Genomic DNA, 57671 nt, shown 5'->3' on the forward strand with positions numbered 1-57671 from the left:
TGGAACAGCCCCCACGGCTGCCGATTTTTTGCAGGGTGGCCGTCGGCAGGTAGCCGCCGGTTACGTTTTGTACGGCCCCTCTACGATGCTGGTTTTCACGACCGGCAACGGCGTTAACGGCTTCACCTACGACCCTTCCCTGGGCGAATTTATGCTGTCGCACCCGCAGATTCAATGTCCAGCCCAAGGATCGGTTTACTCCTGCAACGATGGCTACGTTGATGCATACGACGAATCCGTACGTCATTATTTGACCCGTTGCCGGGAGCAAGGCTGTTCAGCCCGCTACATTGGTGCATTTGTGGCCGATTTTCATCGTAACCTGCTAAAGGGCGGTTTATATATGTATCCAGGCACTCAGCAGCAACCCGACGGCAAAATCCGCCTGCTCTACGAAGCATTCCCGATGGCATGGCTGGCAGAGCAAGCCAGTGGCCTGGCCGTTGCCAATACGAAAGCCATTCTGGATGTAACACCTCGCGGTCTGCACGCCCGCACGCCTATTTTCGCCGGATCGGCGCAGATGGTGACCGATGTGCTCAACGCCACGAATCCTAAAAACGCCAACAGCTTGTCATCACAGTCCGTGCTACAGCATTCATCGGTTACTGTAGCCAAATAATATTTTGCGTAGAGGTTTCATAATCAATCATAGAAAAATCAATTTTTCAGGGGTAACAAGGATAGAAAGTGGTGGGGCGGGTGTTACATCAGCGTCAACGTATTCAGTTGTATGCAAGCCATTACATCACCAGCCACCACCACTCCTAATCGAATTACACTTTGGTCAGCCCTGACCTCTGTTTATATTCTCTGGGGGTCAACCTACCTCTTCATTCACTTCATGACCGAGCGAATGCCTCCGCTGTACATGGCATCCATCCGATACATTGTAGCGGGGTCAATTCTGTACGGTTATGCCCGCCTGACGGGAACAAAGCGTGCTACTCGGGCGGAATGGAAGTCGGCCGGCGTTGTTGGTATCCTGTTATTAACCATCGCCAACGGTTGCCTGACGGTGGGAATACAGTACATCCCAACGGGCGTTGCGGCCTTATTGGGGGGCATGCTTCCCGTATTTTTGCTGACACTCAACTGGGTATCGTTTGGACGACAACGCCCCACTAATTTAGCGCTGGCTGGTTTGATCGTGGGACTGGTCGGCATTTATTTTCTCATCAAACCCGACAAGATGCAGGGAACGGGCGGTGTACACGCCAACCTGATCGGTGCTGGTCTCATCACGTTCGGCAACTTCTCGTGGGCCATTGGTACCTTGCTGGCTCCTCGCGTATCGCTGCCATCGGGTACCATTTCGAGTGGTATTCAGATGCTCGTGGGCGGCACCGTATTGTTGATAATCAGCTTGTGCGTGGAACCCGTTACGCCCTGGAGCATCCTCGACGCGCCGGCCAAAGCGATTGGGTCAATGTTTTATCTGGTCATTTTTGGCAGTATTATCGGCTTCTCATCCTACGCCTGGTTAGCACGTAACGCTTCTCCTCAACTGCTATCGACCTATGCGTTTGTCAACCCTGTGGTCGCCATGCTGTTAGGGGCGCTCTTCGCGGGAGAAATCTTTTCGAGCCAGTCGCTGATCGGAGCCATCGTCGCCTTAATCGGGGTGATACTGATTACGCTGGGACGAAAATAAACGGCACTAGTTAGTAAAGGGTGTTTAGGTCCTTAAACCGGTGGAATGCCTACGCTTGTCCAGCCACCGTCGACGACCAGGCTCTGTCCGGTGATGTGACGTGATGCCGGGGCGACCAAAAACAGAGCCGCGTTGGCAATGTCATCGACTGTAGCCGGGCGTCCCATGGGTGTAATCCGCGACCAGGTTGGTATGTAGGTCGGGTCGTCAAGCGTGCGTTCAGTCAGGGTTGCGCCGGGTGCGACTGCGTTAACGGTAATACCCAGGGGTGAAAAATCAATGACGAGTTGCTTGGCCAGCATCTCTAGTCCCGCCTTTGTCATGCTATACACCGGCAAGCCCGGATGCGCCTGGTGCCCCACAACCGAAGACATAAAGAGAATGCTTCCACCCTGCCCTTGCTGTTTCATCTGGCGAGCGGCTGCCTGCGCCAGGAAAAAGCTTCCTCGCAAATTAAGATTCACAATCTTCTGAAAGGCGTCGGGCGTTGTCGTGAAAATGTCGCCAAAAACGGTAATCCCCGCATTGGCAATGGCAATATTTACCGAGCCGAACCTCTCGACGGCCGTTTGAACCATCTGCTCAATGAATGCTACGTCCGACGCGTCGCCGGGGCAAGCTTCACAGGTACCTCCGGTTTGTCGTATTGACTCTGCAGCTTTGTGGGCCAGTGCTTCGTCAAAATCATTGAGCATAACAGTAGCGCCCTGCCGAGCTAGCGCCTGAGCGATGGCAAACCCTATTCCGATGCCAGCTCCTGTGATGAGGGCCGTTTGATGCGTGAAATCGAACATTTAGTGCAAAATAACTGACAGCGACTACAACAAAAATCCGTTTGGTTAAAGGTACGCCATTGAGACAATTTAACATTGGTTGGAGTAGTCGCTGCCTGGCCGATTTGATAAAATTCAGCCTACGTATTGATTGCTGGTCAGTATATGTTTTAATGAACGGTGCATCTTGTACTAAAAGCTTCTTTAAAGAAAGCCTCGCTTCACCACAAAAATTAAAGCGACAAACGCCCGCTCAGTATAAACGAGCTTACTTTCCTGCCAGAACGTCGTAAAAGAACGTACTGATTTCGTTTACCCACAGCTCTGGTTCTTCCAGCGCGGCAAAGTGTCCTCCTTTGGGCATTTTTGTGAATCGTTTCACGTTTACCATCCGGTTGGCCCATTCCTCGGGCACGGGTGCTTCGGCTGGAAAAATAGCTACGCCAGTCGGTGCTTCCACGTATTGAGAAGATCTGAGGCCACCCTCGCTCATATAAGTCGCTCGTGCTCCCTCCAGATACGTGCGTATCGACGTGTTGATGGTTTGGGTGACCCAGTAGATCATGATGTTGGTCAGCAGTTCATCCTTCGTGAAGCTGTTTTCCATCTGGCCCTGCGTATCGCTCCAGGTATAGAATTTTTCGATAATCCAGGACGCCAGCCCAACCGGCGAATCATTCAGGGCGTAGCCCAGCGTCTGCGGTTTCGTTGAATGAAGCATGGCATAGGCTCCTTCCGTGTACCACCACTGCTGAATAAACTGGCCAAACTCCTGCTCGGCGGGCGACATGGTTGACCAGTCTTCCTGCCCGGTGGGATAACCAACATCCGTCAGGTGAATGGCCTGCACACGGTCTGGGAACTGATTGGCCAGCGACTTGGTGATGCCCATGCCGACATCGCCACCTGCGGCTACGAACGTCTGATAACCCAGCACGTCCGTCATGAGCTTCGCCCACAGATCCGCCGTTCGGTCATCCGTGAGGGCCACCCGGTCCGAAAAACCAAACCCCGGAATAGACGGGACAACTACATCGAACGACTGGCTCGGGTCGCCCCCGTAGCTTGCCGGGTCGGTCAGCATCGGAATGACTTTGTAGAATCGGTAGAAGCTATCCGGCCAGCCGTGGGTCAGAATAAGCGGTTTCGGATGGTCGCCCTTGCCTTTCAGGTGGATAAAGTGAATGCCGACGCCATCAATCGTTGTTTTGAACTGCGGGAGCTGGTTCAGGGCCGATTCCTGCTTACGCCAGTCGTATTGGGTTTGCCAGTACTCGACCAGCTCGCGCAGATACTGGGGATTCGTACCGTAATTCCAGTCCGCATTCGCTGGCTCATCGGTCCATCGCGTCTGTTTTAATCGCTGCTGAAGATCATCCAGTACGTCCTGGGCAACATTAATGGCGAAGGGGGTAATTGGGTTCATAATGCTAGAAGGTTAAATGATCAACTGGGTTATGATTTGTGAAGCGTTTAGCGGATGGAGGTAAAAAACGTCCGGACATCCGCCACAAATAGATCCGGCACCTCCATTGCGGCAAAGTGCCCACCGGTGTCAAACTCCGACCAGTGGGCGATGCTGCCGTCGCGGTCGACTAATCGGCGGATGGTGTTATCGGCGGCAAACACGGCTACTCCCATGGGTATAACCTTCGCTTCCGACTCGCCGGTTGCCCACGAACCGTCTCCGTCGCCACCGGCCGACCAATCCGCGGAGGCAGTGGGCGGGGCAGGATACATGTTTTCATAGATGAACGTAGCGGCCCCGGCCCCGTTGCCCATGAACCAGTACAGACTGACGTTGGTCAATAACTGGTCAATGTCGATAGCGTCTTCGGGGAGCGCTTTCTGTGGGTCAGTCCATTCTTTGTATTTCTCCACGATCCAGGCCAACTGCATCACCGGCGAATCGTGCAGGCCGTAGCCAATGGTATGCGGTCGGGTTGATTGAATAGCCTGGTAACCGCGCCCCTCCCGCGTGAACGTCTGCATCCGCTCCAGCCGTACCTGCTCTGTTGGCGATAGATCATCGGCTCGTTCCAAAATAGCAAGTTCCTCCGCCGTTGGTTCGGGGAACGGTTCCGGGCCGTTCAGGTGAATCCCGATGATGCAGTCTGGATATAGCACGCCCAGTAACGAAGCAATACCGGCTCCGGCATCACCCGCCTGTACGCCGTAGCGCTCGTAACCAAGCTGTTTCATCAGGGCCGCAACCGCGTGGGTCGTGCGCATCAGGTTCCAGCCGGGTTGGGTCACGACCGGCGAAAGCCCAAGACCAGGCAGCGAGATGGCCACGACGTGAAACGCCGGTACCGACTCGGCCGGATTGACCAACGGCTCAATCACCTGCATAAAGTCGACTACTGAACCTGGGTAACCGTGGCACAGCAACAGGGGCTGCGCATCGGGAACGGCCGACCGGACGTGTATGAAATGAATGTCCTGACCGTTGATCTGGCTGATAAACTGCGGAAAGCAGTTGAGTTTGGCTTCCTGTTTGCGCCAATCGAAGGAATGCCGCCAGTAGGTCGTTAGTTTCTTCAAATAGCTGCCTGGAACCCCACGGCTCCAGTCATCGATGGGAAGTTGATGCGGCCAGCGGGTGTTGTCAAGGCGTTGGAACAGATCGTCCAGATCAGTCTGGGGTACGTGAAGCGTGAACGGATGTGAGGTTTGCACGGGCGAAAAAGAGATGTAGTAACTGCGTTTATGTACTACAAATTACGCCTTTTCGACCGGGGGCCGACTGGTCTAATGTCGGTAAAAATGGTAGTTTTTGACGCCCGTCTATTGCCTTGAAACAAGCAGCGAATAAGGGATTTATTGCCTCCGATACGCTAACGGGGTTACGCCCTCCCGGTTGCGGAAGGCTTTCGTGAAGTACGACGTATCGGCGTAACCGAGGTAGTAACAGATTTCCTGGACGTTCATGCTGGTCTGTCGAAGCAGGCTTTTCGCTTCCAGAAAGATCGTATCATCAATGATGGTTTTTGCCGACCGGCCGGTATGGCTTTGCAGCACTTCGCTGAGGTATTTGGGGGTCACATGAAGCCGGGAGGCATAGTAGGCAACGTCTTTTTTTACCCGAAACTCCTGAGCAACCAACTGGTGAAACCCCTGCACCAACTGCGCCACCCCCGACAACCCCCGGCTACCACTCTGATCGTTGCCGTGGTGAATTTTACGGACCAGCATCAGCAGCGAATACGTAAGGCCAGCCACGAGTTCAGGCTCGTTGCCAAATCGTTTAAGTGCCTCAAATAGACACTGTACGTTCGTTCTGTTTTCGTCGTCTAACGTGATCACGTGCTCACCGCCGGGCTGAAAAAAGGGCAGCGAAGCCCAGAACGAGCTGTTGACCAGCGGGGTGAGCAACTCCTCCCGGAACAGAATGGTGTCGGCGGGTACGTTCGGCGAGTCGTACTGCCACTGCGCCACAATGCCCGGTCCAATGGTGATCAGAGAACCCTCCTGCATCTGATACTGCTGGCTACCCACCCGGAATGAACCGCCTGACCCGTACAGGAGACCGATGCCGTGGAAAAAATTACGGAAAGGGAACCGGATGGAAGCGTCGTGGTAGGTCTGGTGGTCAACCAAAACGTAGTTCCTGTCAGGACTATCGGCATGGTTGGCTTTGATGTACGCGTACACATCAAACGAATCCAGGTCCATTTTTTTGTTCATAGGCAACGGGAGTGAAGGGCAGGCGTTCGCCCGGTCAGCGATGGTGTAACTCGCCCGGAAGATAGCCAAAATGTTTGCGAAAGGCGTGGGAGAAGTGGTGAACAGGCTGGGCGCGGGCACCTACGTTTTTTTATAAGAAGCACGAGTTCCGAACAATAGCTGAATACGTACTGCCCAACGGTGGCCCAACGTACTAGACCATGAAACGCTTGCCATAAACAAAACATCAATGCGAATCCCGCTTCACCTCGCTGCCCGAGCCACCCCTCAGGAAATCGAAATCAGCGCCTTCGTGCGCCTGGGTCACGTGGCGGATATATAAATTGACGTAGCCCCGCGAATAACCCAGATCAATCGGTTTGAAATGAACCAGCCGACCGGCTAGCTCTTCGTCGGAGACGTGCAGGTGCAGGCTCCGGTTTTCGACGTCGAGGGTAATGAGGTCGCCGTTTTGCACAAGGGCGAGATTGCCACCTACGGCCGCTTCGGGCGATACGTGTAGCACGACCGTTCCAAAGCCGGTACCGCTCATTCGTCCGTCCGAAATACGAACCATGTCGTGAACGCCGAGGGCCAGCACCTTGGCGGGTAACTGCATATTGCCTACTTCGGGCATACCAGGATAGCCCTTGGGACCAACATTTTTCAGGACTAATACGCAGCTCGGGTCAACATCCAGGTCAGGATCGTCGATGCGTGCTTTATAATCGTCGATATTTTCGAAGACGACCGCACGACCGGTATGTTGCATCAGGGCGGGCGTAGCGGCCGAAGGTTTCAGCACGGCTCCGTTGGGACAGAGATTGCCCCGCAAGACAGCCACCCCGGATTCTGGCTTAAACGGCTGATCGACCGTCGCGATTACAGCCGGATCGTAACATTGGGCTTCGGCGCAGTTCTCGCCAATCGTACGGCCATTGACTGTCAAGACATCGTTATGCAGGTATTGGCGGAGTTCGCGGATTACCGCAGGCAATCCGCCGGCGTAAAACAAGTCCTCAACGAAATGCTCACCCGAGGGCTGAAGATTGGTCAATAGTGGAATCCTGGCCGAGATCCGGTCAAAATCATCGAGCGTTAGCTCAACGCCTACGCGACCGGCAATGGCCGTCAGGTGCAAGATGAAGTTCGTGGAGCCCCCCAGAGCCGCGTTGATCATGATGGCATTCTCGAACGCCTGACGGGTCAGCAGCTGTGACGGCGTTACGCCCTCGCGCACCAGCTCAACGGCCCGCATACCCGTCAGGTGAGCGAGCACTTTCCGGCGCGAATCGGCCGCCGGAATTGTGGCGTTGTCGGGCAATGCCAAACCCAGTGACTCAACCATCGCAGCCATGGTAGAGGCCGTACCCATAACGGCGCAATGCCCCTGGCTACGCGCCATGCTGGCTTCGGCTGCGACAAACTCCGCCTGCGACATCAGCCCCATTTTATAGTCTTCGGCAAATCGCCACAAGTCGCTCGTGCCAATCTTACGGCCCTGAAACCGCCCGGCCAGCATGGGTCCGCCCGACACAACCATTGTGGGGATATCGACGCTACAAGCCCCCATGACGAGCGAAGGCGTTGTTTTGTCGCAACCGCACATCAGGATAACGGCATCGAGCGAATTCCCCCGGATGCTTTCTTCCACATCCATGCTGGCGAGGTTGCGGAACAGCATGGCCGTGGGTTTAATCTGGCACTCGCCAAGCGACATGACCGGAAACTCCAGCGGAAAGCCCCCCGCTTCCCACACCCCTCGCTTGATGGCTTCGGCCAATTCGCGGAAGTGAGCATTGCAGGGCGTTAGCTCCGACCAGGTATTACAGATTCCAATAACGGGCTTCCCTTCAAACTCGTGGTGCGGGAACCCCTGGTTTTTCATCCAGGCACGATAAATAAAGCCGTCTTTACCGGTGCGGCCAAACCAATCTTGAGAACGAAGGGGCATTTTTTATACAGCAATTGGCAACCGCCAGTGAGATAGAGTAATCAGTACGTAAAAAAGCCGACAAGCCGGGCAATCTACCGCTATTTATACGTTATGAGCATAGGTTCGCCAGTCAAATCGCCCGGTTATGAAAATTCTACTTTGCAGCGTACTCAGTATCATTAGTTTATTCTCATTACAGGCGCATGCACAGCGTCGATTTTCGATCTCGGTGACGGGCGCACCCGCTTATAGTTACACTGATTTTACGGGTACTGTGCTTATACCGGGAACCAATGGGCAGTTCGTGCCAACTACCCTCACCAGCGAATCGGCCTTCTTCGGTGTTTCGGTTGGCGCGATGGCTTCGTACCGGTTTAGCCGGGAGTGGTCGCTCTCAACCGGGCTTTGGTATGATCGGCTTACCCAAACAAAACCCGACCCTAGTCCGGTCAGCGCCGACGCCAAAATCATTATGTCGTCGCTGAAGATTCCGGTGTTGTTCAACTACAAACCGTTCACTACGCGGCTGGCTCCTTATTTCACCGTTGGCGGGTTAATCAACCAGGCGCAGCCAACGCGGCTGATCAATGTTTTAGCCCCCAATACTGACGAAAGCATTCTATTTGCCAGCAGTGCTACGTATCGTGCCGTACTCGGTGCTGGCGTGACCTACCGGATCAATAACCACTTTTCAGTGATTGTGCAGCCGATGCTCTTGTACCGGTTTCGGCCCAATCGAACCTACGAGCGGTTTGTTTCCTACCAGCTTAACGGGCAAACGCAGCTCGTTTATACGTTCTGACACGTACTCAGATGTCCTGTCATTTGCCACTCATATCATAATAGAATCATAACATACTGAAGAATACATCCTGAAAGCAGGCGTATGACCTTTGCGGTGGTTAACGTTTTATCGCAATCCTATACTTCTTATGTTCAGCTTTAAAGGCTTAAAGCACACCCAGTTCACCTGTCTTCTGATTGGCTCCCTGCTGATGGGTTGCCAATCGGCAAACGATCTTACTCCTTTTGAGACCAACAATCCCCTCCGCTCGGCTCGCGCCCAGGCCGTTACGCTGTCAGAAGGGTTCGAGGTCGGTTCGAGCAGCCCCAAGACAGCCTACGATGTGGCACCGACGGGGTCATCCGGTGGCGATAACGTAACGCTGCAAGCCAAATCCTGGAACGTTTACGACGCGGTAATTGGTAATTTAAGTGGTGACAAGAAAGTTGGTTCCTGGTCGGCCAGGATTCGTAATACCGGTAAAATCACCATGCTATTCGACGTTACATCGGGAGCCAGCACGGTTACGGTCAAACACGCGACTTATGGCACCGATGCCGCCAGCCAGTGGGGCCTTTGGTATTCAACCAATGGAGGCAGCAGCTGGACGCAGTCGGGCACCAACATCACGACAACCGCTTCGCTTCAAACCCAAATCTTCACGCTGAACGTTTCGGGCTCGGTGCGGCTGGAAGTTCGCAAAGTGTCGGGCTCAACCAACCGCATCAACATTGATGATCTTGTTATCAATGATTACGCCGGTGGTGGCGATCCTCCGCCGACAGCTACCGGTAAGAAGTTTTTGTTCGATGCCAGCAAACGCGAGAATGCAGGCAATGCCGACTGGCAGATTGATGCCGATGGAACGGAGTCGGTGCCGACGTACACCGGTGGTACAACTACCGAAACCCGCGCCCAGCGTTACCCAACGCCATCGTACACGGGCATTACCTCATCAACCCCCGAAACCTACTGGAAAGGTGGTATGTCGGCTTGGGCAGTTGAGTTAGTAAAACGGGGTAATTTGGTTGAGTCGCTGCCCAATGGCACAGCCATCACCTACGGCAATGCGAGCAATGTGCAGGACCTGAGCAACTACGATGTGTTTGTTGTGATTGAGCCCAACCGCTTGTTTACGGCTTCTGAGAAGACGGCCATTATGAACTTCGTATCGAACGGTGGCGGTCTGATGATGATTGCCGACCATACGGCCCCTTCGCTGACGGGTACTGACCCGAACGGCTACCTGCCTTCGGACCGGGACGGCGACGGTGCCGATTCACCAAGAGTCTGGAACGACCTGATGTCGAACAACGGCATTAACAACAATCGCCCGTTTGGCTTTACTGTCGATTACGTAGACATCGACGAGCAACCGACGACTAAGGTGTACACCGGTAGCAACACGAACGCCCAGAAAGTGTTGAACGGCGTAGCGGGAACGTCCTCGAAGCTGGCCTTCTACGCGGGCACCTCGGCCACGCTGTATCCGACCAACAACACAACCGTTCAGGGGCTTTTCTGGCGAACGAGCAGCACGGTTGGCAGCACATCGGGCGTGATGGCGTTGCTGTCGACCTACGGCAGTGGCCGAATCGTGTTCGTCGGCGACAGTTCACCTTCCGATGACGGCACGGGCGATACCGGTGATAACCTCTTCAATGGTTGGTCGGGTGATGCACCATCGGGCTATACATCACATCCAGCCCTGCACATCAATGCTTCGCTGTGGTTAGCTAAGCTTCAGTAATAGCGACCACTTGCGACTGTCTTTCCAGAGGGAACCGGTCTCGGTTCCCTCTCTTTTTTGACACCTTTACACCAATCGAATTCCGTTTTCTTCGAGCGCGATTTTCCGTTCCCGGTATAGCGTACCAACGGCCTTTTTAAAGGTCTTCTTGCTCATTTCGAGCGTTTTGTAAATCTCCTCTGGTGGGCTGTTGTCAGTTAAGGGCAGGAACCCATTCTCGGCTTTCAACGTAGCCAGAATGCGTCGGGCGTTGGGTTCTACGTTCTCGAAACCGGGTTTTTGCAGGCTCACGTCCACCCGGTTGTCGTCGCGGATGTGCTTGATATAGCCAATCAGCGGATCACCGGGCCGAACTGTGCGGAAGATTTCGTTGCCGTAGACCAAACCCTTGTAGCGGTTATTGATAATGACGTTTACGCCCAGATCGGTTGTTTCGTAGGCCAGTAACTGCACCTCTTCGCCAACGAACAAATCACGAACGTCAGGGTCCAGAAACCGGTTGACTTTGCTCGAGGCTACCAGTCGGTTCGTTTCTTTGTCGAGGTACATGAACACGACGTACCACTGCCCCACTTCCATCGGGCGACTCTGCTCGCGGTGGGGCACCAGCAAATCCTTTTCGAGCCCCCAGTCCAGAAACGCGCCCGCACTGGTAACAGCCACGACCTGTAACGACGCAAATTCGTCGCACTGAATGGCGGGAGTGAGTGTGGTGGCGATGGGCCGATCTTCGGAGTCGGTGTAGACAAACACATCGATCTGATCGTCGACACTCAGGCCATTAGGTACGTATTTGAACGGAAGCAGGATGTCGTTGTCATAGCTCTGGCTTCTGCGGTCGGAGAGGTCGCCGAGGAAAAAGCCGACGCTGGTCTCGCGTAGCGCCGTTAAGGTATTGATTCGTCCGATGTCAATCATGAGTAGGTACAGATCCGCCCATTAGCACGAAGCGGGAAACTGCTTAACAAAGGTCGGATTTTTACCCGGAGATGCGACCCGTTAAAGAAAAATGACGGATTCTGGACTTACGAACAATCCAATTGCCATGCACAGCCGACCCATTAGAAGGCGACTTATGGCCATTGTAAGCCAGACAAAATCGGCTTCATAAAGTGTGGCCTACCGTTTACTCATTTCGTTGATTCGCAGTTAATAAGTTTCACATCTTTACATCTGGGTCACTGGTTGCGCAAGAAATAAGCGGAATAAATCAGCGCTGTGAAGAACTATAAAAGTTTCAATATCAATAAGTTTCAGTTCCGCCAATCTGCGTACTTGTATATGTTGGGTGCAGTCCAAAAAATTACCTATGTGCCAGCGTCTTGGCGACAAGTTGCACGGCTCGTTAGGGCAGCTTTGGGCTTGCGGGGCGGGTTCCGGCTGATAAGCCAAACGCCCCAGAGGTCAGGATTTTGTTGATTAGGCGGGTTGAGATCGACAGACCAAACGCCCCCGTTAGGCAAGTTTAGGTTTGTAGGCCGACATCTTGGCGACAGGTAGCACGCCCCGGAATTCGGGTTTTGACAAAATCTGTTACAAAAGTTCGGCAACAGCCTATAAGTATAAATTGCTCGAATCTGTGTTTATTTGATTATTATCAGCGTTAAAAGCGACCTTTTGTGGTAGTTCCTATTGTTACGAGCAAAACAGGAATCTTAAATCAGATTTCTATTCATAAATATGCTTTTTCAGAAGAATATAAGACTAATTCTGATAAGCGGAATAAATTTATAAGTTGGTTAGAGCATCAATGCTTGTACGAATTAGCAGAAGATTATTTCACACTTTTGCAACCTCTTCAATCCAAATCCAACTCTCAGTACGAACATTTGCAATCGGTTTACATAGCACCACCTTTTGCTAATACTACCAAGATTTCTTCTTACCTCGGTCATTTATTAAGAACAAACTTGTCCTCTTTTTACAAGCAATTCCTAAACTATAACACCTTTGTAGTTGAAGGTGTAAATTTTTTACCCTTCAAACTTCTTAAAGCATTCGAGTTTAATATAGAAGTCTTTACTGACGGAGTTTTTTTGATTCATTTTTTGCCTGTTTCAAAAATTGTTAGTAATACACAATTAACATCGGTTTACTTAAATAATCTCAAAACTGCATTGGTTACTTCAAACGTGGGTGACCTAGAAATCAATGTAATTTCCTTAGATAAGTTTAAAAGTAGAAAGTTCAGAATAATTGAAGATTTTGACAGGATCACACAACTAACTTCTGGTGGTAAATACGTGGGGACTTTTGACTATCACTTTTTAGCCACTTTTTCACCTGAGATTTTTGCAAAAATTACTGAATGCACAGTAAAAGAAATTAACAAGTCTTTGCATTTTTTGAGAGAAGTAATGCAGAAGGTTAAACTGCCTGATTTTATTGAGTTTTCCAGTACTAAAGAGTTCACTAAAATTGACACGAATATATATTCTAACCAGTCTAACCTACTAATAGGGGGTAACTTTGCCTGTAAAGAGCATAAGGCTGCTTTTTACAAAGGTGTTTTTCAGCCGGTCAACGGCAAATGTATTTTGCCAGTCTATGCCGGAAGCAATATTAAACTTAATATGTTTGAAGAATTGTTTGGAGTGTTTAACCAAGGCGGAGCCGATATACAAATTTTACAACCTATTCAACTGCAACCGGAGGAAAATTCATTTATAGATTTTATTAAATCCTTGAGAACCAAGTATAAAGAGAACCTCTTGATTATAGTTTTTACTGAATTTAAACTGCCCAAAACTGAATTAAAGTCTTTACAAAAACTGGGAATTCAAACTCAAATTTATTTGGGTCGTCAGGATAAGTACCAAATGTCGAATTTTGTAGTTAAATGTATTGAAAAGTTGGGTGGGATATTAAGTGTTATTAGAAGCACAAAAGAACCTAACACAACGTATTTTCTTGGAATTGACTTGGGCCATTCCACACAAGAAGGACAGAAAACTTCTAATCTTGCAATGGTTTTATTTAGCTATCAGGGAGTTATAATTAAAAAAAGTGTAAACAAAAATATACCGAGGAATGAAGCATTAACCGTAGATGCCATTGAACGTCCTTTAAAAGACATCTTAACTTTTCTAAAAAAGAAAAAACTTCCTTTACCAAACAAGCTAATAATACATCGAGATGGAAAATTGCATAAATATGACATTGATAATATTTTGACCAAAATTTCAGAGTTGTTTGATATAGACTGTGTAGATATTGTTGAAGTCATTAAATCAGGGTATCCCGTAATTGCAAAATATGATAGTAGCAGTAAATCATACATCAATTGGCAATCTGGTGAAGCATGGGTGCTTACACATCAAAAATATGCAATTATGGTAACTAATACACAAGTAGAAGAGCAAGGGAGAATTATCAATCCTATAATTATCAAATATAAACTCGGGCAAAGCGATTTTGAAAATATACTTTTTCAAATATATTGGTTCACTAAAATATATACTAATGGTTTGTATAATTCCACAAGGCTACCTGCTACTACTTTGAAGGCAAACAATATTGTCAGTACGAGTACCGTGACTCATATATCTTCAAATTTGGGATAGCTTTGCAAAAGTACATTACGCTCCGCATGGCTGGCTTGTGTGCAACAGGTTGCAGGCCGCAAAGTCGAGGTTTGACAACCCAACCGCCCGTGTGTGTAAATGTCTCCCTACGGTCGTCATCACCACACGGAGCCGTTGGGTGCTGTCTAAGCCGTTTTCGTATACCGCGTTTCGTGTGACAGGGTAACGTACTTGAGACAGCGTTTTTTTTACATATATTACCACAATTTTTTTACTTATTGATGCGTGAATTAGTCTGTAAAGAAAGCCACTTCCTTCTTCCAGAAGAACGCCTGCACTAACTTACGGTCCTTGTCTAACAAACGGACCTGTTCAATCACGGCCACTGTTAAGTCTGTCAAACAAAGAAATACCCGGTTCTTTAGCCCTCCCTTGAGCTGATTCCAGACCAGTTCTGTCGGGTTTAGCCGCTTCGGCGGTCCGATCTGGGCTGTAGGCCGGTAAACATTCCAAATGAACGCGGCCAGGCCGCTCGCTCAAGAAGGCTTTTACCGCTTCACCACGATGAATTGGTGCTCCGTCCCAAACGATTAGCAAGTCCCGCTTGCGGTAACGCCCACAGAGTTTACTCAAAAACCACGCGATATCTTCACCCGTAAACGAACGGTCTTGACCAGCCAGGTAGATCCGACCGTTAGGAGCAATGGCCGCAATCAGACTGAGGTGGTCGCGACCGGCCTGCTGCTGCAAAATTGGTGTTTGGCCCCGGGGAGCCCAGGTCAGTCCTAACATAGGCAACAAGTAACAGGCCGATTCATCCACATACAGGATGACGCGCCCTTCAGTTTGGGCTTTTTTTGAGCTCGGGCAAGCGTTCGGCTCGCCATTGCTCGACCCGCTGTAGGTCCTGCTGACGGGCTTTGGGTTGAGGCTTTTGCCGACTCCATTCCAGTTTCTTTAACAAACGCCCTACCTGGGAAACATCATAACTCACACCAAAGAGCTTTTTGATGACTTGGTTCACCCGAGGGCGGGTCCAAATCTGGCCCGGAAATCCGTGCGCTTCTGCTCCTTTATTTAGCTCCTCCACTAACTGAGCCAACTGCTCATCGGTCAAGCGGCAGGCAGGACCATGGGGTTTGCGCCAAGCTAAAGCGGCTTGCCCTTCTTGACGGTATTTCTTCAGGGTTCGACTGACCCAACCTTCCGTCAGGCCCAAGGCCTGGGCAATGGTAGCTTGCTTCCAACCCTGATCTTTTAAGTGAGCGCATCGCCGACGCAATAGCTCGTAGTCCGACGGTGTATAAGTGGTCATAGATTACAAAAGAATCAACCTTTACAAACCTACTCACACATCAATAGTACCTCTTGGCATGGACACATACTCAACTCAGCCCCTTACCGAAACGGTGACAGACTGTCGCAACTGTGGCAATAAAGTTGATGAGAATTTCTGCTCGCGCTGTGGACAACCCGCGACCTTAAAACGAATCAACGGGCATTACATCATCCATGAGATCGAGCATGTTTTACACTTTGAACGCGGCATCCTTTACACCGTCAAATCTTTGCTACTCACCCCAGGACAAGCAATTAAGGGTTTTTTTGTTGAAGATCGGAATCGGTTGGTAAAGCCGATTATTTTTATCATCGTCACGTCGGCTATTTATTCTCTCATTAGTAGCGTTCTACACATTGAAGATGGCTATGTCAAATTTAGCGAACAAAACCCATCCATAACCGGGAGCATCTTCAAATGGATTCAATCACATTACGGGTATGGCAATCTCTTAATGGGAGCATTTATTGCTCTTTGGCTGAAGCTACTTTTCCGAAAATTTGACTACAACTTTTTTGAAATTCTTATTGCGCTCTGTTTTGTGATGGGCATGGGAATGCTGGTTTTAGCTGTGTTCGCCATTCTCGAAAAGCTGACGAAGACTTCACTCATGCAGGTCGGTTCTTTTATCTTTATTATTTATGCCAGTTGGGCAATCGGACAATTTTACGATAAGCAACGCAAGACAAACTATCTCAAAGCCTTTGTGGCCTATATACTTGGGATGATCTCATTTATGCTCGTGGCTCTTGTCATAGGTATAACAATAGATTTCGCGGTCAATAAAAACAAGGGCAAAGACTTTACTAATAAAACATCTATACAGTTTTAGCTCTGCTGCTCCATGTTGTCGGGGGACAAGAATCATTTGTACGCACTGCGTCCTCCTAGCCCAACAAAAGCGAGGGTGTAAAGGTAGCGATGTCCCTGCGTTTGCTCCATCTTGCGGTATCCATCAGCCCTCGCGTGGTACTGTCTTTGAAAGCAAGAAAAACGCTATAATTTTTTCAAGAGTCGACTAACTCTTCTATATTCGCCTTCTCAAGCACGTCCACTTGTGGCCGATGCTGTGTAGCCCCAGCAGAGGGGGCTACTTTTTTTTGTCCCACACTCACAAAAGCTCCGTCGTATTTCTCCTCCTTTTTCCATAACGCATAGATCACTGTCAGCAACTTGCGCTGTACTGCTACATACCCCTTCATTTTGACTTTAGTACGGTACGCTCAAAGACCCGCTCGTAGAGGCCCACAAAGGGCTTCTGTTCATAACGAACCACCATCAGAGCCGACATGTGTAAACCCCGCCGTATCCGGTGATTGCCCCGCTTGCTGATCCGCGTCTTGCCCACTCGTTTGCCGCTCTGATTTTCCACTACGTCATACCCCGCGTAGCTGACCAACTGGCACGGTCCGCCGTTGCGGTTGATTCTCGAACAAGGTAAACTCATTTGTCTCAGTGATCAGATTGGCCACGGTGAGTAACCCCACTCCCTTGATGGCGCAGATCTGTTCCACTTTGCGCTTCCACTCCGGGTTATCATTAACGGCTTTGGCGATTAATTTTTCGCATTCGGTAATTTGTTTCTCCAACTCATGAATGAGTTTAGTCAGTTGCTTTTTAACCTCTGGGGAGGTATAGATACTTAACTCCAAATTCATCAACTGATTACCCATCTGGGTTTTAACTTCTTGTAAATGAATCTGCTGACGAGTCAACTGACGTAGTTTATACATGGCTTCGCTAAGGGGTTGCCAGGCCTCAAGCCACTGTTGACAGGCCATCGTTGCCAGCCCTTGAGCATCCACCCCATCGGTCTTAGTTTTCAGGCCTAGGGCCTTAAGGTAATGCTTGGCTTTCTGGGGCAGCACCACACAAACATGCGCTCCACGCTGATGCAACGACAGGGCCAACGGCTCATAGTAGACGCCTGTGGCTTCCATCAGATAGTAAAGCGGCAGGCGCTTTTCTTTGGCATGGTGGTCAACCCAGCGGTGAAACTCGGTGATGCCTTTGGCAGTGTTCGCAAAGCTATGGGTGGCTTTAATTTTGATGCGCCCTCCCTGATCGATGGCACTTAGAGAGGCATAAAATTTGTCCTTGCCCATGTCAACGCCTACTCCATACTTTACGGCACTAAATACGGCTTGCATCGCATAAAAAGTTTAAGATAAGAGATTGATTATGCCATTACTCTTTCTGAATTTAGCACATAATTCTTCGTTGCAGCAGAGCCACACGATTGGGTACTGTTAAGTTTTAGAAAGAAGTAGGCCGGGCCACGCCCCACGAACTATGTCATCCCCGAAGGAAGCATTTGCGTTGGGTTCACGCTTTTTCGATCTACCAATGGCTTTAGGTAAAGTTGTACTTTTTTGGTTCACTTTCTTGAGAGCGAAGATATGGGCGTTGGGTGCGTGTCCATAAAGTGTTTGCAAATCAGCGTCTTGGCGACAGGTAGCGCGTCACAGGGGTCAAGTTTTAGCTTCCACGTCCAGCGTTCGGGTGACAGGAAGCGGGCCGCAGAGGTCAGGCTTTTTGCTTGTTCGGCGGGTTGCGGTTAACATGAGAAACACCCCGGTTGGGCAGGTTTGGATTTACGGGGCAGCATCTTGGCAACAAGGCGAACGCCCCGAAAGGGAAGTCTATATTTGTAGCATCAGTAGTTTTACACCTTAATATGGTCGCAACTAAAGATTACTCTAAACTCACACAGGATGAGTTAGTGGCAGAAGATAAGAAGATGAAATCAGGGGCCACTGCAATAGCTTTTGTTATCGGTATGCTGATAGGCGTAGCCGTTTGGACAGCTACTTCTGGCAAGTTTATTTTCACTGTTGGTCTGTTAGCGGTTGCCCTGTTTATTGGCTACCGACATGAACAAAACAAGAAAGCCCTAAAGGCTGCGATCAGTCGTAAAGAAGCTCATCAATAAGGGGGTCTTTAGCTCCACCTGGGTTGGCCTCGTGCGACAGGTTGGTCGCCCCCAAAGGAAAGCGGCAGCCCAACGGACAGGGGGTGTACATGTCTCGCTATGCTCGTCATCAGCCCCTGGGTCGTTGGGTGCCGCAACAAGCCGTTTCGTGCGACAGTGTGAACGCCCCGCATGGGCAAGTTTGGGCTTCCATTTCGGTGTTTCGGTCGACAAGCCGAACGCCTGAGTTGGGTTGGGGTCGTCATTTTGGGGTTTCGGGCGACAATGCGAATGCCCCGGTTAAGTCAGTTTCAAAACAAAATCGTAAATCAATGAAAGAGTGCAAAGTTGAAGCCCTGATTTATTACTCCAAATTAACGCTGGACTCGGAACACATCGTCAAGAAGTCGAAAGAAGAAATTCAGCAAAAGCTGGACGAATACACGGCTCAAGGCTACCGATTAGCCTCCACTACCTCCACTAATTTTGGAGCCGCTATTTATATTTACCTGTTCTTTGAAAAAGAAAGCTAACAGGGTTTCTCGCTCCGCGTGGGCGGCTGCCGGGCGACAGGCAGCACGCCCCTTCGTAAAGTTTTCAGCCCAACATCCACTGTGTTCGCGGACGAACGAACCCCCGAAAATGTGATGCCTTTCCCTGTTGATTACCAGTGCGTTAAAAACATTGCATACATTCTGCTGAGTGTGTAAAGGCAGCAGGTCCGTGCGTAGTTTTAAGTGTCTTGCAAGGCCATAAGCACTCAGGGTCGTTGGGTGAAGCATCCAAGCAATGCGCGAGTGCCAGCGTTCTTGTGACAGGCCACTCGTCTCGTGACAGGCCACTCGTCTCGATAGGGTAGTGTTTAGGCTTTTATTTCTGAATTTCGGGCGACAAAGCATACGCCCCAGTTAGGCAAGTTAGGCTTACAAATCAGGTTATGCTCGGCGATATCTAATACTAACAAAGTGTTTTAAAATCGCAACACAGTATATGATGAAACAATCAATCACAGTAACACCGTCTATCTTGTTAGTTATCATCATTCTGTTAACAGCATGTAAAGATCATAATTCCACACCGACTCCCCTGACTTGGAGTCAACTTCCCGCCATCCCTAATGTATATCGTGAGGAAGCGTCATCGTTCAGCATTGGGACTAACGCTTACTTCGGTTTAGGTTTTGGAAACAACGACGGTCGCTATAATGCAAATGCAACATATAATAATGATTTTTGGGAGTTTAACAGCACCACTAACGTTTGGCGTCGTATAACTGACTTTCAGGGAAGTAAACGTAGTGGAGCAACTTCATTTTCTATAAACGGACGAGGATATATTGCTTTTGGCTACTCAACATCTTGTCCCACCAATGGTGGGCTTTGTGATTTTATGTATTACGACGACGTTTGGGAATACAATCCAAATACCAATACATGGCGTAAAGTTGCTAGCTTTAACTCAATTTCTGGATTACGGTACGCTACGGCTTTTGTTATAAATAATAAGGCTTATATCTTGACTATTAGTGAGTGTCTTGAGTTTGACCCAGTAACCTACTCTTTCCGGAAACGAGCAGCTTGTCCTATAGGCCTGTTCAGTGGCGCGTTCTCGCTAAATAATAAGGGATATGTTTTCTTAGGCGATCCCGATATCGAGCAGAACAAACGAGTGTATGAATATGACCCTATAACAGATATTTGGAGCAGGAAAAAAGACTTTCCTGGTCAACCCCGTATACTTCCAACAAGTTTTAGTCTAAACGGATACGGTTATTGTGGTGGAGGTTACAGAAGGGGGAGCACTTTTCAGTATTTTAAAGAATTTTGGAAGTACAATCCGACAACCGATGAATGGACTCAAATAGAAGACTATCCGGGTGTAGGGTCGGTATGGTTGCAGAGTATGGTGATCGGGGGCAGCGCAATAATAGGATCGGGATATGGATCTGAAACAAACCTACTTCGATACGATAATAGTTTTTGGCTCTTTCAGCCAAAGTAAAACTGTTTACTAAAGTGCTCAGGTTAATCAATGTATAAATTAAGTTGTTAGTTTGCTCCGCGTGGATTGGTCTCTGGCGACAAGCCGCACATCCCTCAGGAAGCCAAGCAGCCCAACCGCCACCGTGTTCGCGGGCGAATGAACCCAGGAGAACTGTCAAATTGCCCTTTTAAACAATATCTGATAAACAATGGGTTGCAATTTAACAGTACATCCGAAATGAGAGTGTAAAGGTTGACGTTCCGTTCGTTATCTGGAGTTGCTTCCTCATCTATCAGCCCTTATTGACGTTGGGTGATCGTCTGCACCGAGTCTCTATTTTCAGCTCCCGACGACTGTGCAAACGCCCTGGTTGGGACGGTTGAGATTTGCAAAGTGGCTGGCGACAAGTCAAACGTTGGCTATATGTAGAATTTTATTGCCCACTTTATGCCTGATGAAATTTTCTTCTATCTCGGACTTGCATTTTTGACAACCCACGAATTAGACGCAGTTCGCTGTCGAGAATGGCGAATATTTCCTGGTTTATCCTTGTTGAATGACCGAGTGTGGGATACCTAATTTTTTGTCTGGCTCACATTCCACTGTTTTATTTTGTATACGTGAACTTAACCAGTCGGGAGAATACACTAACGTTTATCACAGGATTTGACCTGTTTATGATAATTCATGTGGGCCTTCATTTACTGCTTCTCAAACACGAGCGCAACGAGTTTAAGGATTGGATATCGTGGTTGCTAATCGTCGGGGCTGGTTTGTGCGGAGCAATGGATTTGTTAGTGTAGTTCTCGCTCCGCGTGGGCGACTCTTCAGCAGCAGGACGCCAGTTAAGCAACGCCCAAACTTCTCTTGAATCAACATTTCGTTTCTACGTATATACCAGACAAATTTTAACTACCCAATTGACCCGGTAAGCGTTTGAGGGTCAGTTGGTTTTCTCCCCCATTCACATAACAGTCCGTTTTCATATAAACGAATACTGTGTAATATGTTGATTATGAAGAGAATAATATAAGTGCCAGGGTCGTTAACCTCTCATAACCATCCAGTAAATAGTCTTGTTTAAACGCGTTGGATTCTTCTTGCTGATGACCGTCATTCGGCCGGTCGTCGCGGTTGCCGCTCAATTTACCGCTCTTCCAGTTTCTCAGTTAAATCTCTCTAAAAACAATACAACATCCCGTCCTGGGGTAGCGCCCCCTGATGCAACCCAGTCCCACGGACCGGCTTCCAGCATCGCGCCGTTGCTGATGCCTACCGCCGAGAGTGCCCCTCCTGCCCTGCCACTGCTCGACGTCGATTTCTGCGGTGAATGTTTACCGCTCGATCAAACCGACGTTGTTGACCGCTGGAAACATGTGTTTACGCTGTTTCGCAGCCACGCCAGCGACTTGGGTAACCTTCGCGAGCGAGCCGACGCTTTCTTCCCCGTCATTGACCCAATCCTGGCCAAATATGACATTCCCGACGATTTCCGGTACGTGCCCTTAGCCGAAAGCGCCCTTCGCCCGAAAGCCGTTTCGCGGGCTGGGGCAGCTGGTTACTGGCAATTGATGCCCGGCACCGCCCGCGAACTAGGTCTTAAAGTGAGCGGACGAATCGATGAACGGTTCAATGCCCAAAAAGCCACCGAAGCCGCCTGTAAGTACCTCCGCAAGCTGTACGATCAACTTGGGTCGTGGTCGTTGGTAGCTGCGGCTTATAATGCCGGTCCTAACTTTTTGAAAGCCCAGCTCAAACGCGTCGATCACCGCGACTATTATCGGATGCGACTTCCCCGCGAGACACAGTACTATCTGTATCGGGTGCTGGTCTATAAGGAAGTTATGTCGCGCCCGAATGATTACTCGTTGTTCCTGTCGCCCGCTCAGCAAACCGCCTATCAGTGGTCATTACGACCTAGCTTGCAGTACGTCGGCTTAGCATAATACAAGACTTTGTTGGGCATCGCCTGAGACTATGCTCGGGCGTTATCCGCTGGGCTGCCGTTGCAGTCTTTGACCGGATTAGTTGATTGATAACGTACCGGTCAACTATTCCGGTCAAAGACCGGATAACGCTGGGCCGTAGTCTCCAGACTACGGCCAACGAGGCATCCAAAAACGCTCGTTTTTGTTTTAAAGATTATAAAGAGATTAAAAGCTTTATAAAATGATAATACATACATAACATCGGCTTAACACAGTTGCGCTCTCTTTGCACCAGGAAATTTCACAACCTGCTGCATGAAAAAATATCTATTATTAAACGCTATAGTGCTACTTCTAGGCTGTTTAGCGCTCAACAGTACTTTTGCTCAAACTACACAGGCCTCCATTTCGGGGGTTATCGTCGACAATCAGAAACAGCCGCTGCCAGGCGCTACGGTTCGCGTGCGCAACGAGTCGACCGGTTTTAGTACCGGAACGATCACGTCGACTTTGGGGGAATATTTATTTAAAGAACTTCCCTTGGGAGGTCCGTATACCATCCGGGTTACGTTTGTTGGCTATGGTGAACAGACGCGAACCGGTTACTTCCTGAACCAGGGCGATGCGATTCGGATCAACCTGCCCATGCAGGAAGACGGCCAGGCCCTTCAGGTGGTAGACGTTGTCGCTTCCGGTCTGAAAAACAAAACCGAGATCCTGGGAGCGGCTACCGCCATAACGGCCAAGTCGATTGCCTCGCTCCCGGTCAATGGCCGTAACTTCGTCTCACTGACGGACCTTTCGCCGTTAGCGGGCCGGAACGGGAACCTGTCGGGGCAGCTGGGCTCATCAACCAACTTCACCATCGACGGAACAACCGCTAAGAACCCAACTTCGGCCGGTCCGACAACCAGCCGGAGCGGGGCTCCTTACTCGATCTCCATCGAAGCCGTGCGCGAGTTCAAGGTAATCACGAACCAGTACGACGTTGTTTACGGACGTGGTGGGGGTGGTATCGTGAGTGCGGTTACCAAAGCGGGTACGAACAAGCTGAGCGGTAGTATTTTCAATTACTTGCGGGCCAACTGGCTGTCGAGCCAATATGACATCCGGGGTAACCAACGCAACAACCCATTCTCGACCAACCAGTACGGTTTCTCGTTGGGTGGTCCGATCATTAAAGACAAACTGCACTTCTTCGTCGTTTGGGATCACCAGCAAGATTCGCGCCCGCTGATCATTGCAGACGTACAAACGACGACCGACGAGCGCCGGTTCAACGTGACCAATGCTACGCTTAACCAGTACGTCGACATTGCCCGGCGTGTATATGGTACGGCCAACACACCCCAATTCGGTACGTTCGACAAAAACCGGGGTTCCGATGCGGCCTTCGCCCGAATCGACTGGCAGGTCAGTCCTAAAAGTCTCCTCACAGTTCGCAACAACTTCACCAGCGACCGCAATAAATTGGGTCTGGCCGATAACACGGCGATTAACCTCTACGAGTCGTACGGCAACGATCTGAACTGGGACAACAGTTTTCTGGCCACGCTGCGTACGGCCCTGAATCCAAAAGTTACGAACGAGCTGAAAGTCCAGCACCTCTACACCTATCAGAAGAGTAGCCCCGGTGACCAGCTACCAGCGGCCAACATCCCCCGAAATGTTGTCGAAAACGTGGCGTCGAGACTTGCGGACAGCTCCATTATATCGACCAACATTCAGATGGGTGGCCATCGTTTCGCCCAGGAAGGCTTCAAGAACAACGTATTTCAGCTCATTAACAACCTGTATTACAACACGAATAAGGCTCAGTTTACGTTCGGTGTAGACGTAATGTACACCCGGGCGAATTCAACGTATGGTAGTGAGGTGAATGGTCGCTTTTATTACAACGAAGCAAGCCAGGTTGGGCTGACGCAATTCCAGAACAAGCAGCCATACCGGTATTACCGCGAGGTTCCGCTGCTGGACGACTGGAGTGTTCGGGGCAACACCTGGAACATTGGTGCGTATGGACAAATGAGCACTAAACTGGCTTTGGGTCTGGACATGACTGCCGGTCTGCGCTTTGATTACGCCCTTTACCCCAAGGCTCCGTTAAACCAACTCGTGTTTGATGAGTTAGGCCTTCGCACAGACAATCAGCTTAAGTCGTTCATCCTTCAGCCGCGTTTGCAGTTCAACTGGGATATTAACGAGCAGCGCCGGGACATTATCCGATTAGGAGCGGGCGTATTTGCGTCGGATATTAACAACTACGCCATCATCAACAACCTGACCTTCGATGGCAAGCACCTGGCTACGGTGGACGTTCGGGGCGCTAACGTACCAACGCCTGACTTCGCGGCTTACCGCAGTAACTACGCCAGCATTCCTACGCTGCCCGCCTTCCAGGTCCCTACGATTAACCTAACCGGACCCGATGCCCGTGTACCGGTATTGTACAAAGCCAACCTCTCATACACCCGGTTTATAACCGATCGGTTGCGAGCGAGTATCACCGGCTTTGCCAGCTTTGCCCGCAACAACTACATGTACGTCGATCGGAACATGGTGGCTGAGCCTTTCTTCCGGTTAGCCAACGAAGATAACCGCGGAGTGTATGTGCCCCTGAATTCGATGCCACCTAGTGGATTGGGCGACTGGCAGCTCGGCCGGATCAGCAATAAACTAGGCCGGGTGCTGGAGCTGAACAGCGAAGGAAAAGTGAACCAGTTTGCGGTGGTTGCCGATGCTACGTATCAGTACCTGAGAGACGGCGAGATTACAGTAAGCTACACCTGGAACGACACCCGTGATAATACGTCCTACAACGGAAACGTGGCCAACACAGCTACGCTCTCGCTGCCGGTAAAAGATGACCCACGCGACCTGAGCAAGATGAGCTATTCGGATAACCAGTTCCGCCATAAACTCGTCGTTTACGGTACACTGCCCAGCTTTTTGGGTATCACAGTAGGCGTTCGGTATTCAGGGCTGGGCGGCACTCGGTACTCCTTATTATCGGGCGCTAATAACAATGCCGACTTTGTAGGAACGAATGATCTGGCTTATGTCTTCGATAGAAACAGTGACGGCACGCCAGCAAACATCAGAACGGGTTTGCAGGCGCTGCTGGATAACCCAGGCGCTAGCCAGAGTCTCAAAGATTATATCGTTAAGTACTCGGGGCAATTAGCCGAGCGGAATGGTGGCATCAACGGTTTCTACGGTGTGTTCGATGTTCGGGCCAGCAAGCGATTCAAACTGTTTCAAAAGTACTACGCCGATTTGTCGGTCGATGTGTTCAACGTTGCTAACGTGTTCAACCGATCATGGGGCACCAACAAGTCGCTGGCTTCTCAGGCATTGTATGCAATAGGTATCCCTCGAACAAACACCACACCAGCCATTCCGGGATTCGATACGGCGAACCAGCGGTTTGTGTACCGGGTCAACAATACGGGGGCTGTTACGCCAACAGGTGATCCGTTCCAGATTCAACTGGGTGCCCGTCTTAGCTTTTAATACGCTGTCATTAGGTGGGCATCCATTGTCATTTATTGTTTCCATCAACCGGTTCCCCAAATGACAATGAATGCCCACTTAATGACAACAAACAACTTTAATCGTATGCGTACCTTATTCCTCTCTAGTCTGCTACTGTGCTCACAGTTGGTGCTGGCCCAAACGAAACTTGATAAACAGGGTCACCGCGGTTGCCGGGGCCTGATGCCCGAAAACACCATTCCAGCCATGAAAAAAGCCATGGACATTGGTGTTCAAACGCTGGAACTGGATGTTGTGATCTCGAAAGACAAGCAGGTGGTTGTCTCGCATGATCCCTACATGGCGGCCGACATATCGCTGAAACCAGACGGCACCCCCGTTTCGGCCGACGAGCAAAAGAAGATCAACTTATACCAGCTGACCTATGCCGAGATCAAGAAGTTTGACGTCGGCAGCAAGCCGCATCCGCAGTTCGAGCAGCAGCAGAAATTTAAGGCGTACAAACCCCTGCTGGCTGAACTGATCGACTCGGTAGATGCCTACGCCAAAGCGAAGGGGTTGCCCCAGCCGATGTTCAACATTGAGATCAAATCCAGTCCGCAGACGGATGGCGTCTATCACCCCGCTCCGGAAGAATTTGTTCAGTTAGTTATGGCTATTTTTAACAACAAGAACCTGAGCAAACGGGCAAACATCCAGTCGTTTGATGCCCGCCCGTTGCAGCTCATTCATAAGCAGTCGCCCGATGTAGTCATTGCTTACCTGACGGCTAATAACAAAACCCTCGACGAAAACCTGACGACGCTGGGTTTCAAGCCCAAGGTTTACAGCCCCTATTACAAAACGGTAACCGCCGAAACGGTCAAAGCCTGCCATCAGCAGGGGTTAACGATTATTCCCTGGACCGTGAACACAAAACCCGAAATTGATAACCTGATTTCGATGGGTGTCGATGGTATCATTACCGACTATCCGAATCTGTTCTGATTTGGCTCGACTACCGCTTACATTTGCAAAAGCAGCAGTGCCCCGGCCTGCTGCTTTTGCGTTTTAAAGGGCTGTTGTTGAGAGTTGATCTTTCTGATAAGCGGCTTCTTATTCATTGCCAATCGGAGAGACGTATACGACATTAGGTAAAATAAACCCTAGCCGTACAAATCAGTTATTAAGGTACATCTGAGCGGATACCAATCCGCTTGGCCTATATTTGGCCTATATCCAGTGTTTGAATGCAGTCTGACACCACCAAAACTACTGAAAACGAAGCAAGTCGCCCGGTTGTAAGCCGACGGATGGACAAGCTTTTTATTGATTTAGCCGACGTACTGGCGTTTGTTGTCCGTTTCTTTCGGGAAATGTTACTGCCTCCCTATGAATTTAGGGAAATCATTCGGCAATGTTACGAAGTTGGCTATCGCTCCCTGCTGCTCATTTCAACTACGGGCTTTATCACCGGCATCGTATTCACGAATCAGTCGAGGCCTTCGTTATCGGAGTTTGGCGCTACCTCATGGCTACCGTCGCTGATTGCCATTGCCATTGTTCGGGCACTCGGGCCGCTGGTTACGGCCTTGATTGCAGCCGGTAAGGTAGGGTCAAGTATTGGGGCCGAGTTAGGGTCGATGAACGTAACGGAGCAGATCGACGCCATGGAAGTATCGGGCACTGACCCGTTCAAATTCCTGGTGGTAAGCCGCGTGCTGGCTACGTCGTTTACCATTCCAATTCTAACGATGTATACGATTTTTGTGGCGCTCATTGGGGCCTACATCAACGTTAATCAGAATGAGCAAACCAGCTTCACGAGCTATATACAAGAGGTGTTTGGGGCTATCACGTACCTGGATATTTTTGCCTCCGTGCTGAAGTCGATTGTCTTCGGCTTTACGATTGGCATGGTGGGCTGTTACAAAGGGTACCACTCCTCGAAAGGCACGGAGGGCGTCGGCAAGGCCGCTAACGCTGCGGTGGTAACGTCGATGTTTTTGGTGTTCATCGAAGAACTGATCTCACTCCAGATCGTGGCCGCTATTCGGGGAAGTTAAAAAATAGTTACAGGGTTATATAGTTGACTACCAAGTCCGCGATACCAGTCTGATACCAACTATACCACTCAATGACTTTACAACTGTATAGTCTCTTTATTCATGAACCAACCAACTGATCCGGTCATTTTTATCCGGGGGCTGCGCAAGTCGTTTGGCGATTTACATGTACTGCGGGGCGTCGATCTGGATGTGAACCGTAGCGAAAACGTGGTGGTGCTGGGGCGCTCCGGCACGGGTAAATCGGTATTGATAAAAATTATTGTTGGTTTGCTGAAACCCGATGCCGGGCAAGTGCGGGTACTTGGTCAGGATGTTGAGCAACTACGGGGTCGGGAGTTGGACCTGTTTCGGCAGAAGGTAGGATTCTCCTTTCAGAGCAGTGCGTTGTACGACAGTATGAGCATCCGGGAGAACCTGGAGTTTCCGCTGGTACGTAATGTCCGTAACCTGAGCCGGGCCGACATTGACCGCGCTGTTGAAGAAGCCCTGGATGACGTGGGACTGTCGCAGACCATCAACCAGATGCCGTCGGAGCTATCAGGTGGGCAACGAAAACGTATTGGCATTGCCCGAACGCTGATTCTCAAACCAGAGATTATGCTCTATGATGAACCTACCGCCGGACTCGACCCCATCACCTGTATCGAGATCAACAATCTCATCAACGAAGTCCGCGAACGCTATAAGGCGACCTCTATCATCATCACCCACGACCTGACCTGCGCTAAAGCCACCGGCGACCGGGTCGCTATGCTCCTGGACGGAAAGTTTGAGCGGGTGGGTACGTTCGAGGAGGTATTCGCCGATCCCGACGAGCGGGTACAACAGTTTTACAACTACAATTTTGTGGAGTAATGAAGTTAGGGTACTAAGTGATGTGCTGCGATGTATGGCAAATCACTAATCTAATTAAACAAATGGCTAGCTGCACTCATTACACGCTTAACACTACCTACATTATATTCAATCATTGCACCAAATGAGTACAGAATCAAATAAACGCTCTGTTATTGTCGGCATCTTTGTAGTGCTGGGTTTTCTGATCTTCCTGGCCGGAGTATTTGTGCTGGGCGGGCAGCAGAAGCGCTTCACCCGGAGCATCCGGGTCATTGCCGTTTTTAAAGACGTTGCCGGTCTGAAAGCCGGGAACAATGTCTGGTTTTCGGGGGTGAAGATAGGCACCGTCAAGCGGGTGAGCTTCTTTAGCACGGCCCAGGTCGAAGTCGACATGGATATTGAACAGAGTTCGCAGCAGTACATCCGTAAAGATGCCAGCGCCACCATCAGCTCCGACGGTCTGATTGGCAACAAGATCGTTCTCATCACCGGTGGTACCCCCAACCATCCCGAAGTGGAAGAAGGTGACCGGCTACGCACCCAAGAAGCCTTGAGCTCGGATCAGGTGCTGGAAACGTTACAGGAAAACAACCGGAACCTGCTCCGCGTCACCAACGACTTCAAAGCCCTGGTGGGTAATATCCGACGGGGTAAGGGTACGGTAGGTGCGGTATTGACGGATTCGATGGTGGCCGACAATTTCAAAAGGGCCATGCAAAATTTGGAAAAAGCTTCCGAAAACACGGCCAGTGTTACCCGGTCGGTGTCGCGGTTTGCGTCTAAATTAAATAGTCCTGGCACGTTAGCCAATGAACTGGTGACCGACACAACGGTCTTCCGCCGATTGAGCCGCTCCGCCAGCAAGCTCGAAGGGGTAGCTAACTCGGCCGAACAAACCGTAGGCAATCTGAGTCAGACGTCCGAAAATATCAACCGGGCATCCGAGAAGCTCAACAACACCAACAGCCCACTTGGGGTCTTGCTCACCGATCAGGAAACAGCCAATAACCTACGCGCAACGCTCCGTAATTTGAACAGCGGCACGGTGCTTTTAAACGAGGACCTTAAAGCGGCCCAAAGTAACTTTCTGTTACGCGGCTTTTTCAAGAAGCGCGCCAAGGAAGAAGCGAAACGAAAAGCCGACAGCACCGCTGCTAAGAATTAAGCTTGCTGCGTTAGACTGTTGTGTTCTCCAAGCGGGCGGCTAAAGTCGCCCGCTTGGGGAACACGCTTTTTGTTGCCTTACAACCGCCGTCCAAACTCCTGCCACGAAATCAACCCAATAGCCACAACGGCCAACACCAGGCCAATTTTATTAGCCGTTGACAGCTTTTCGTTGAAGAATAATGCGGCCGTTAGCGCTGCCAGCAGTATGACGCCAATGTTGTATAACGGATACACAAACGCGCCGTTACTCCCAAAGGCCGATAAAGCCAGCAACAGTGTGTAGAAGCTCAGAAAATTAGGAATACCTAACGTAATGGCTCCTATCAGGCTTCTGGGCTGAATGGTTTCTTTGCCCTGAACGATTCGTATCGCCAGCATCAGCAACCCGGCGACAATGGCCCCGACAACCATGGTCAGCGTAACCTGAACAGTTTTATCGGCCGAGGGAATGTAGCGCAGGTTCATGTAGTTGATCATGGTGTTGGTAGCTCCGTAGAACAGGAACACCCCAACCGGCAGCAGTACCGACGCTCCCAAACGGCGAGGTTGTTTAAGATTGGCTTCCGTACGTAACGTCTCCGGCGATGGTTCTTCGGGCTTCTTATACGTACTTAAGCCCACGGCTACCACGGCCAGCACCAACCCGAGGTAGTTCAGGGCATCGAACCCCTGGCCACTCCCCGCTTTATCGCCCGTGCGAAACACGAACAGGCTAAAACAGACCGGTATCACCAGCGACAGATTATTGGCCAGTGATGTGGCCGTGATGCCCATACGTTGTGTTGAAGCACCCGACAACAGAAACGTCAGAATAAAGCCAACGCCTAACCCAAGCGCCAGCCAGGTCCAGGTCTGAGAAAAATCAATCGTGAACGACTGCCCAGCAGGCAGCAACAGTAAGCCCGTCAGAAAACAAACCGGGTAATTGAACACAATGGCCTGAAAGGTATTGACGTCGTAGCGTGGGAAAAGTCGAAAATTCAGCAACAGCAACACAGACAGCAGAATGCTAAGGCCTAAAAAGAGCATGAGCGTAGGTAAGTAAACGGGTAATTTCCCGGCGAAGTTAACAGGCTCAATCGGTTACGCACGTATCTTTAGCCTGTCCTGCAATGAGGTTACGTTATGATAAAAAAACGGTACGCATTCCTTTTCTTGTTCTTCCTCACCTGTTTCGCGGCTTTCGGTCAGAAAAAGCTGTCTCTTTCGGCCACGGTTGCCCCCGCCTTCACGAACATCAGTTACAACAACCGGTATTTTTACCCGGAAAGCGACGGCCAGATTGTTGAACCGGTCTATTTGAATGGCAAAAAATGGGCTACAGGCTTCATAACTGGGCTAACCGTTCAGTACACGTATGCCCCTGGCTGGTCGGTGGCAACGGGCGTTTGGTATGTGCAGCAAACCATTCGTCAGCCTCGGCTGGCAGCCGCCGGAGAAGGAACTATGTCCATTCGCAACCGGGCGTTACGTGTTCCGATCCTGCTTAACTATCGCTCCTCAACGGAACGATTATCTCCTTATTTCACAATTGGGCTTGCCATCGATTTTCCGTTTGTAACCCGTGTCATTGCCGATCGGAGTGGAGAACCAACTCAAAACCTTCGACTTGGCACGGCACGCAGCCCGTTGTTTCAGCCTGTGTTTGGGGCTGGGGCACAGTACCAACTTACCCCCCGATACCAGCTTATGCTCCAGCCCATCTGGACGTATAATTTGGGGCGGTTCAGCAGTACAGACAGCCGTAATCCATCCAATGAGTTGAGTTTACTGGCCCAGATTACTTACTCGTTTTAACGGCGAAGTACCTACTGCGTAGACCGGTTACAACTTACTCCATGCAACAATCGCTGGATGGACCCGTCATTATCAGCAATCCCCTTCTTATGAAAGCACTTATTCCTATCAGCCGCCTTATTCTATCCTTTTTAATCGTAAGCTGGCTGACGACAGCAACCAGCACTGCTCAAACTACGCTGTCACCTGCTCAGCTTGAGCAGTTTATTCCAAAACTCATGGATAGTGCCCGAATACCGGGATTGTCTATGGCCATTATTAACAACGGGGCGCTGGCCTACAGCAAAGGGTATGGCCTGACTAAAGCAGACTCGACCCAAAAGGTAACGTCGGCTACCGTTTTCGACGCGGCCTCGCTAAGCAAACCGGTGTTTGCCTACGCCGTTCTGCAACTGGTTGAGCAGGGCGTACTGGACCTGGACAAGCCTTTGTATGAATACCTCCCCTACCCGGACGTGGCCGACGATGAACGGTATAAAAAAATAACGGCCCGAATGGTCTTGAGCCATAAAACGGGCTTTCCGAATTGGCGCAAAAACCGCAAGTCGAACCAACTTTCAATGCTGTTTACGCCCGGTGAGCGGTTCAGCTACTCGGGCGAAGGGTTCGTTTATCTGCAAAAAGTCGTGGAGAAAATAACCGGTAAGCCCATAAACGACCTCATGACGGAGCGGGTGTTTATACCACTGGGTATGAGCCGGAGTAGTTACGTATGGTACCCAGCCTTTGATGCCAATTTTGCCCTCCCGCACGGTGACAATGGTGAGCCCGAACCGAAATTCAAATCTGAGATGGCGAACATGGCCTATTCGCTTCAGACGACGGCCGACGATTATGCCCGATTTGTCATGGCCATCTTAAACAACAAAGGCCTTAAGCCGAGCACCGTCAATCAAATGTTGTCTCCGCAAAGCCGGTTGCCCCAGCGGTTGTTCGGTGAAGATACCTTGTCAACTAACCTTCGTTGGGGACTGGGCTTCGGTCTGGAGTCCGCATCTACAGGCAATTACTTCTGGCACTGGGGCGACAACGGAGCGTATAAGTGTTTCGTTGCGGCTAATCCAACAAGTAAGCAGGCCGTGATTTATTTCACCAATAGCAGCAATGGCTTAAGCATCACCCAGGAGATACTCGAAAAAACAATCGGTGGTCAGCATCCAGCCGTCGTTTTTCTGGGTTACAAAACCTACAAGACCCTGGCGGCATCGCGTAAGAAATAAGGTTTTTTTCAGGGCGCACTGTGGCTATGTTTTTATACCGCGGGTTACCAATCGCGTTACAACAAGCGCATCACCTATCCTACCTAATTGCGTAGCTGTTAGGCACCTATTGCCAGCGAAGATTATTGAGTATAAATAGTGGTCGAACAGCGGTTTTCTGAATACTGTTGGCATGAGTAAGGGCAACTTCTCTCCCCCAACCACGTAGCGTTCCAAACTGATTATTAGTAGTCATGTCCATGACTGAACATAACGGATCACCCCCACCGGCGTTGCCTGGCCCTGAACAAAAGCCAGCCAATTACATTTAAGAGTAGTGTGTAGACTACTTATTTGTCTGGCACACTACGTCTATGTTAACGTCCGGCATCATCACTCAACAGCGCGACATTCCGCCTGAGCTTGCTCAGTTTGAAACAAATAAGCACATTCCTTCAATCATCCGAAAGAATGTGTTAACGGCTTTGTCGTTCTATCCGGAGTTGACGAAAACTCCCATCGACTTCGTTTTCAGGCGAAACATAAAGTCGTCGGTCATGCAGGCTCAGCCCGTTTTTGTGAGTTTGTTACGTAGTAGATCAGCCAGGGCTTACCGGATTAATATCAGCGCCATGTTCAAACTGACGCACACGGCCATCCCGATTCATCAGTTGCCCGACGACATTATGATCGGCTGGATTGGGCACGAGCTAGGCCACATCATGGACTACGAAAGCCGGAGTAACATCGGCATGGTTGGCTTTGGACTTGGCTACGTGTTTTCGGCTAACTACGTCCGTAAAGCCGAGCAACTGGCCGACCAATACGCTGTTGATCACGGGCTCGGCAAGTATCTGATCGTTACCAAGCGCTTCATTCTCGACCATGCCGAGCTTCCGCAGGCTTACAAAGACAAGATTGCCCGGCTTTATGTTTCGCCGGAGGTCATTGTGGAACAGGTCAGGAAGCTGGAAGAAGCCAAACTGGAACAGCAACGCAACCAGCTATGACAGCCCGTGAACGTATTGCTCAAAGTCCAGGAAGTCGTCTTCTTTCATTACCCTCGGAATCTTCGTCTGCCCACCCAGCTTTTTATATTCCTCACTCCAGCGATGGAATTTCTCGACGGGTATCACCTCGGCTTCGACGCCTTTTAACGACTTCGTACGAGCCACGTTATAGTTTTTGTTAAGCTCCCGGAGTTCAGTATCCAACTGAGTGGCAAACTCCTGGCCATCGACAACTCGGTTGGAGCCAATAAACCACTTATTGATGTATTCGCCGTTTTTGCGAATCGCCGACACCACAAATTCTTCAATCTCGATGTCGAACCGCTTTTGCAGGGTTTGCATTGCCTGGTTCATCTGGTACACCGACAACTGCTCGCCGACCACGTTCAGAAAGTGCTTCGTCCGGCCTGTGATTTTTATCTCCGACCGTTGCTTATCCGTAATCATGACTGTGTCGCCGATCATGTAACGCCAGGCTCCCGAAACGGTCGAAATCAGCAGTACATAGTCAACATTTTCTTCGGCCTGCTCCAGCGTTAGCACCGTAGCATCGGGTTTCACCCGGCCCTCGTCGTCCATGGTATCGTCCGAAAACGGGACAAACTCAAAGAAGATACCGTTATCTAGCATCAACGCCATCGACGACGTGTCGGGTCGTTTTTGCGTAGCCAGGTACCCTTCCGATGTCAGGTACGTATCGATGTAGATCAAGGGTCTTGCCAGTAATTTCTCGAAACTTTTGCGGTATGGCTCGAATGCTACTCCGCCCGAGGTATACACTTGCAGGTTGGGCCAGATGTCATGGATGGTATTGAGCTTGTTGTACGAAATGACCTCTTTGAGCATCATCTCAATCCAGGAAGGAATACCGCTCAGGCTGCCGATGTCCCAACCGGGTGCCTCTTCGGCAATCCGACGGACTTTTTCGTCCCAGTTGGTTATGGACGCAATCTCAACGCCCGGCTTGTAATAGGCTCTGAACCAGGCCGGAATATTACCCGCACTAATCCCACTAATTTCACCTTCCTGGTGGTCATCTTTCTCGATCAGGCTTACGCTGCTGCCCAGCATCATGATCTGCTTCTCGAAAAAGTCGCCGGGCAGGTCGAAGTTTTTAAGGCTCATGACCTGCTGAATGCCCGCTTTCCGGATGGAGTCGAGCATATCATCCGTCACAGGGATGTATTTGCTCGTGCTGGTGGTGCCGCTGCTCAGGGCAAAGTATTGCTGACCACCTGGCCAGGTCACATTCTGATGGCCTTCTAGCAGATAATGCCACCAGTCGTTATACATTTTATCGTAGTCATGGATGGGTACGGCCTGCTGAAAAGCCTCAACGATGTCTACGTTGTTTAAGATTTTATTGAAGTCATGCTTCTTCCCAAAAGCGGTCAGCTTTGCCTTAGTCAACAGACCTTCTAATACGGCAAGCTGGGCTTTGGCCGGATCGGGCTCCGAGGCAATAAACCCGTATACATCAATTGCTTTTTTAACGAACTCGCCAATAACTGCCATAAATACTCGGTAACGGATATGAATGCTACCCGATTAACCAGATCAATCCTACTTTGTTATCCAGAGTAATCGTGCGCCACAAACGACTAACCACTACCCCAGCCGAGCGATTTGGCGGCACTAGCGGCTCATGTCGAGCGTTTTGTTTTCGGCCAGCAATCGCATTCGGTACGCGTTCATGGCTGTTTTACCGAGTTGATTTACCAGGCGATAGTTGACCACAATACCAACCGCAGCCCCAATGCCGGGAATGAGCTGGGCCATCTTGGCGAGGTCGATGTAGTCGCGGTACTCCTGCTGAAAGGTCAGCCAGTCAAACTGGTTAATGTCTTCAGGCAACTGGCGGCTGTGCTCGGGCCAATCGGCGATATACCGATAAATAGCCTGCCGACGCTCCTGGCTCGAAAAGGCTAACTGAAAAATGTATAAAATATAAACCCGCTCCCGATAGTCGCTAACCGAGTAGCCGTATAGAGCAGCAATCTCGAATAGCATTTTCATTTTGAGGCCAAGCAACAACGGAAAATCGGCCAGACCGAGCAGTAAGCCTCCCGCCCCGGTCACCCCGCCTTCGGCAGCACCAGCCTTCTTATAAAACTCGATACGGCCAGCCACGGCCGCTTCCCGTTGGGTCAGCGTCATCCCCTCGGCCGGAGCACGGGTTAGAAACTCGGCCCCGAACAACACAGCCCGGGTCATCTGCTTGATGGTGGCCGTAATGATGTTGTGTACCCGCTTTGGAATAATCCGATTGATTCGGCGTTGCAACGAAGTAGAAAGCTTACCAACCGCGGAGGGTGGCTTCTGCATCGCTAATTGCCAGCGGGTTAGCTCTGTTTTAACAGCTTGCTCGTAAGGTGTCATGGTGGATAAATTGATGAAAACTAGTAGGTAGGCCGAATTAAAACGCCATTTTATCGGTTTTAGTCGTATATTTCCTCATAAACTCCTAACACCGCCCGCTTGTAGGTATGAAGAAAGTTCTTTTGCTTCTGGCTACGCTTGCCTTATTTAACTTCGCAAGCACCGGACCCAAAGCCACTCGTAATGTAGCAACGGCATCGCCCGCTCCGGCTCTTAAAACAGTTGCTAACACCTTTAACAACATCGCTCACCTGGAGGTGTACGATCAACTCAACCTGAGTCAGTCAGGTTTACAAAAAGAAGTTTTTGAATACGCGCTTCGCGGCTGGCAGAAAATGGGAGCCGTTAACCCCATCTTATCCATTGTGGATCTCAGCCAGCCATCGAACAAGAAGCGATTGTATGTCATTGATCTCATCAAAGGAAAACTCTTATTCAACACCTATGTTTCGCACGGACGTAACTCCGGTGATCTGGTAGCCAGCAAGTTTTCCAACATTAACTCGTCGTTTCAGACCAGTCTGGGCTTTTACCAGACGCTGAACACATATATGGGTAAGCACGGCTTGTCGTTGCAGCTAAAAGGTCTTGAAAAAGGTTTTAACGACAACGCCTATAACCGCAACATCGTGTTGCACGGCGCTGACTACGTTTGCGAAGATTTCATCCGCAAAACCGGTCGTTTAGGTCGCAGTCAGGGTTGCCCGGCCGTTCCTTATGCCGATTCGAAAAACATCATCCAGGCCGTGAAAGGAGGCTCTTGCCTGTTTGTGTATTCGCCCAATACCGACTATCTGAAGAAGTCAACCTACCTAAGCAATACGCTGGCCGCGTTATAGAGTAGTTTTCAAACATAGAGGCACAAAGAGCACAAAGGTTTTCTGATCTCTGTGCTCTTTGTGCCTCTTTCTGTACCCTCTGTGTTTATTATCTATTCGTTTAACGCGTATACATCCTTGTAAAACTTCAGCTTTCCGGCTGCGTCTACATCAGCCGTGTTATACGCAATGAATACCGGGAATCGTTTAGGAATCGACAACGTTTGCGGCTTTTGGTCGATCATGCAGCGATTCATGAAGCCAGCATCAAAGGTTTGCTTACCCAATACCAGATTCGCCAGCTCGACTGGTTTCTGCACCCGTACACAACCATGACTCCGCCAGCGGTCGGCGGTGAGGGTAAACAGGTCGCGGCTATTGGTGTCGTGGAGGTAAATAGCCAGCGGGTTCTCAAGGTCGAATTTTATCAGGCCAAGTGAGTTTTCACAACCCGACGCCTGCCGAACGCGATACGGAAAATTGGTCGTTGACAACCCCTCCCAGTCAATTTCTTCGGGATCGACTTCGCGGTTCTTCTCGTCCAGAATCTGTAAGTTCTGATTGTAGATATACGACAGGTCGCGCTGCATCCGGGGCAGCATTTCTTCCAGCGCAATTTTACGGGGTACATTCCAATACGGATAGGCCACAATATCTTTGATATAGGTCGTCATGCAGGGTGTGCGTTTGTCGGGTTTACCGGCAATTACCTGCATGGGCAATAATCGCTTGCCCGTCCGGTCGAACACGTTCAGCTCACCCGCCGGAATATTAACGATCACAAACTGATCGGGGTTGAAGCGGTTGACGTACCGATAAAAGTTAAGCGTTTGCCGGATCTGGCGTAACGAATCACTTACAGCCGGGTTTCCTTTCGCCCGCTTCCGCAGTCGGTTGTAGTACGTGGCTAGCTGATTGTAAGGTGCAAACGTGGCAAACTCCGTCATCATTTTTAGCGAAACCGTAGTACCCACTTTCTTAGCCCACGATGAATCCACCGCTTCGGGTAAGCCATTATACGTCATGCGTGAAGGCTTTTTACCGTAACGCACTTCCATGAGCAAAGCGGTCAGCTTCGCACCTGCTTCCGCTTTATCGGCATCAGGCTCAACAACATAGCGAGACGTATCAATACCCACCGAATCGGCGTATCGGCACAGTTGATGGAGGCTAGCGACAGTCTGTTTAGCTTCTTTCTCGGCCTGTTTGTTGGCCTGTTCAACGCGTGCCTGATCTTTCTGAGTAGACTGCCACTTTAGAAACTGCCTTCCGGCTATGAACAAAATTACCAGGCCAGCTACGACAGCAGCCCCAATCTTTAATTTTCTTTGATCCATGTTCATTTGTTGAGTACTATCTGCTCTATATAACCACGCAAACTCATCATTAGTTGTATACGCTCAGTTGTTCAATTGCAACCGCCTATCAATCATGGGCATAGGCTAACAACAAATTGCAGGTCATAGATTTTTTAAACGTACCGGCACAAAAAAGGGCTTACCCCATGAGGTAAGCCCTTTTACAATAAACGTTCAATGTATCTTAGGTGCCGCCATAAGCTGGCTTGTCGAGGTTTGGTTTACCATCCCGATTTCGGTTCGGATGCGTTGTTGATACGTCCTGATCATCTACATCGTTTTCCGGATCGGTTTCCAGGCCATCAATGGGTGAGTCTTCGGGTCGTTCGTTACCCGGCATTCTCGTTGCTTTGTCCGAACGGTCGCCTAAACCGGCGGGAGAAACGGCTTGCTTCGCCCGCAGAATATCTTCCTTATCTGGATCTTGATTTGCCATAATGCTTCTTTTTTAGGGGTTACTCAATGAGCGATTCGCTTGCCTGTAATAACGCTCTACTTATTCCATTGTTTATCTATTCTGAAGATCGATAAAATAAATAGCCCGCCAAACGTTGGTTCAGCGGGCTAGTATTGACGGGGTATAAATCAGCCTTTCGGCCGACGTTACACTATCGAATTAGCTTGGGTTATTTACCGGCTGCGGTAGGCATCAGCACGGTATCGACAGAGTGGATAACGCCATTGGTAGCCTCAATATCAGCCTGGTTGATATTGGCGGTAGCACCCGCGCCATCGGTAATTACTACAGCGTCGCCCTGTCGGCTCACCGTCAGGGTGCCTCCGGTAACGGTTTTCAGCTTCTGGCCATCCTGCAGTTGTTCGGCGGTGAATTTACCTTTCACAACGTGGTAGGCCAGCAACTTAACCAGTCTGTTCTTGGCGGCTGGCTTTAGTAACTCATCGACCGTTCCGGCAGGAAGTTTTTCGAACGCTTCGTTTGTGGGAGCAAACACAGTATATGGTCCTTTTCCGGCCGCCTGCTCGGTCAAGCCCGATACCCGTAGCGCCCGGAATAGAATGGTATGATTAGCTGACTTAGCCGCACTGATGGCCAAATCTTTACCGGTTGCGCCACCCGGCTTCATTGTACTTTCGGAGGTAGTTGACGATGTGGTCGTGGCGGTTTGGGCCGTTGTATTCTGATCCTGAGCCATAACCGATCCGCTGACACTGGTGAGCAGGGCAATCGCTAAAGCCCATCCGAAACATGTTTTTCTAGCCATTTGAGTATAGTTGGTGAATGATACATACAGCTTGCCCAATTAGACAAGCGCGAAGCAACACACTTCGACTAATTGAGTAAACGGTAGGTACGTATCAATAAATTGTGTTCGGATAGCAGAAAAAACAGAATTCGAGCAAAAGGACCAGTTTTAGGGTATGGTCAGGCGGAGTCAAGCATTGTCAGATGTGGTCAAAAACAGTCAGGAGTCGTAAGCCGATTGACCATCGCTGACTACTTATTTAGGTCGCTGAGTACGCTAAAAACCAAGCGTTCTATAAGCACGGTTGCTATTTTGAGAGAACCCCTTTGGTAACCAGATAAGAAACTACCAGCCACAGCAGGCCCTTGATTAAGAAGAAAAGAAAGCCCAGCCAGCCAACGCGCTTAAACCAATATTTAAACCGCTCATTCATACGGTAAAGATAGCGATTTTCAACAGCTGGTCTTACTTACCAGCCTTGTTCGTAAGACAATGTTCCATTGGGTAGCCCTCCAGAACCCGCGTGACCAGCAACGTGTATCTACCTAAGGGCGGGGTATGAAGTTTTGGAGCCTTCGTTTAAAGATGAGATAATCTTTAATAGACCCGAAGAGAGCGTCAGTAATTACTTACGGGCCTAAAACGAAAGTGACAAAGAGCCTCGGTGATACGTATAGATAAACGGTACATTCATAAATTGGGCTATCACCTCTGTAACATAACAATTTATTAACATGACTCAGATACTAGACCGGTAGCTTTGTATCCAAAATACAATTCCCAAAACTTTATGAACAAACAATTACAAAAAACCATCCGAACGTGGCTTTGGTTGATGGTGCTATTGGTGGCACCTGGTGCGGCATGGGCGCAGGTAAGTTTTACCTCCGGCGTTCTATCGTACACCCAAAATTTTAATAATTTAGCTAACACGGGCTCAAGCAACCCATGGACTGACAATTCAACTATAATAGGTTGGTATAGTAGTCGAACCCTATACTTAGCTAACAACGGTAACACTAATACTGGTGGTCTTTACAGCTTCGGAGCCGATGCTACGGATCGTTCGCTAGGTTCTTTAGGGTCCGGTAGTGCCAACCCTGTTTTATATGGAGTACAATTCATTAACAACACGGGAAATGCCATTACATCGATTAACGTACAGTACAAAGGTGAGCAGTGGCGTAAAGGCGCTAACCCCAACAGTCTTACATTCAGCTACAAAGTAGGGGCTACTTCAATCACCGAATCTGATTACACTTCCGTCGGTTCGTTAAGCTTTACAAGTCCTCAATCGGGAACAGTAACCCCTTTGAACATAGATGGTAACAGCACCGGAGGTGTAGTGAGCGCGACCATACCCGTAACCGTAAATAACGGACAAACAGTATGGCTACGTTGGTCTGACGTTGATGATTTAGGAGCAGATGCAGGCTTAGCCATTGACGATCTGACCATAACGGCAACGACACAAGTGCCTGTCACACCAACGGTTAACCTCTCGGTGAGCACAAATACGGCTACCGAAGCAGATGCTACGGTAGTTACGGTAACCGCAACAGCCTCGGCCGCAGTTACAGGCGATCAAACAGTGGCATTAGCCGTTACAGGAACCGGTATTACGACTCAGGATTACATCCTCAGCAGTGCAACCATCACGATTCCTAATGGTACAACGTCTGGCGCGGTTTCATTTACCGTGGCTAACGACGCGCTGGCAGAGGGCACCGAAACAGCTGTACTTACCATCAGCAGTCCATCGTCGGGGCTTGTGCTTGGAAGTACGACAACGCAAAATATTGCTATCACGGATAACGATCAGGCCGGATTTACAACCCTGGAAGGCGACGGGGCTACTACCGTTACCGAAGGGGGTGCTACTGATACGTATACCATCGCGCTGAACAGCCAGCCAACAGCTAACGTCATCTTCACAATTACACCCGATGCTCAGGTTAGTGCCAATCCGCTAAGCCTTACGTTTACAGCGGCCAATTACAGCACCCCTCAAACCGTTACGGTGACAGCCGTGGATGACGCCATTGTAGAGGGCAACCATACTGGCCTTATTACGCAATCCGTTGCCAGCGCTGATGCTGCTTATAACGGATTAGCAGCTCCGTCCATCACGGTAAATATAACCGATAACGATGTCGCTCAGCCGGTATTAACGGCTAACCCAACTACCCTGGCAGGTTTTACAACCACACAGGGTACGACTTCGGCTCCGCAGGTTTACTCGCTGACCGGTAGTAACCTGACGTCACCGGTAGCCGTATCCGCTCCAGCGGGCTTTCAGGTAAGTCTGGATGGCACAACTTTCCAGGATCAGCTGACAGTACCTCTGGTTTCAGGTGGAGTTTCGGCCACCGTTGCGGTTCGCTTAACAGGTGCATCTACAGGTTCACCCAGTGGAAGCATCACGAATTCGGCAGGCAGTTTGACCGCCACAGTAGCCGTCAGCGGACAAGTGAACGCGCCATCGAATTCTTTGTACTATAATCTGGCAGTAGCTCCGTTTACTCAGGACTGGACAAACACAGGACTCATTACCACAAATGATAACTGGAGCGGAGTGCAAAGCATTATCGGCTACCGGGGCGACGAGCTGACGACAGCCACCGGCACAAATCCGCAGACAATTCTTAGCGGTGCCGCAACTCCGGTAAACGTCATTGCGAATCAGACTAACCCAAACACGCTCACTGCAGGTGGCGTTGCTGAGTTTCAGATAACAAACCCATCCATTGGTTTGCAAGGGTCGGGTACGGCCGATGCTCCGCATATTGTCATCTACCTCAACACCACCAACCAAACCAATATCAACGTTGCCTATAACGTTCGTGATCTGGATGGCAGTGGGGATAACGCGATTCAACAGGTGGCTTTACAATACCGCATTGGTGAGTCTGGCAACTTTATCAACATTCCAGAAGGGTATATTGGCGATGCAACATCGGCGAGTGCGGCCACTCAGGTAACCCCTGTCAATGTTACGTTACCAGCCGAAGCCGAAAATCAATCGCAGGTTCAATTGCGCATTATTACGTCTAACGCCGTTGGTAATGATGAGTGGGTAGGTATCGACGACATTGTCATCTCGGGCACAACAGGCACGCCAACCGGCTCGATCGTATCGATTCAGGCTACCGACGCAAACGCTGCTGAAACAGCGGCTGACCCAGGTGTATTTACCATCACACGTACGGGTAGCACAACGGCTCCTATAACCGTCAACTACGTGGTTGGCACTGGAACCGGCCAGGCCATAAACGGTACCGATTATAACCCAACGCTAGCTGGAACGGTTGCACTTGATGCCAATCAGACCAGCGCTACCATCACCGTTACGCCGGTAGACGATGCCTTAATCGAAGGCAACGAGTCGGTGGTGCTGTCACTAACCACTGGTGAAGGATATGCATTGAGCGGCTCTCGCTCAGCAACTGTAGTCATTGCCGATAATGACGTTGTAGCGGGAGGTGTCCGCATTCACGATATCCAGGGGGCCAGCCATGTTTCTCCGCTGGCTACCCAAACGGTCACCAACGTACCGGGTGTTGTCACGACGCTAGCGCCGAATGGCTTCTATATGGAAGATACCACGCCCGACGCCGACCCTGCTACTTCAGAAGGTATTTTCGTCTTTACCTCATCGGCTCCGAGCGTAGCGGTTGGCACTGCGGTGCTGGTATCAGGAACGGTAGCCGAATTTCGTCCGGGTAACAATAACAACAACCTCAGTATAACGCAGATCTCGAACCCGACGGTTGCAACGCAGTCAGTTAACAATACACTGCCTAACCCGACGGTGATTAGTTCGGCGGTGATTGATGGGGCACGGAGAATTCCAACCCAGGTTATCTCGAATGATTTTGTGAATGGTGATGTTGAAAACTCACTGTTTGACCCGGCCGAAGATGGTCTCGATTTCTTCGAGAGTCTGGAAGGCATGCGAGTGCAGATTAACAATCCAGTAACGACGGGCTTCCGGAACGACAATGGCGAGGTCTTCGTCATTGCTGATAATGGTAATGGAGCAACTGGTAAAAACGCTCGGAATACGATTACGATCAGTGGTGCTGACCAGACGGACATCAACGCTGCGCTGATCAACAGCGACTTCAATCCGGAGCGTATTTTAATCGACGATTTACTATCGGGGGCCAACTCGCTGCCGAACGTAAACGTTGGGGCTGTACTGAGCACAATTGTTGGGGTAGTTACCTATGACTTCCAGAACTATCGGGTGCTGCCAACCATCGCTCCAACGGTAGTGACGCCTAATCCGGCTACCAAGGAAATAACGACCTTAACGAACGGTGCTAACCAAGTAACGATTGCTACCTTCAACGTTGAGAACCTCGATCCGGGCGATCCCGACGCCAAGTTCAGCGGTTTGGCCAGTGCTATCGCTACCAACCTAAAATCGCCGGACATTATCGTCCTGGAAGAGATTCAGGACAACAACGGGGCCGGTGGCGGTGGTGTCGTTGATGCCAGTCAAACCTTCCAGAAGCTAATTAATTTCATCACAGCGGCCAACGGACCAACGTATCAGTTCCGGCAGATTAACCCGGTCGATGGCACCAATGGTGGTGAAGGCGGAGGCAATATTCGGGTAGGTTTCCTGTTCAATCCGGCTCGGGTTAGTTTTGTTGATCGGCCAGGTGGCGGTTCAACTACGGCAACAACGGTAACGAACGTAAACGGCAATCCGCAACTTTCGGCCAGCCCCGGTCTGATCGACCCGACGAATTCAGCATTCAGCGGCAGCCGTAAGCCACTGGTGGGCGAATTCACCTTCAACGGACAGACGATATTCGTCATCGGTAACCACTTTACCTCACGGGGTGGTAGCGGAGTACCTACGTCTCGTTTACAACCACCAGCCCAGGGTGGGCAAACGGCCCGTGAATCGCAGGCAGCTATTGTCAATGCGTTTGTGGATCAACTGCTGGCAATAAATCCATCGGCGAACATCGCCGTTATGGGTGACTTCAACGAGTTTCAGTTCTTTCCGGTTCTCCAGATTCTGAAAGGCAACGTATCCGGCCAGCAGCCTGTGCTTGTAAACCTGATCACTACGTTACCAGCCCAGGAGCAATACACTTACAACTTCGATGGTAACGCCCAGGCGCTCGACCATTTTCTGGCCAGCAATAGCCTGTTCAGTAAGTTGAATGGGTTCGATGTTGTTCACATCAATTCAGAGTTCCTCGATCAGTTGAGTGACCATGATCCAAGCTTAGCGCAGTTTACTTTTGCGCCAGTCGCCACTCCCCTAGCGTTGACGCTCACAGCCAGCCCAACCCAGTTAGCAACGACGGGAACTACGACCTTGTCGGCAACGGTATCGGGTGGTACTACACCGTACAGCTATACATTCTCGGGGCCAGGCACAATTACGCAAACGCCAGCCAGCAACACGGCCAGCATATCGGGCCTGACGGCCGGGGTGCAGACCTTTACCGTACTGGTAGCCGATGCTACGTCGCCTGCCAGTCAGACCATTTCGGCGACGGTGAGCGTAACCGTGAATGCAGTTGCTGCGGGCAATATTCAGATTACTGAATTTATGTACGATGGCAATCCAGGTGAATATGTTGAGTTAACCAACGTTGGTAATGCTCCTGTAGACATGACCGGCTGGAGTTTTGATGATAACAGCCGAGCGCCGGGCTCTTTCTCCATCAGCGGTTTCGGCATTGTACAGCCTGGAGAATCAGTTATCATCTCAGAAGCATCAGAACAGGCTTTCCGCACCGCCTGGTATCTCCCAGGCTCTGTTAAGGTAGTGGGAGGCAATACGAACAACCTCGGCCGTAGTGATGAGATTAACATCTACGACAACACTGGCGCGTTGGTTGACCGACTTACGTACAATGACCAAAGTACAGCCGGACTAGTTCGTACACAAAATGTTAGTGCCTGGACGGCTCCAGCGAACCTGAGTGCTACTACTTACAATTCTAGCTGGGTCGCGTCGACCGTTCCTGATGTTCAAAACTCGTATTCCTCGGTAGCGGGCAACGTTGGTAATCCAGGGGGTTACTTCATTCCGCTGAACCGAGTGTTAGTTCGGGTAACCGGTGCCAACACGGCTGTTACCGAAGGCGGTACCACAGATACGTACACCGTTGCACTGAACAGTCAGCCAACGTCAGACGTAACGGTAACGATTAATCCGGGTTCGCAACTAACGGTTAACCCAAGTACGCTAACGTTTACGCCATCGAATTACAGCACAGTGCAAACTGTAACTGTAACCGCGGTTGATGATGCCGTTTTCCAGGGTGCTCCTCGTTCGGTAACGATTACGCAGAGCGCGACCAGTGCCGATGTGACTTACAACGGTATTGCCGTGAATCCGGTTTCGGTAACCATCACGGACAATGATGTAGCGACGACTGCCCCGCCGACGATTCAGGCGGTGAACGCCACTCCGTATATTAATCTGCCAGCCAACGGCCCAGGTTATGTGAGTGGCGTGATCGGTGATCCGACTGATCCGGCCAGCACACTAGGTGTCAGCTTCACATTAACAGACACTGATACGGATGTGAATAGCCTGACCGTTACGGCCAGCAGCAGTACGGCCAACGCTACAGTGAATCTGACCGGAACGGGCAGCACCCGTAACCTGAAAATCACCCCAGCGGGTGTTGGTTATTCGACCATCACCGTAACAGCTACTGATGGTAGCAATGTAGCCAACTACGTTATCAACTACGCGTCGTCAGCCGGGTCAAACACGCCAAATACAACCCGTTTCCATACCGGTGTCAGCGATGCATCGACGGCCATACTGGTCGACAACAACTATATGTTCGTTGCCGACGATGAGAATCAGGTACTGCGTTTGTATAATCGCCAGAACTCAGGTCTACCGGTGAGCGGATTTGATTTCACCTCGTCGCTGGGCTTAACCGACATTTCGGGTGGCACTCCGCGTGAAGTAGACATTGAAGCATCCATTCGGCGAAACAACCGTATTTTCTGGCTGGGTTCGATCAGCAATGCTGATGGCGGTAACCTCCGGCCCAACCGCGACCGTATCTTTGCGACGGATGTTACCGGAAATGGAGCCGCGAGTACGTTGAGCTACGTTGGTCGCTACGACTTCCTGCGCGAAGACATCATTAACTGGGACGTAAACAACGGCCACGGCAAAGGAGCCAACTATTATGGACTTCAGGCTAGTGCGGCTGATGGCATAGGTGCTAAGCAATCGAGCGCATTCAACCTCGAAGGGGCGGAATTTGCTCCAGATGACATTGCGGTGTATCTGGGCTTCCGGGCTCCGCAGGTTCTGCCAGCCAATCGGACCAAAGCGTTGATCATTCCCGTAACCAATTTAACGAGTCTGGTAAGTGGTCAAACGCAGGGTTCGGCTTTATTCGGAGCCCCAATTGAGCTTGATTTGGGTGGCCGTGGTATTCGTGAGATCCGAAAAAATGCTAGCAACCAGTATGTAATCATTGCGGGTCCGGCCGGTGATGCAACGGGTACGGCACCGAGTGATTTCCGGCTGTTCACCTGGACGGGTAATGCTAACGACGCGCCTGTAGAACGTAACACGAACCTGACCGCCTTAAACGCCAATGGTAGTTTTGAATCGATTGTTGAGCTCCCAGCTTCGTTAGACGACAATAGCCAGCTACAATTGCTGGTCGATAATGGCGATGCGGTTCTGTACAATGACGGCACTATTGCCAAAGAATTAGCCCAGAATAATTTCAAGAAGTTCCGCTCTGATATTGTCTCGCTGGGATCGCCTGTTAACACCGTTCCAACACAAGCTGACGTAGCGATTACTTTAACGGCTAGCCCAGATCCGGTGACGGTCAACAACACGTTAACGTACACGTTGGTTGTTGCTAACTCCGGACCAGCGAGTGCTTCGAACGTCAGCGTTGAGTTCCCTCTGCCGAGCGGTACTACTTTCTTTAGTGCAGCAACGCCTGGCGGCTTCTCGGCAACGACTCCAGCCGTTGGGTCAGGCGGCTCAGTAACGTTTACAGGTTCTGGAGCTGTTACTGCCGGATCATCAGCAACGTTTACGGTAAGTGTCACACCTACTGTAGCAAACGCAGCTTTATCGGCGACAGCAACGGTGGCGACTACGGTTTCAGACCCAAATCTGAACAACAACTCAGCGTCGGTCACAACGGTAGTTAATCCTGTAGCGGCTACTCCGCTGGCGTTAACCCTGACAGCTAGCCCAACACAGCTTCTGACTAGCGGTACGACCACACTCTCAGCTACGGTATCGGGCGGCACTATCCCTTACAGCTATGCCTTCTCGGGACCGGGTACCATCACTCCAAATGGCAACTCAGCTACCGTTTCTAGTTTGACGGCGGGTGTGCAGACCTTCACGGTGTTGGTGAGCGATGCGACCAACCCCACTAGCCAGACCATTACCGGAACCGTCAGTGTGACCGTCACCCAGGCCAACATCGCCCCAACAGTAGCTACCACCATTCCGCCCCAGTCAGCCACGGTCGGGCAGGCCTTCAGCTACGTGATTCCAGCTAACACCTTCGCTGACGCCAATGGCGATGCTTTGACACTAACCGTAACTGGGTTACCCCAGGGCCTGAGCTTTAATGGCAGTACAACAGCAATCAGTGGTACGCCAACAACGGCAACGGCAGTCAGTGTCACGGTCGTGGCGACCGATCCGGGCAGCTTGTCAGTAAGCACCACCTTTAGCCTGACGGTGAGCCCGGCACCCGTCATCATTGCACCACTCGCGTTGACTTTGACGGCCAGCCCAAGCCAGTTGCTCACCAGTGGTATGACTACCCTGTCAGCCACCGTATCGGGGGGTACAACGCCCTACAGCTTCAGCTTTAGCGGTCCGGGCACGATCTCCCCAAGTGGCAACACCGCCAGCGTATCGGGGCTAACGGCGGGTGTGCAAACCTTCACCCTGCTGGTGAGCGATGCGACCAGCCCCACTAGCCAGACCCTCTCGGCCTCGGTGAGTGTGACAGTGAGTGAGGCCAACACCGCCCCTACCACCACTGGCATACCCAATCAGACCGCTACCGTAGGACAGTCATTCAGCCTGGATCTGGCTACAGCCTTCTCTGACGCCCAGACGCCCAATAGCTTGACGCTCTCAGCGACAGGCTTGCCAGCAGGGCTGAACCTGACAGGCAGCACCCTCAGCGGGACGGCTAGCCAGACAGGCACTTCAACGGTGACGGTAACGGCTACTGATCCGGGCAGCTTGTCAGCCAGCACCAGCTTCACCCTCACCGTGCTGCCTCAGTCCATGACCAGCACGGCTCCCTTTGCCATTACGGGAGTAACCACTCTGGGCTGTACACCCGTGGGTGATCGGATCAATCTGAGCTTCACTCCCCAGTACGCTGGCCTGAGTGGAGCACCGGTGAGCTTCTCAGTAGTCAATGAGCTCTTGCCCACCACCCAGCCCGGACCTTACAGCCTGAGTCTGTACTCCGACAACCCCATCATCACCTTGCAGGCTCAGCAGGCAGGGGTCACTACCAGCTTTGTCTACAACTGGCTAGCGGCTTGTCAGAACAACCAAGGTGGGCAGAACACTCCTCCAACGGTGCTCACCCCGGTGGCCAACCAGACGGCCACCCAAGGACAGCTCTTCAGCTTAAACCTAGCGGGCACCTTTACTGACCAAGAGACGCCTACGAACCTGACCTTGTCCGCCAGTGGTCTGCCCCAGGGTCTGAACCTGAGTGGCAGCACCCTCAGCGGTACGGCTAGCCAGACAGGCACTTCAACGGTGACCCTCACGGCTACTGATCCCGGCAGCTTGTCGGTAAGCACCAGCTTCACCATCACCGTGCTGCCTCAGTCAGGTACAGCTACATCACCCTTTGCCATCACCGGCGTAACCACTCTGGGCTGTACACCCGTAGGTGATCGGGTTAACATCAGCTTCACTCCCCAGTACGCTGGCCTGAGTGGAGCACCGGTGAGCTTCTCGGTGGTCAATGAGCTGTTGCCTACCACCCAGCCTGGGCCTTACAGCCTGAGTCTGTACTCCGACAATCCGGTCATCACTTTGCAGGCTCAGCAGGCAGGGGTCACTACCAGCTTTGTCTACAACTGGCTAGCAGCTTGTCAGAACAACCAAGGTGGGCAGAACACTCCTCCAACGGTAGCCACGCCAGTGGCCAACCAGACAGCCACCCAAGGGCAGTTCTTTAGCTTAAACCTAGCGGGCACCTTTACTGACCAAGAGACGCCTACGAACCTGACCTTGTCCGCCAGTGGTCTGCCTCAGGGCCTGAACCTGACGGGCAGCACCCTCAGCGGGACGGCTTCTGTGAGTGGGGTGAGCACTGTAACCCTCACGGCTACTGATCCCGGCAGCTTGTCAGCGAGCACCAGCTTCACCCTCACCGTGCTGCCTCAGTCAGGTACGGCTACATCACCGTTCGCCATCACCGGTGTGAGCACTATCAGCTGTACACCCGTGGGTGATCGGATCAATCTGAGCTTCACCCCTCAGTACGCTGGCCTGAGTGGAGCACCGGTGAGCTTCTCAGTAGTCAATGAGCTCTTGCCCACCACCCAGCCCGGGCCTTACAGCCTGAGTCTGTACTCCGACAATCCGGTCATCACCTTGCAGGCTCAGCAGGCAGGGGTCACTACCAGCTTTGTCTACAACTGGCTGACGGCTTGTAACAGTCAGGCTCGTGTCGGGGCTAAGGCGGAGGTTCCGCTCACAGTCACACTGCTAGGCAATCCGGTTCATACTGTAGTAGAGGCCGAGGTGACCGGCGCGGAAGGCAATGCACTTCGTCTCTTCCTGACGGATGCTCAGGGACGGGTCTTGCACCAACGCCAAGTGGAGCGAGCAGGTGCCGTTGAGAAGGTACGTTTCTCAATTGGTAATCATACCGGAGGTGTGCTACTGCTCCGAGCTACTATGCCAGGCCAATCGCAAACGGTCCGGGTATTGAAGGCTGACTAGCCAACATACTGTAATTCCGTAAAACTAAAACTGCCCAGGCTAGCTAGCCTGGGCAGTTTTAGTTTTTATAATAGCTAAGCAAGGTTTAAACAGAGCTAAAGACACACATTCCCACAAAAGATATATTAAATATTAAGTTTACAATTACTATATTATATAAATACTTCCCATATGCAATCTATAAGTAAAGTATAATTAGCTAATCCTCCAGTATTTTTTCTATTTAACTTATACAAGACATATAAGAGCGTTTTACCAAGTCGTACTCTTAAATACCATAAAAATTTATATGCAAACAAATATAAAAAATCTATTATAAATATAGATTATAATATGTTTATCGCATCTATAAATTATATACAAATGCACAGTAATCGTTTACCTACCGTATAATAAATACAATTAAATATAATTTTTATACAAATCCAAGGTAGTAACTTCAAAGTCCAATTAGGTATTGTTATCCCTCCACGCCATGATTTATGCTCAACGCGAGAGCATGTGTTCCGCTATTCCTGTTTTCGGTTATGTCCTCTCCGGACGATGTGCAGCTCTGCCAACCAGTTTCAATTTATTACGGCATTCGCCCAAATTCAACATGTCTTGATTGAGCGCAAGGCCTTCTAAGCTCGTATTAATCATTCAATCGAGCAGGTCCTTAATTACCACAAGTTTTACTACAATTTTCCCTTACGAATTCTTTAATCAACTAATTCCATTCACTATTTATGAGAGATTATCTACTCTGCGGTAGGTTGCTAAAAGCAATCTGCATGTTCATTGCGTTTATTAGTGCGTTAGGTATGCAGGCACAAACGAATCCGGCTGCATTTGACCTTTCAACTGGGCCTTACAGCTTTACTAGTTGGGCAGCTACTTCGCTAGCCACCACTTATCCGGCGAGTATGGTTTTCCATACTACAGTGTCTTCAGCCGCATCTACTACGAATGTGGCAACGGGCGATTTCCAGTGTGCTTACAACGTTACAAGCCGCTCTCGTATCAAAGGTTTAGATGGAAATGGTATCAGTTTTGTTAATACTTCAAATGGCAATAACAACGACTGTTCAGCTAACGGAAATAATTACGCATTAGATGCTACACTTGGATTAAACTCCACAGGTAGGACAGCTATTCAGGTCCAATGGACAGGTGGCACTATCGCCGGAAGCGATGGCCCAACACCCCGTATTTGGAGTATACAGTTACAATATCGAATAGGAGCAGCTGGATCATTCACAAATGTTACAGGAGCGGTTTACACATCTTCGTCTACAGGAGATACTCAGTTATTAGGACCGTATTCGCTACCGTCCACATGTGACAACCAGTCACTAGTTCAGTTACGCTGGGTTTACTATCAAGCAGCTACTACCGGAGGTGGTACACGTCCAGAATTACGCTTAGATAATATCGCTGTTACTTCACAAGCTATTTGCCCCAACATAACCGCTTCTTTAAACGGCGCAACAACTATTTGCACGGGCAGCGGTGCCAATCTGACGGCGATCATTACGGGCGGTACAGGACCTTACTCGTTAACATACTCAAACGGATCAACGAATACGGTAGTCTCTAATTATACCAGTGGGGCAGCTATTCCGGTTAGCCCAACAGCTACGACAACGTATTCAATTGTTAGAATAGCAGATGCTAATGCCTGTCCCGCTGTAGTAAGTGGAAGCAGTCAAACCGTAACTGTTAATTCTGTTCCTACCGTCGCTGACGCCGGAGCATCGCAGACGATTGTTGCCGGCAACGCTGCTACGTTAGCCGCTAATACGCCTTCAACCGGCACTGGTAGCTGGTCCGTTTTCAGCGGACCATCAACAGATGCGGCTCAGTTTAGCAGTACAACTAGCCCAATGGCAACCTTTACACCGGCTGGTGGTGTAGGGGATTATGTGTTGACCTGGACCATCAGCAATGCGCCTTGTACGCCATCGAGCAGCAATGTTACTATTACAGCAAAAAGTCCAGCGCCAACCTGCGGCACCATTAATGTGCCCGCTGATTATCCAACCATTCAAGCGGCAGTCAGCGCAGCCTGCGCGGGCGCTGTCATTCAGGTGGCTTCGGGGACGTATAACGAGCAGGTGTTTATTAACAAAGCCCTTACAATTATTGGAGTTGGCGGCTCCAAACCCATCATCAATTTTACAGGCACCCCAGCCTTGGCGAGCGGACGACTAACGCTATTTGAAATTACGGCTCCTTCGGTGACTATTGAGAACCTAAACTTCAAAGTAGATTTGAGCAAACTAGGGAGCGCCATCATTGCCAGCGCGGCTAACGTGAGCAACCTTACCGTAAAAACTAATACTATCGAACCTTACCGTTCGGGTGGTCTGGTTGCCTTCGGAGTACGAAATGCCGTTAATATCAACTATGGTGCCTTCCGGGTAAGCAATACCAATCCGTCCAATATTCTGGCTGATGGTAATAGTATTACGTACAATGATGGTGGCACGGCTGGCAATACGGCAGACGACGCTGGTTTTCGGGCGGGATTTGCCGTTGATGAAGGCGGTGGACTATTCACGGGGAATACCATCCAGACCGTTAGTCAGGATATTGAAGCACGATTTGGCTCGGCTGGCAACATCACCATCACCAACAATATAATAAGAGGTGGTGGCGTGAACCTGGCCGAATATAACGCAGGAGCGGGTACAATCACCGTGTCTACTAATACGTTTGATGGAACTTTCGGCAGTACATACACCTCTGCGCTACGGCTCAAGAACAATAACGCCAATAAAACGACTATTGTGTCTGGCAACACGTTTACCGGCCACAACTGGGGAGTCAGCCTAGAAAATTATCCGGCAGTAACAGTCAGTGATAATCAGTTTACGCCCGCTGCCAGCTCGACTACGTATCGCCATGTAACGGTTAATACGAAGGAGATCAGTTCATCCAGTGGCTCGGCAGCTCCATTTGTCGGGGGCGTGTTTACCAAAAACATCTTTAATGGGTCAGGAACTACAGGTGGGACCGCCGTTGCCTTTTATAACCACGATAATGATAGCCCGACATTCGGCGCGATCACATTGGGAACGGCTGGGAATGAAAACACCTTTAATGCTGGAATTGCTACGTTTATTCGGCATGATAACAGCACCGGGCCTTCCGCAACAGGTACTGGACCGAACAACTACATAGGAGCGCCCGGTTTTCCGGAATATGGTGGAAACGTAGTTCCAACCACGATGAGTTACTGGACGCCCAATCTCAATGCGTCCAATAATAAGTTTGACGTAGGCACCGGCCCTAAACTAGCGGCTGCCTTGACGGCTTCCGAACGGGCCACGCTGGAAACCCAACTCTTCCACAAGCCCGACGATGCGAACGTAGGCTTGATCACGTATTTCTCGCCAGTACGTAACGTCACACAAAATACGTTCTTCAACACCATCCAGTCAGCCATTGATGCAGCTAACGCTAATGATGTAATTGAACTCGCCGAAAACGTGTTTAGTGAGCGAGCTACGATTACTAAGCCATTAACACTGACGGGCGTTAGCCAGACGGGGACAATCATTGATGGTACAGGGTTGGGGGCTGGTAACGGCTTAACACTAACCGATGGGGTGGCCGGTATTACAGTCGCCAACATGCGTATTCGGTCGTTCGCCAATAGTGGCATCTACGCTAAGAACAACGACAACCTCGTCGTTCGTCATGTAGAAGCTCTTAACAACGGGGAACGAGGTATCTACCTCGAACCATCAAATGGGTTACCGTTAAGTAACGTCACGATTACAGACAATATACTCGATGGTAACACGAACCGAGGTCTATGGATCATTAATGGCAATAAAGTAGGGTTAACAATCACCAATAACCTGGCTCGTAATAACGGGTTAACGGGTCTTGATGTGAGTGAAGGAACTGTCACCGGCGCTACGATTACCAGCAATACACTCACCGGTAACGGAGATGCGGGTTTGTCAGTACTGGGGGCTAATGTAGGCGGAGCGGCAAACCTGATTGCCAATAACACGTTGATTGACAACGGCCGTTTTGGTATTGAAGTAAAATCTTCTGTTGGTACCGGTGCCACATCGGGTCCGGGTAGCTTAGTCGTTGAAAACAACACCGTTAGTCGCACAAGCGCGTTTACTCCCCCTTCAGGTGCTACACGCGATTTGGCGGGTATTGCCATTATTCATCGTAGTGCTGCTGTTAGTATCCCATCACCTGAAACACCTCGGGGGATTGTTGTCCGCAACAATACCGTCAGTGGTTTTGTCAATCCAACGGCAGGGGATGGTTTTGGTATTGTAGTAGAAGGAGTGAATTACCTCGTGACGGGCAACACCGTAACGGGTAACGAAGTAGGCATCCAAGAGCAGCAAACGCTAATCGGTGAACGCGGCCGTCCTTCTAATGACTCTCCGCAAGGCGATGGCACCGACTATTTCGATCGGGGTAACTCATTAGCGGCTTGCGGTGTCATCACGGGTAACAACGTCAGTGGCAACACGATCACCGACCAGCGCCGGGTAGGACCAGCACCGTTTGCCGTAACAGCTACAGCTAGTGCTAGCAGCGTGTGCGTTGGCCAACCCTTTAGCCTGTCAGCACTGGTGGTCAATGGCAACAGCCCCTATACGTACCAGTGGACAGCCTCAACCGGCAATTCGGTTTCTCCTACTGATGCTATCACAGCTCAGGCAACGGTAGCCGCTTCGGGCGTACAGACATTTACGGTCACGGCAACCGACACATTTGGCTGTATCAGTAGCAATACCGTGAGCGTAACGAGTGCGGCTGGCCCGGTCATTACAGCCCAGCCTGCGGCATCGTCTGTTGTTTGTACTGGCAGTCCAGTAAGCATCAGTTTAAGTACGGCCAATGCTACCACTTATCAGTTCTACAAAGATGGTGCGCTTCTTACCGATGGAGCCGTCCCAGAAACAGGTATCATTACGTACCTCATTGCTAATGCTCAAGCGAGTGACGCGGGAAGTTATTCAGTACTAGTCAGTGGGGCAGGAGCCTGTAGCACTGTTACGTCAAACACGTTTAGTTTAACGGTCAGCTCCGTACCCACGGCTACGCTGACGGCGAGTGGTACACTGACTTGTGCTCAGATCAGTGTAACCTTAACGGCTGGTGGCGGACAAAGCTATGCCTTTGCGGGACCGGGTCTAGTCTCACAAGATCCGATCTCAGGTACAGCCGTTGTTAATGTAGGAGGTACCTACTCGGTAACAGCCACATCTGCGGGCGGTTGTAGCAACACGGCCACGACTAGTGTAGGTTCGAACACTGCAACCGTAACAGCCAGCATTACTCCAAGCAGTGCAACCCTGACCTGCGCCAGCCCATCAGTTTCACTCACTGCTAGTGGAGGAAGCACTTACCTGTGGAACGACAACACAACCAATCCTATTCGTACTGTGAGTGCCTCGGGCACTTACTCAGTAACGGTAACGAGCGCTAACGGCTGCACCAGCGCTGCTACCAGCACTGTAGTCTCTGAGACAACTGTGCCAACGGCTTCACTAACGGCGAGCGGTACGTTGACCTGTGCTCAGACTAGCGTTACGCTCACCGCTAGTGGCGGACAGAGCTATCTCTTTACCGGACCGGGCTTAGTCTCGCAAGATCCGATCTCAGGTACAGCCGTTGTCAATACGGCAGGCACTTACTCGGTAACGGTCACCTCAACTAACGGCTGTTCTGTCTCCGCCACTACGAACGTGACCTCTGAGACAGCAGTACCTACAGCCAGCATCCTCCCCACCAGTGCCACGCTTACCTGTGCTAGCCCGTCGGTTTCGCTGACGGCCAGCGGAGGTACCACTTACTTGTGGGATGATAATACAACCAACCCCGTTCGCACTGTGAGTACCTCGGGGACCTACTCTGTAACGGTAATTAGCACTAACGGTTGCACCAGCGTAGCAACAGCCAGTGTGGTATCTGACACAGCTGTACCTGGGTTAACTCTAGCTAAGAGCAACGACATCAGTTGTGGAGTAAGCAGTGCTACACTGACGGCTAACGTCACACCTCTGGGCTCGTACACATACGCTTTCGGACCTGGCGCTACCCAAGTGGGTAATACCAACCAGGCTACCGTCAGTACGGGAGGCTTGTACTCGGTGACGGTCACCTCAACTAACGGCTGTTCTGTCTCGGCCATCACCAATGTGACCTCTGACACAGCTGTGCCAACGGCTACACTGACGGCGAGCGGTACATTGACCTGCGCTCAGACTAGTGTTACGCTTACTGCAGGTGGAGGGCAGAGCTACGCCTTTTCGGGCCCAAGCTTAGTATCTCAGGACCCTGTCTCGGGTACGGCTGTGGCCAATCTAGGAGGCCTCTACTCAGTGACGGTCACTTCAGCTGGCGGCTGTACAGCGGTACAGACGACTACAGTCACATCAGTAACTAATGTATCAACGCCTGACTTCGCCACTCGAAACAATCAAGCAATCGCCGATGGGTTGACAAGCGTCACGGTTACGCAAAATAGTCCAGCAGTTATCTTCACGGCTACTAATTGCAGCGGAACGCTCAAATGGACTGGTATCACTCAAATGGGGACCACAACGCTAAACGCTCCTACCTCAGCGACGGGTATTTTTGGCTACTTTGCCACATGTACAGTAGGTAGTTGCGTGAGTAGTCAAGCCGAAGTAGTGGTTACCATTATTCCAGCCAATGTAGCCCCAACGGTAGCTAATACGATACCGCCCCAGTCGGCTACAGTTGGTCAGGCGTATAGTTATGCCATTCCGGCGAATACATTCGCGGATGCTAATGGTGATGCTCTGACACTATCCGTAAGCGGTTTACCACAGGGACTCAGCTTTAACGGAAGCACAACGACCATCAGCGGGATGCCGACAACGGCCACAGCGGTCAGTGTAACAGTGGTAGCCACCGATTCGGGTAGTTTATCGGTCAGCAGCACGTTTAGTTTTACAGTGAGCCCCGCTCCAGTAGTTATAGCTCCACTGGCTCTAACGCTGACAGCCAGTCCACCACAGCTTCTGACTAGCGGTACGACCACACTCTCAGCTACGGTATCAGGAGGCACAATGCCTTACAGCTTCAGCTTCGCAGGACCGGGCACCATCACCCAAACGCCAGCTAGTAGCTCAGCGACCATCTCGGG

39 protein-coding genes (2 of these 39 only partly in view) are annotated in these 57671 nt (G+C 50.5%); 23 read left to right on the forward strand and 16 right to left on the reverse strand.

Annotation, left to right across the window (positions count from 1 at the left end; all coding sequences use genetic code 11):
- A protein-coding gene (gene fbp, locus ACFSUS_RS01130; protein WP_381517893.1) for a class 1 fructose-bisphosphatase crosses the window boundary here: on the forward strand, window positions 1-622 show its 3' portion. Its footprint begins 464 nt before the window's first position; only the last 622 of its 1086 coding nucleotides appear in the window; the start codon falls outside the window, past its left edge; the stop codon is at window positions 620-622.
- A gap of 111 nt (window positions 623-733) precedes the next feature.
- Complete coding sequence (locus tag ACFSUS_RS01135; protein ID WP_381517896.1) at window positions 734-1654, forward strand: EamA family transporter; 921 nt, start codon at window positions 734-736, stop codon at window positions 1652-1654.
- 32 nt (window positions 1655-1686) lie between these two features.
- On the opposite strand, the gene ACFSUS_RS01140 is transcribed toward ACFSUS_RS01135, so the two are convergent.
- The 5 genes from ACFSUS_RS01140 to ACFSUS_RS01160 form a co-directional block, all read right to left on the reverse strand.
- Window positions 1687-2448 carry an SDR family NAD(P)-dependent oxidoreductase gene (locus ACFSUS_RS01140; RefSeq protein WP_381517899.1) on the reverse strand — a complete coding sequence of 254 codons (762 nt, stop codon included), beginning with the start codon at window positions 2446-2448 and terminating at the stop codon, window positions 1687-1689.
- A gap of 247 nt (window positions 2449-2695) precedes the next feature.
- Window positions 2696-3853 carry an epoxide hydrolase family protein gene (locus ACFSUS_RS01145; protein ID WP_381517902.1) on the reverse strand — a complete coding sequence of 386 codons (1158 nt, stop codon included), beginning with the start codon at window positions 3851-3853 and terminating at the stop codon, window positions 2696-2698.
- A gap of 47 nt (window positions 3854-3900) precedes the next feature.
- On the reverse strand, window positions 3901-5106 hold the full coding sequence (locus ACFSUS_RS01150) for an epoxide hydrolase family protein (protein WP_381517905.1): 1206 nt from the start codon (window positions 5104-5106) through the stop codon (window positions 3901-3903).
- Between the two features lie 141 nt (window positions 5107-5247).
- Window positions 5248-6114 carry a helix-turn-helix domain-containing protein gene (locus ACFSUS_RS01155; RefSeq protein WP_381517908.1) on the reverse strand — a complete coding sequence of 289 codons (867 nt, stop codon included), beginning with the start codon at window positions 6112-6114 and terminating at the stop codon, window positions 5248-5250.
- A gap of 226 nt (window positions 6115-6340) precedes the next feature.
- Window positions 6341-8047, reverse strand: a complete 1707-nt coding sequence (locus ACFSUS_RS01160; protein WP_381517911.1) for an IlvD/Edd family dehydratase — start codon at window positions 8045-8047, stop codon at window positions 6341-6343.
- Window positions 8048-8174: 127 nt separating this feature from the next.
- On the opposite strand from ACFSUS_RS01160, the gene ACFSUS_RS01165 reads away from it, so the two are divergent.
- Window positions 8175-8831, forward strand: a complete 657-nt coding sequence (locus tag ACFSUS_RS01165) for an outer membrane beta-barrel protein (RefSeq protein WP_381517914.1) — start codon at window positions 8175-8177, stop codon at window positions 8829-8831.
- Window positions 8832-8961: 130 nt separating this feature from the next.
- Window positions 8962-10563 (forward strand): hydrolase, encoded by a 1602-nt coding sequence (locus ACFSUS_RS01170; RefSeq protein WP_381517917.1) that lies wholly within the window; start codon window positions 8962-8964, stop codon window positions 10561-10563.
- A 66-nt stretch (window positions 10564-10629) separates the two neighbouring features.
- Here the strand turns inward: ACFSUS_RS01170 and ACFSUS_RS01175 are convergent, their stop codons facing one another.
- Window positions 10630-11481, reverse strand: coding sequence for a CvfB family protein (locus ACFSUS_RS01175; RefSeq protein ID WP_381517918.1), 852 nt, complete (start codon window positions 11479-11481; stop codon window positions 10630-10632).
- A gap of 701 nt (window positions 11482-12182) precedes the next feature.
- Between ACFSUS_RS01175 and ACFSUS_RS01180 the strand changes: the two genes are divergently transcribed.
- The gene (locus ACFSUS_RS01180) at window positions 12183-14126 is read left to right on the forward strand and encodes a Piwi domain-containing protein (RefSeq protein ID WP_381517921.1); all 1944 of its coding nucleotides are present in this window, start codon (window positions 12183-12185) and stop codon (window positions 14124-14126) included.
- A gap of 333 nt (window positions 14127-14459) precedes the next feature.
- On the opposite strand, the gene ACFSUS_RS01185 is transcribed toward ACFSUS_RS01180, so the two are convergent.
- Window positions 14460-14879 (reverse strand): transposase, encoded by a 420-nt coding sequence (locus ACFSUS_RS01185; RefSeq protein ID WP_381517924.1) that lies wholly within the window; start codon window positions 14877-14879, stop codon window positions 14460-14462.
- Between the two features lie 49 nt (window positions 14880-14928).
- Entirely contained in the window at window positions 14929-15402 is a 474-nt protein-coding gene (locus tag ACFSUS_RS01190; protein WP_381517927.1) for a winged helix-turn-helix domain-containing protein, read from the reverse strand.
- A 58-nt stretch (window positions 15403-15460) separates the two neighbouring features.
- Between ACFSUS_RS01190 and ACFSUS_RS01195 the strand changes: the two genes are divergently transcribed.
- Entirely contained in the window at window positions 15461-16258 is a 798-nt protein-coding gene (locus ACFSUS_RS01195; RefSeq protein ID WP_381517930.1) for a zinc ribbon domain-containing protein, read from the forward strand.
- Between the two features lie 366 nt (window positions 16259-16624).
- Here the strand turns inward: ACFSUS_RS01195 and ACFSUS_RS01200 are convergent, their stop codons facing one another.
- Entirely contained in the window at window positions 16625-16798 is a 174-nt protein-coding gene (locus tag ACFSUS_RS01200) for a transposase (RefSeq protein WP_381517932.1), read from the reverse strand.
- Window positions 16799-16802: 4 nt separating this feature from the next.
- Window positions 16803-17576, reverse strand: coding sequence for an IS110 family transposase (locus ACFSUS_RS01205; RefSeq protein WP_381517935.1), 774 nt, complete (start codon window positions 17574-17576; stop codon window positions 16803-16805).
- A 527-nt stretch (window positions 17577-18103) separates the two neighbouring features.
- Between ACFSUS_RS01205 and ACFSUS_RS01210 the strand changes: the two genes are divergently transcribed.
- The 11 genes from ACFSUS_RS01210 to ACFSUS_RS01260 all read left to right on the forward strand — a co-directional run bounded on the left by ACFSUS_RS01210 (window position 18104) and on the right by ACFSUS_RS01260 (window position 29793).
- The gene (locus tag ACFSUS_RS01210; RefSeq protein ID WP_381517938.1) at window positions 18104-18358 is read left to right on the forward strand and encodes a hypothetical protein; all 255 of its coding nucleotides are present in this window, start codon (window positions 18104-18106) and stop codon (window positions 18356-18358) included.
- Window positions 18359-18447: 89 nt separating this feature from the next.
- Window positions 18448-18870: a KH domain-containing protein gene (locus ACFSUS_RS01215; RefSeq protein WP_381517941.1), complete on the forward strand. Its 423-nt coding sequence runs from the start codon at window positions 18448-18450 to the stop codon at window positions 18868-18870.
- 457 nt (window positions 18871-19327) lie between these two features.
- Window positions 19328-20338, forward strand: coding sequence for a Kelch repeat-containing protein (locus tag ACFSUS_RS01220; protein ID WP_381517944.1), 1011 nt, complete (start codon window positions 19328-19330; stop codon window positions 20336-20338).
- Window positions 20339-20767: 429 nt separating this feature from the next.
- Window positions 20768-20899 carry a DUF6713 family protein gene (locus tag ACFSUS_RS01225; RefSeq protein WP_381517947.1) on the forward strand — a complete coding sequence of 44 codons (132 nt, stop codon included), beginning with the start codon at window positions 20768-20770 and terminating at the stop codon, window positions 20897-20899.
- Complete coding sequence (locus ACFSUS_RS01230; RefSeq protein ID WP_381517949.1) at window positions 20887-21123, forward strand: DUF6713 family protein; 237 nt, start codon at window positions 20887-20889, stop codon at window positions 21121-21123. Before ACFSUS_RS01225 ends, ACFSUS_RS01230 begins: the two co-directional genes overlap by 13 nt.
- Window positions 21124-21396: 273 nt before the next feature.
- Window positions 21397-22266, forward strand: coding sequence for a lytic transglycosylase domain-containing protein (locus ACFSUS_RS01235; RefSeq protein ID WP_381517951.1), 870 nt, complete (start codon window positions 21397-21399; stop codon window positions 22264-22266).
- Window positions 22267-22563: 297 nt separating this feature from the next.
- Window positions 22564-25761, forward strand: a complete 3198-nt coding sequence (locus ACFSUS_RS01240) for a TonB-dependent receptor (RefSeq protein ID WP_381517954.1) — start codon at window positions 22564-22566, stop codon at window positions 25759-25761.
- A 105-nt stretch (window positions 25762-25866) separates the two neighbouring features.
- Window positions 25867-26730 carry a glycerophosphodiester phosphodiesterase gene (locus ACFSUS_RS01245; protein ID WP_381517956.1) on the forward strand — a complete coding sequence of 288 codons (864 nt, stop codon included), beginning with the start codon at window positions 25867-25869 and terminating at the stop codon, window positions 26728-26730.
- A gap of 242 nt (window positions 26731-26972) precedes the next feature.
- The gene (locus ACFSUS_RS01250) at window positions 26973-27788 is read left to right on the forward strand and encodes an MlaE family ABC transporter permease (RefSeq protein ID WP_381517958.1); all 816 of its coding nucleotides are present in this window, start codon (window positions 26973-26975) and stop codon (window positions 27786-27788) included.
- Window positions 27789-27890: 102 nt separating this feature from the next.
- On the forward strand, window positions 27891-28646 hold the full coding sequence (locus ACFSUS_RS01255) for an ABC transporter ATP-binding protein (RefSeq protein ID WP_381517961.1): 756 nt from the start codon (window positions 27891-27893) through the stop codon (window positions 28644-28646).
- Window positions 28647-28770: 124 nt separating this feature from the next.
- Window positions 28771-29793, forward strand: coding sequence for an MlaD family protein (locus ACFSUS_RS01260; RefSeq protein ID WP_381517963.1), 1023 nt, complete (start codon window positions 28771-28773; stop codon window positions 29791-29793).
- A 77-nt stretch (window positions 29794-29870) separates the two neighbouring features.
- On the opposite strand, the gene ACFSUS_RS01265 is transcribed toward ACFSUS_RS01260, so the two are convergent.
- A complete protein-coding gene (locus tag ACFSUS_RS01265; protein WP_381517966.1) occupies window positions 29871-30824 on the reverse strand; it encodes an EamA/RhaT family transporter in 954 nt (317 codons plus the stop codon).
- A gap of 96 nt (window positions 30825-30920) precedes the next feature.
- Between ACFSUS_RS01265 and ACFSUS_RS01270 the strand changes: the two genes are divergently transcribed.
- The 3 genes from ACFSUS_RS01270 (at window position 30921) to ACFSUS_RS01280 (ending at window position 33801) form a co-directional block, all read left to right on the forward strand.
- The gene (locus tag ACFSUS_RS01270; RefSeq protein WP_381517967.1) at window positions 30921-31592 is read left to right on the forward strand and encodes a porin family protein; all 672 of its coding nucleotides are present in this window, start codon (window positions 30921-30923) and stop codon (window positions 31590-31592) included.
- A gap of 41 nt (window positions 31593-31633) precedes the next feature.
- On the forward strand, window positions 31634-32812 hold the full coding sequence (locus ACFSUS_RS01275) for a serine hydrolase domain-containing protein (protein WP_381517970.1): 1179 nt from the start codon (window positions 31634-31636) through the stop codon (window positions 32810-32812).
- 353 nt (window positions 32813-33165) lie between these two features.
- Window positions 33166-33801: a hypothetical protein gene (locus ACFSUS_RS01280; RefSeq protein ID WP_381517971.1), complete on the forward strand. Its 636-nt coding sequence runs from the start codon at window positions 33166-33168 to the stop codon at window positions 33799-33801.
- On the opposite strand, the gene ACFSUS_RS01285 is transcribed toward ACFSUS_RS01280, so the two are convergent.
- Both ACFSUS_RS01285 and ACFSUS_RS01290 read right to left on the reverse strand, forming a co-directional pair.
- Window positions 33796-35316, reverse strand: coding sequence for a GH3 family domain-containing protein (locus ACFSUS_RS01285; RefSeq protein WP_381517973.1), 1521 nt, complete (start codon window positions 35314-35316; stop codon window positions 33796-33798). The genes ACFSUS_RS01280 and ACFSUS_RS01285 overlap by 6 nt on opposite strands.
- A gap of 120 nt (window positions 35317-35436) precedes the next feature.
- Complete coding sequence (locus tag ACFSUS_RS01290; protein WP_381517975.1) at window positions 35437-36180, reverse strand: EcsC family protein; 744 nt, start codon at window positions 36178-36180, stop codon at window positions 35437-35439.
- Between the two features lie 107 nt (window positions 36181-36287).
- Between ACFSUS_RS01290 and ACFSUS_RS01295 the strand changes: the two genes are divergently transcribed.
- Window positions 36288-37019, forward strand: a complete 732-nt coding sequence (locus ACFSUS_RS01295; protein ID WP_381517978.1) for a murein L,D-transpeptidase catalytic domain family protein — start codon at window positions 36288-36290, stop codon at window positions 37017-37019.
- Window positions 37020-37111: 92 nt separating this feature from the next.
- Here ACFSUS_RS01295 and ACFSUS_RS01300 read toward each other — a convergent pair whose 3' ends face one another.
- The 3 genes from ACFSUS_RS01300 to ACFSUS_RS01310 all read right to left on the reverse strand — a co-directional run bounded on the left by ACFSUS_RS01300 (window position 37112) and on the right by ACFSUS_RS01310 (window position 39579).
- On the reverse strand, window positions 37112-38335 hold the full coding sequence (locus tag ACFSUS_RS01300) for a L,D-transpeptidase family protein (protein WP_381517979.1): 1224 nt from the start codon (window positions 38333-38335) through the stop codon (window positions 37112-37114).
- Window positions 38336-38540: 205 nt separating this feature from the next.
- Window positions 38541-38792 (reverse strand): hypothetical protein, encoded by a 252-nt coding sequence (locus ACFSUS_RS01305; RefSeq protein ID WP_381517982.1) that lies wholly within the window; start codon window positions 38790-38792, stop codon window positions 38541-38543.
- Between the two features lie 190 nt (window positions 38793-38982).
- Window positions 38983-39579: a fasciclin domain-containing protein gene (locus ACFSUS_RS01310; protein ID WP_381517985.1), complete on the reverse strand. Its 597-nt coding sequence runs from the start codon at window positions 39577-39579 to the stop codon at window positions 38983-38985.
- Window positions 39580-40351: 772 nt separating this feature from the next.
- Here ACFSUS_RS01310 and ACFSUS_RS01315 point away from each other — a divergent pair.
- Both ACFSUS_RS01315 and ACFSUS_RS01320 read left to right on the forward strand, forming a co-directional pair.
- Window positions 40352-50533, forward strand: a complete 10182-nt coding sequence (locus tag ACFSUS_RS01315) for a putative Ig domain-containing protein (RefSeq protein ID WP_381517988.1) — start codon at window positions 40352-40354, stop codon at window positions 50531-50533.
- 728 nt (window positions 50534-51261) lie between these two features.
- Window positions 51262-57671 carry the 5' portion of a putative Ig domain-containing protein gene (locus tag ACFSUS_RS01320; protein WP_381517991.1) on the forward strand. 2059 nt of this gene lie beyond the right edge of the window, so the window shows 6410 of its 8469 coding nt (coding positions 1-6410); it begins with the start codon at window positions 51262-51264; its stop codon lies beyond the right edge, outside the window.

It is taken from the genome of Spirosoma soli (assembly GCF_042684525.1).
GTDB classification, from domain to species: domain Bacteria; phylum Bacteroidota; class Bacteroidia; order Cytophagales; family Spirosomataceae; genus Spirosoma; species Spirosoma soli.

Excerpts from the sequence above, each read along its gene's own strand:
- ACFSUS_RS01185 (WP_381517924.1), bottom strand. The coding sequence starts at position 14,879 with ATGTTAGGACTGACCTGGGCTCCCCGGGGCCAAACACCAATTTTGCAG.
- ACFSUS_RS01265 (WP_381517966.1), bottom strand. The coding sequence starts at position 30,824 with ATGCTCTTTTTAGGCCTTAGCATTCTGCTGTCTGTGTTGCTGTTGCTG.
- ACFSUS_RS01205 (WP_381517935.1), bottom strand. The coding sequence starts at position 17,576 with ATGCAAGCCGTATTTAGTGCCGTAAAGTATGGAGTAGGCGTTGACATG.
- ACFSUS_RS01295 (WP_381517978.1), top strand. The coding sequence starts at position 36,288 with ATGAAGAAAGTTCTTTTGCTTCTGGCTACGCTTGCCTTATTTAACTTC.
- ACFSUS_RS01225 (WP_381517947.1), top strand. The coding sequence starts at position 20,768 with ATGCCTGATGAAATTTTCTTCTATCTCGGACTTGCATTTTTGACAACC.
- ACFSUS_RS01275 (WP_381517970.1), top strand. The coding sequence starts at position 31,634 with ATGCAACAATCGCTGGATGGACCCGTCATTATCAGCAATCCCCTTCTT.
- ACFSUS_RS01255 (WP_381517961.1), top strand. The coding sequence starts at position 27,891 with ATGAACCAACCAACTGATCCGGTCATTTTTATCCGGGGGCTGCGCAAG.
- ACFSUS_RS01165 (WP_381517914.1), top strand. The coding sequence starts at position 8,175 with ATGAAAATTCTACTTTGCAGCGTACTCAGTATCATTAGTTTATTCTCA.
- ACFSUS_RS01215 (WP_381517941.1), top strand. The coding sequence starts at position 18,448 with ATGTCTCGCTATGCTCGTCATCAGCCCCTGGGTCGTTGGGTGCCGCAA.
- ACFSUS_RS01220 (WP_381517944.1), top strand. The coding sequence starts at position 19,328 with ATGATGAAACAATCAATCACAGTAACACCGTCTATCTTGTTAGTTATC.
- ACFSUS_RS01315 (WP_381517988.1), top strand. The coding sequence starts at position 40,352 with ATGAACAAACAATTACAAAAAACCATCCGAACGTGGCTTTGGTTGATG.
- ACFSUS_RS01170 (WP_381517917.1), top strand. The coding sequence starts at position 8,962 with ATGTTCAGCTTTAAAGGCTTAAAGCACACCCAGTTCACCTGTCTTCTG.
- ACFSUS_RS01260 (WP_381517963.1), top strand. The coding sequence starts at position 28,771 with ATGAGTACAGAATCAAATAAACGCTCTGTTATTGTCGGCATCTTTGTA.
- ACFSUS_RS01300 (WP_381517979.1), bottom strand. The coding sequence starts at position 38,335 with ATGGATCAAAGAAAATTAAAGATTGGGGCTGCTGTCGTAGCTGGCCTG.
- ACFSUS_RS01280 (WP_381517971.1), top strand. The coding sequence starts at position 33,166 with ATGTTAACGTCCGGCATCATCACTCAACAGCGCGACATTCCGCCTGAG.
- ACFSUS_RS01310 (WP_381517985.1), bottom strand. The coding sequence starts at position 39,579 with ATGGCTAGAAAAACATGTTTCGGATGGGCTTTAGCGATTGCCCTGCTC.
- ACFSUS_RS01140 (WP_381517899.1), bottom strand. The coding sequence starts at position 2,448 with ATGTTCGATTTCACGCATCAAACGGCCCTCATCACAGGAGCTGGCATC.
- ACFSUS_RS01135 (WP_381517896.1), top strand. The coding sequence starts at position 734 with ATGCAAGCCATTACATCACCAGCCACCACCACTCCTAATCGAATTACA.
- ACFSUS_RS01155 (WP_381517908.1), bottom strand. The coding sequence starts at position 6,114 with ATGAACAAAAAAATGGACCTGGATTCGTTTGATGTGTACGCGTACATC.
- ACFSUS_RS01270 (WP_381517967.1), top strand. The coding sequence starts at position 30,921 with ATGATAAAAAAACGGTACGCATTCCTTTTCTTGTTCTTCCTCACCTGT.
- ACFSUS_RS01240 (WP_381517954.1), top strand. The coding sequence starts at position 22,564 with ATGAAAAAATATCTATTATTAAACGCTATAGTGCTACTTCTAGGCTGT.
- ACFSUS_RS01145 (WP_381517902.1), bottom strand. The coding sequence starts at position 3,853 with ATGAACCCAATTACCCCCTTCGCCATTAATGTTGCCCAGGACGTACTG.
- ACFSUS_RS01175 (WP_381517918.1), bottom strand. The coding sequence starts at position 11,481 with ATGATTGACATCGGACGAATCAATACCTTAACGGCGCTACGCGAGACC.
- ACFSUS_RS01290 (WP_381517975.1), bottom strand. The coding sequence starts at position 36,180 with ATGACACCTTACGAGCAAGCTGTTAAAACAGAGCTAACCCGCTGGCAA.
- ACFSUS_RS01250 (WP_381517958.1), top strand. The coding sequence starts at position 26,973 with ATGCAGTCTGACACCACCAAAACTACTGAAAACGAAGCAAGTCGCCCG.
- ACFSUS_RS01305 (WP_381517982.1), bottom strand. The coding sequence starts at position 38,792 with ATGGCAAATCAAGATCCAGATAAGGAAGATATTCTGCGGGCGAAGCAA.
- ACFSUS_RS01285 (WP_381517973.1), bottom strand. The coding sequence starts at position 35,316 with ATGGCAGTTATTGGCGAGTTCGTTAAAAAAGCAATTGATGTATACGGG.
- ACFSUS_RS01160 (WP_381517911.1), bottom strand. The coding sequence starts at position 8,047 with ATGCCCCTTCGTTCTCAAGATTGGTTTGGCCGCACCGGTAAAGACGGC.
- ACFSUS_RS01245 (WP_381517956.1), top strand. The coding sequence starts at position 25,867 with ATGCGTACCTTATTCCTCTCTAGTCTGCTACTGTGCTCACAGTTGGTG.
- ACFSUS_RS01190 (WP_381517927.1), bottom strand. The coding sequence starts at position 15,402 with ATGACCACTTATACACCGTCGGACTACGAGCTATTGCGTCGGCGATGC.
- ACFSUS_RS01210 (WP_381517938.1), top strand. The coding sequence starts at position 18,104 with ATGGTCGCAACTAAAGATTACTCTAAACTCACACAGGATGAGTTAGTG.
- ACFSUS_RS01195 (WP_381517930.1), top strand. The coding sequence starts at position 15,461 with ATGGACACATACTCAACTCAGCCCCTTACCGAAACGGTGACAGACTGT.